The organism is Pseudomonas sp. PGPR40 (genome assembly GCF_022014505.1).
Taxonomy (GTDB): Bacteria; Pseudomonadota; Gammaproteobacteria; order Pseudomonadales; family Pseudomonadaceae; genus Aquipseudomonas.
This window is the reverse complement of record NZ_JAKLSP010000028.1, coordinates 1-57,671: the sequence shown is the minus strand read 5'-3', so window position 1 is coordinate 57,671 and position 57,671 is coordinate 1. Positions and strand designations below refer to the sequence as shown.

The 57,671-nt window shown below is 61.8% G+C and carries 42 protein-coding genes (1 of these 42 running past the window's edge); 26 read left to right on the top strand and 16 right to left on the bottom strand.

All coding sequences use genetic code 11. From position 1 onward, the window contains the following. The 9 genes from MEB48_RS22310 to MEB48_RS22270 form a co-directional block, all read right to left on the bottom strand. Window positions 1-285 carry the 5' end (the start) of an AAA family ATPase gene (locus MEB48_RS22310; RefSeq protein WP_237886056.1) on the bottom strand. It extends 3,357 nt beyond the left edge of the window, so 285 of the gene's 3,642 nt are visible here — the first part of the coding sequence; the start codon lies at window positions 283-285; its stop codon lies beyond the left edge, outside the window. Continuing rightward, the gene (locus tag MEB48_RS22305) at window positions 282-1,526 is read right to left on the bottom strand and encodes an exonuclease SbcCD subunit D C-terminal domain-containing protein (RefSeq protein WP_237886055.1); all 1,245 of its coding nucleotides are present in this window, start codon (window positions 1,524-1,526) and stop codon (window positions 282-284) included. The genes MEB48_RS22310 and MEB48_RS22305 overlap by 4 nt, the downstream gene beginning before the upstream one ends. Window positions 1,527-1,778: 252 nt before the next feature. Continuing rightward, window positions 1,779-3,431 (bottom strand): BatD family protein, encoded by a 1,653-nt coding sequence (locus MEB48_RS22300; RefSeq protein ID WP_237886054.1) that lies wholly within the window; start codon window positions 3,429-3,431, stop codon window positions 1,779-1,781. Next, window positions 3,428-5,164, bottom strand: coding sequence for a tetratricopeptide repeat protein (locus MEB48_RS22295; RefSeq protein WP_237886053.1), 1,737 nt, complete (start codon window positions 5,162-5,164; stop codon window positions 3,428-3,430). Before MEB48_RS22295 ends, MEB48_RS22300 begins: the two co-directional genes overlap by 4 nt. Then, the gene (locus MEB48_RS22290) at window positions 5,161-6,240 is read right to left on the bottom strand and encodes a vWA domain-containing protein (RefSeq protein ID WP_237886052.1); all 1,080 of its coding nucleotides are present in this window, start codon (window positions 6,238-6,240) and stop codon (window positions 5,161-5,163) included. The genes MEB48_RS22295 and MEB48_RS22290 overlap by 4 nt, the downstream gene beginning before the upstream one ends. Beyond that, entirely contained in the window at window positions 6,233-6,727 is a 495-nt protein-coding gene (locus MEB48_RS22285) for a DUF4381 domain-containing protein (protein WP_237886051.1), read from the bottom strand. Before MEB48_RS22285 ends, MEB48_RS22290 begins: the two co-directional genes overlap by 8 nt. Then, window positions 6,724-7,668: a DUF58 domain-containing protein gene (locus MEB48_RS22280; RefSeq protein WP_237886050.1), complete on the bottom strand. Its 945-nt coding sequence runs from the start codon at window positions 7,666-7,668 to the stop codon at window positions 6,724-6,726. Before MEB48_RS22280 ends, MEB48_RS22285 begins: the two co-directional genes overlap by 4 nt. Before the next feature lie 5 nt (window positions 7,669-7,673). Continuing rightward, window positions 7,674-8,633 (bottom strand): AAA family ATPase, encoded by a 960-nt coding sequence (locus MEB48_RS22275; protein ID WP_008067939.1) that lies wholly within the window; start codon window positions 8,631-8,633, stop codon window positions 7,674-7,676. Between the two features lie 278 nt (window positions 8,634-8,911). Further along, window positions 8,912-9,268: a hypothetical protein gene (locus MEB48_RS22270; protein WP_237886049.1), complete on the bottom strand. Its 357-nt coding sequence runs from the start codon at window positions 9,266-9,268 to the stop codon at window positions 8,912-8,914. Window positions 9,269-9,770: 502 nt separating this feature from the next. Here MEB48_RS22270 and MEB48_RS22265 point away from each other — a divergent pair. Next, window positions 9,771-14,678 (top strand): NAD-glutamate dehydrogenase, encoded by a 4,908-nt coding sequence (locus MEB48_RS22265; RefSeq protein ID WP_237886048.1) that lies wholly within the window; start codon window positions 9,771-9,773, stop codon window positions 14,676-14,678. Window positions 14,679-14,874: 196 nt separating this feature from the next. On the opposite strand, the gene MEB48_RS22260 is transcribed toward MEB48_RS22265, so the two are convergent. From MEB48_RS22260 to pdxR, 3 genes are all read right to left on the bottom strand, one after another. Further along, window positions 14,875-15,294: a cupin domain-containing protein gene (locus MEB48_RS22260; protein ID WP_237886047.1), complete on the bottom strand. Its 420-nt coding sequence runs from the start codon at window positions 15,292-15,294 to the stop codon at window positions 14,875-14,877. Window positions 15,295-15,518: 224 nt separating this feature from the next. Continuing rightward, window positions 15,519-15,812, bottom strand: coding sequence for a putative quinol monooxygenase (locus MEB48_RS22255; RefSeq protein WP_237886046.1), 294 nt, complete (start codon window positions 15,810-15,812; stop codon window positions 15,519-15,521). 123 nt (window positions 15,813-15,935) lie between these two features. After that, on the bottom strand, window positions 15,936-17,369 hold the full coding sequence (gene pdxR, locus MEB48_RS22250) for a MocR-like pyridoxine biosynthesis transcription factor PdxR (protein ID WP_237886045.1): 1,434 nt from the start codon (window positions 17,367-17,369) through the stop codon (window positions 15,936-15,938). Between the two features lie 204 nt (window positions 17,370-17,573). Here pdxR and MEB48_RS22245 point away from each other — a divergent pair, with 204 nt between their 5' ends. Further along, window positions 17,574-18,014: a carboxymuconolactone decarboxylase family protein gene (locus tag MEB48_RS22245; RefSeq protein ID WP_237886044.1), complete on the top strand. Its 441-nt coding sequence runs from the start codon at window positions 17,574-17,576 to the stop codon at window positions 18,012-18,014. On the opposite strand, the gene MEB48_RS22240 is transcribed toward MEB48_RS22245, so the two are convergent. Then, on the bottom strand, window positions 18,015-18,362 hold the full coding sequence (locus MEB48_RS22240; RefSeq protein WP_237886043.1) for a hypothetical protein: 348 nt from the start codon (window positions 18,360-18,362) through the stop codon (window positions 18,015-18,017). It abuts the gene before it with no gap. A gap of 191 nt (window positions 18,363-18,553) precedes the next feature. On the opposite strand from MEB48_RS22240, the gene MEB48_RS22235 reads away from it, so the two are divergent. Genes MEB48_RS22235 through MEB48_RS22225 form a run of 3 tightly spaced genes read left to right on the top strand, consistent with a single transcriptional unit; the run spans window position 18,554 to window position 20,746 of the window. Continuing rightward, window positions 18,554-19,237, top strand: coding sequence for an STN domain-containing protein (locus MEB48_RS22235; protein WP_330932720.1), 684 nt, complete (start codon window positions 18,554-18,556; stop codon window positions 19,235-19,237). Further along, complete coding sequence (locus tag MEB48_RS22230) at window positions 19,234-19,779, top strand: RNA polymerase sigma factor (protein WP_095053779.1); 546 nt, start codon at window positions 19,234-19,236, stop codon at window positions 19,777-19,779. Before MEB48_RS22235 ends, MEB48_RS22230 begins: the two co-directional genes overlap by 4 nt. Window positions 19,780-19,816: 37 nt before the next feature. Next, a complete protein-coding gene (locus MEB48_RS22225) occupies window positions 19,817-20,746 on the top strand; it encodes a FecR family protein (RefSeq protein WP_330932719.1) in 930 nt (309 codons plus the stop codon). A 137-nt stretch (window positions 20,747-20,883) separates the two neighbouring features. Here MEB48_RS22225 and MEB48_RS22220 read toward each other — a convergent pair whose 3' ends face one another. Both MEB48_RS22220 and gspH read right to left on the bottom strand, forming a co-directional pair. After that, complete coding sequence (locus MEB48_RS22220) at window positions 20,884-21,492, bottom strand: prepilin-type N-terminal cleavage/methylation domain-containing protein (RefSeq protein ID WP_237886041.1); 609 nt, start codon at window positions 21,490-21,492, stop codon at window positions 20,884-20,886. After that, on the bottom strand, window positions 21,489-21,941 hold the full coding sequence (gene gspH / locus MEB48_RS22215; RefSeq protein WP_237886040.1) for a type II secretion system minor pseudopilin GspH: 453 nt from the start codon (window positions 21,939-21,941) through the stop codon (window positions 21,489-21,491). Before gspH ends, MEB48_RS22220 begins: the two co-directional genes overlap by 4 nt. 120 nt (window positions 21,942-22,061) lie before the next feature. Here gspH and MEB48_RS22210 point away from each other — a divergent pair, with 120 nt between their 5' ends. Further along, window positions 22,062-22,493 (top strand): type II secretion system protein N, encoded by a 432-nt coding sequence (locus MEB48_RS22210; protein WP_237886039.1) that lies wholly within the window; start codon window positions 22,062-22,064, stop codon window positions 22,491-22,493. Window positions 22,494-22,645: 152 nt separating this feature from the next. Here the strand turns inward: MEB48_RS22210 and gspI are convergent, their stop codons facing one another. Beyond that, entirely contained in the window at window positions 22,646-23,029 is a 384-nt protein-coding gene (gene gspI, locus MEB48_RS22205) for a type II secretion system minor pseudopilin GspI (RefSeq protein ID WP_237886087.1), read from the bottom strand. Window positions 23,030-23,176: 147 nt separating this feature from the next. Here gspI and gspG point away from each other — a divergent pair, with 147 nt between their 5' ends. The 20 genes from gspG (at window position 23,177) to MEB48_RS22105 (ending at window position 57,588) form a co-directional block, all read left to right on the top strand. Next, window positions 23,177-23,635, top strand: a complete 459-nt coding sequence (gspG, locus tag MEB48_RS22200; RefSeq protein WP_237886038.1) for a type II secretion system major pseudopilin GspG — start codon at window positions 23,177-23,179, stop codon at window positions 23,633-23,635. Window positions 23,636-23,643: 8 nt separating this feature from the next. Continuing rightward, entirely contained in the window at window positions 23,644-24,630 is a 987-nt protein-coding gene (gene gspK, locus MEB48_RS22195; RefSeq protein WP_237886037.1) for a type II secretion system minor pseudopilin GspK, read from the top strand. Then, a complete protein-coding gene (gene gspL / locus MEB48_RS22190; protein WP_237886036.1) occupies window positions 24,627-25,802 on the top strand; it encodes a type II secretion system protein GspL in 1,176 nt (391 codons plus the stop codon). Before gspK ends, gspL begins: the two co-directional genes overlap by 4 nt. Continuing rightward, entirely contained in the window at window positions 25,795-26,352 is a 558-nt protein-coding gene (gene gspM, locus MEB48_RS22185; RefSeq protein ID WP_237886035.1) for a type II secretion system protein GspM, read from the top strand. Before gspL ends, gspM begins: the two co-directional genes overlap by 8 nt. Then, window positions 26,349-28,733, top strand: coding sequence for a type II secretion system secretin GspD (gene gspD, locus MEB48_RS22180; protein ID WP_237886034.1), 2,385 nt, complete (start codon window positions 26,349-26,351; stop codon window positions 28,731-28,733). The genes gspM and gspD overlap by 4 nt, the downstream gene beginning before the upstream one ends. A 142-nt stretch (window positions 28,734-28,875) precedes the next feature. Then, the gene (gene gspE, locus MEB48_RS22175; RefSeq protein WP_237886033.1) at window positions 28,876-30,294 is read left to right on the top strand and encodes a type II secretion system ATPase GspE; all 1,419 of its coding nucleotides are present in this window, start codon (window positions 28,876-28,878) and stop codon (window positions 30,292-30,294) included. After that, window positions 30,294-31,505 (top strand): type II secretion system inner membrane protein GspF, encoded by a 1,212-nt coding sequence (gspF, locus tag MEB48_RS22170; RefSeq protein WP_237886032.1) that lies wholly within the window; start codon window positions 30,294-30,296, stop codon window positions 31,503-31,505. Before gspE ends, gspF begins: the two co-directional genes overlap by 1 nt. 443 nt (window positions 31,506-31,948) lie before the next feature. After that, a complete protein-coding gene (locus MEB48_RS22165) occupies window positions 31,949-33,127 on the top strand; it encodes a substrate-binding domain-containing protein (RefSeq protein ID WP_237886031.1) in 1,179 nt (392 codons plus the stop codon). Between the two features lie 470 nt (window positions 33,128-33,597). Continuing rightward, the gene (locus MEB48_RS22160) at window positions 33,598-45,933 is read left to right on the top strand and encodes a filamentous haemagglutinin family protein (protein ID WP_237886030.1); all 12,336 of its coding nucleotides are present in this window, start codon (window positions 33,598-33,600) and stop codon (window positions 45,931-45,933) included. A 704-nt stretch (window positions 45,934-46,637) separates the two neighbouring features. Further along, the gene (locus MEB48_RS22155) at window positions 46,638-46,997 is read left to right on the top strand and encodes a DUF6124 family protein (protein ID WP_237886029.1); all 360 of its coding nucleotides are present in this window, start codon (window positions 46,638-46,640) and stop codon (window positions 46,995-46,997) included. A 359-nt stretch (window positions 46,998-47,356) separates the two neighbouring features. After that, window positions 47,357-47,968 carry a transposase gene (locus MEB48_RS22150; RefSeq protein ID WP_237886028.1) on the top strand — a complete coding sequence of 204 codons (612 nt, stop codon included), beginning with the start codon at window positions 47,357-47,359 and terminating at the stop codon, window positions 47,966-47,968. 53 nt (window positions 47,969-48,021) lie between these two features. Beyond that, the gene (locus MEB48_RS22145; protein ID WP_237886027.1) at window positions 48,022-49,617 is read left to right on the top strand and encodes a ShlB/FhaC/HecB family hemolysin secretion/activation protein; all 1,596 of its coding nucleotides are present in this window, start codon (window positions 48,022-48,024) and stop codon (window positions 49,615-49,617) included. Window positions 49,618-49,636: 19 nt separating this feature from the next. Beyond that, window positions 49,637-51,445, top strand: a complete 1,809-nt coding sequence (locus tag MEB48_RS22140; RefSeq protein ID WP_237886026.1) for a DUF2341 domain-containing protein — start codon at window positions 49,637-49,639, stop codon at window positions 51,443-51,445. Window positions 51,446-51,456: 11 nt separating this feature from the next. Continuing rightward, the gene (locus tag MEB48_RS22135) at window positions 51,457-51,882 is read left to right on the top strand and encodes an ExbD/TolR family protein (protein WP_237886025.1); all 426 of its coding nucleotides are present in this window, start codon (window positions 51,457-51,459) and stop codon (window positions 51,880-51,882) included. 2 nt (window positions 51,883-51,884) lie between these two features. Further along, on the top strand, window positions 51,885-52,589 hold the full coding sequence (locus tag MEB48_RS22130) for an energy transducer TonB family protein (protein WP_237886024.1): 705 nt from the start codon (window positions 51,885-51,887) through the stop codon (window positions 52,587-52,589). Between the two features lie 40 nt (window positions 52,590-52,629). Then, on the top strand, window positions 52,630-54,330 hold the full coding sequence (locus MEB48_RS22125; RefSeq protein ID WP_095053760.1) for a putative porin: 1,701 nt from the start codon (window positions 52,630-52,632) through the stop codon (window positions 54,328-54,330). A 17-nt stretch (window positions 54,331-54,347) separates the two neighbouring features. After that, window positions 54,348-54,977, top strand: a complete 630-nt coding sequence (locus MEB48_RS22120) for a DNA repair protein (protein ID WP_237886023.1) — start codon at window positions 54,348-54,350, stop codon at window positions 54,975-54,977. A gap of 20 nt (window positions 54,978-54,997) precedes the next feature. Beyond that, the gene (locus MEB48_RS22115) at window positions 54,998-55,477 is read left to right on the top strand and encodes a YbjN domain-containing protein (protein WP_237886022.1); all 480 of its coding nucleotides are present in this window, start codon (window positions 54,998-55,000) and stop codon (window positions 55,475-55,477) included. Continuing rightward, the gene (locus MEB48_RS22110; protein ID WP_237886021.1) at window positions 55,474-56,424 is read left to right on the top strand and encodes a peptidylprolyl isomerase; all 951 of its coding nucleotides are present in this window, start codon (window positions 55,474-55,476) and stop codon (window positions 56,422-56,424) included. The genes MEB48_RS22115 and MEB48_RS22110 overlap by 4 nt, the downstream gene beginning before the upstream one ends. A 183-nt stretch (window positions 56,425-56,607) precedes the next feature. Beyond that, entirely contained in the window at window positions 56,608-57,588 is a 981-nt protein-coding gene (locus MEB48_RS22105) for a LysR family transcriptional regulator (protein ID WP_237886020.1), read from the top strand. The last annotated feature ends 83 nt before the right edge of the window (window positions 57,589-57,671 follow it).

Genomic DNA, 57,671 nt, shown 5'->3' with positions numbered 1-57,671 from the left:
GGCATAACCTTCGCCGGTGCCACGACGCAGCAGCGTGCGCGGGTCGCCAGTGCCGATTTCGCCATCGGCATCCGGGACCTTGGCGTCGCGGCCGGTGTTGTTCAGGCGCGGCACGGCACCAAACAGCGCCAGGCATAGCGCGTCGAGCAGCGTGCTTTTGCCGGCGCCGGTCGGCCCGGTAATCGCGAACAGGCCGGCACTGGCCAAGGGCTCCGCAGTGAAGTCGATTTCAAACGGCCCGGCCAGGGAGGCGAGGTTTTTCAGGCGGATCGCGAGGATCTTCATGGCTGTTCGCTCTCCATCTGCACGTCTTGCAACAGCTCGGCGAAGTCCTTGAGCGTTTGCTCGTCGACCTCACTGCCGTAGTTGTCCTGCCAGGCGCGGCTGAACAGTTCCTGCGGCGTCAACTGATCCAGTTCGATCAAGGTGGCGCCATCATCGACGCCCTCGCGGCTGCCGTTGCCGGCATATTCGGCGGCAATCCGCACCAACCGCACGGCTTTGCCTTGCAGCGCCGTCTCCACTTGATGGCGCAGATCCGGTTGCGGTTCGTCGAGACGGACCCGCACTTCCAGCCACGGCTGACGCTGGATGTCGGCGAGCAGGTCGATGTTGGGCAGGTCGGCAAGTTGCAACAGGATCTCCGCCAACGGCGCGGAACCGAGGCGTTGCAGATTGACTGCGCGGGGAATCAGTTTTGGCTCGATGCTGACGAGGGTTTCACCATCGAGCTGGATATCGAGAATCTGATGCTGATAACTGATTTCGGAAAATGACAGCGGAATCGGCGAGCCGCAGTAGCGGATGCGCTCTTCACCGTTGACCTTCTGCGGTTTGTGCAAATGCCCGAGGGCGACATAGCTGATGCTCGGCCCGAACAGACTGGCGGGCAGGGCTTCGGCGTTACCAATGATCAAGCTGCGCTCAGAATCTTCCGACACCGAACCGCCGGCCATGTGCGCATGGCTGATGGCGATCAGCGCCTGACCTGGCTTGCGCTTGGCGTTGGCGGCTTCGATCAGCCATTCATGAACCTGGCCGATGCCGCGCAAATAGTTATCGCCCAACTGCGCGCCGGTCACTTCGGCGGGGCGCAGGAACGGCAGCGCCAGGCACCAGGCGACGATTTCGCCGCTGGCATCAGGCAGCGGCAACAACAGGCGTTCGGCATCCAGTTGACCGTCATCGAGCCACAGCACGCGACCGAGGGCGTGAGTGCGCAAACGCCGCATCAACGGCGCAGGCAGTTCGATCCGCGAGCCGGAGTCGTGGTTGCCGGCGATCATCACGATTGTCAGCAAGGGCTGCTGTTCGTGGGCGCTGACGATGAAATCGTAGAGGCGTTCCTGAGCTTTGACCGGCGGATTGACCGTGTCAAAAATATCGCCGGCGATCAGCAGCACATCGGGCTGGTCCAGCTTCAGCTGGCGCAGCAGCCAGTCAAGAAAACAGGCGTGCTCGAAATCGCGCTCCTGGCCATGCAGGTTCTGCCCAAGGTGCCAGTCGGAGGTGTGGAACAGACGCAAGGCGTACTCCGTAGGAAATAAGGTGATGGCCGCGAGGGAAAATGATGGCGGCTAAAGAGGGGGAGAGTTTACTGGCAAATTTGTAAAGGAACACGGATTCGGCGGGATGTCACGATTCCTGTAGGAGCGAGGCTTGCCCGCGAAGAACGATAACTCGATGCATCTGTAAGACCGCGTCATCGTTCTTCGCGGGCAAGCCTCGCTCCTACAGGGGATTGGCGTGCCTCGGCAGGAAGCTGCGATTTTTTGATTCTATTTCGGATAAAGCGGCGGCAAACCGCTATCGCCAACCATATCCTGAACCCCTTCGGCCGTCGGAATCGCACGTATCGCGCGCCAGAGATCTTCGCCTTGCCAGTACTGGCCGGTTTCGCTGTAGAGCGCGCCGTTCAGGCCGTCGAGGGCATCGGACAGCGGCACAAAACGCGCGGCCATGTCGGCCAGGGTTTCCGGTTGTTGTCGGGCCCAGGCGTCGAGGGCCTGGCGGGTGGCGTGGGAGTCGTTGGCCTGGCAGGCGCGTTTGAGGTCGTCGAGCAAGGTGCGTGGGCTCGGGCCGGTTTGCGCGGCACGCAGGATCGCCGGTTGCCAGCGGGCGCGCCACCAGAGGCCGAAGCCCAGCAGGGTGGTGCAGGCCAGGATCACGGTGCTGAGTTTCCACCACCAGAGGGCTTCGTTGTTGGCGCCGGACATCACCTGCGGGCTGCCTGCCGGGGTATCGACGATCAGGCTCGGATTGCTCGCCACTTGCAGTGTGCGGGCCGGCAGGCTGCTGTGTTCCAGGTGATCCTCGAAGGTGTTCCACCAGACTACTTCAACGCTCGGCAAGTCGATGGCGCCGGTGCGGGTCGGCACCAGGGCTTCACGGTCCTCGCGACTGCCGATCAAGCCGCGTTCGCTGCTCTGGTTGCCCAGCACCGGTTGATCCGGATAGCGCCGCAGGCCGTTGATCTCGGTGGCGGGCAACGGTGGCAGTTGGGAGCTGGCGAGGCCTTCGGCGTTCAAGATCAGGCTGCGGGTCAGCGAGTCGCCGACCTGCGCAAGATCCGGTTCCGGGCTCCAGCTTTCGCTCAGGCTCAGGCTGCGGGCCGGCAGCCAGGGAACATCGGCCGGATACGTGCCGGGCTTGGCCTTGACCGTCAACGGGATCTCGGCGGATTTTACGCGCATCAGCTTGCCCGGCTTCAACCCTTGAGGCGTTGCGTCCTGGGACGGCAGGGTATCGACCAGTGTGGCGCTGAACATCTGCGCTGGAATGGTCAATTCACCGCTGTGCTGCGGGTAGATCGCGTAGCGCATTTCGATCACGCCATGGCGCAATCCGTTGATGACTTTTTCGTAGGTGCGCGACTCGCCTAGCTGTTCGATGCGCGCATCGGGAATCTGCAATGGGGTCAGGCTGCTGTCGTCATACAGCGACACAGAATGGTAAATGCGCAAGGTCAGGATCGCCTGAGCCTGCACATAGACGCTGTTCTGGTCGAGACTGGCCTCGATGAATACCGGCGCGAGTGTGTTGCTGCTGTCCTGGGTTTCGCTCTCGATTACCTGCACGGTAATCGGCTGGCTTTGGACATCGCCCAGTTGCAGCGGTGGAATCACCACGCTGCCGTTTTGCCGGGGCAGCAGGGTGATGATCCAGCGGGTGGTCGCTTGGGTATCGCCGTTGAGGGTGTTCAATTGGTTGACCTGACGGGTGCCGCGCACGTCGAACAGCGGCTCGAGCGGGGTCAGGTCGGGCTTACCGAACTGGGTCACGTCGCTGGTTTCCAGGGTCAGTTCGACCGTCTCGCCGGAATTCAGGCGGCTGCGATCGACGCTGGCGACCAGTTCCGCAGCCTGGGCTTGAACGGAGCAGAGCAACAGAGTGGGCAACAATGCGAGCAAGAAGGCGGTGAAGCGGGTCATCGAGTTTTTTCCTGATCCTGATGTTGTTGCTGTTCGTACCAGAATTTGCGTCGGAGCAATTCGCCGGGGTCATCCGGGATCTTGCGCAGCCATTGTTCCAGCGCCTGGCGCTGTTCGCCTTCGAGCATGTCGGTGGCCGGGCGCCGCGGTGGCGTGGTGCTTTGCTCATCCCTCAATTCGCTGCCCGGGACCTCATTGGCGCCCGGTTGCGGTGGCGTCGTGGGCGGCTGCTCGGCGTCCGGAGTGGTCTGCTGGGCGTCGGTTTTCGGTTCGCCATCGCTGGGCTGGGTGGCGCTGCCCGGCGGCGTTTCCTGGGTGATGGTTTCGGTTTCTCCATCGGCGGTTTTGTCCGGCTCGACGGGCGGCGCTGAGGCTTTCTGTTTGAGCAGACTTTCCACCAATGCCTTATTGGTCAGGGCAGGGCGCAGATCCGGTTGACGTTCCAATGCTTGTTCGTAAGCATCCAGCGCGGCTTCCAGCTCACCGCTTTTGGCCAGGGCATTACCCCGATTGTAGTGGGCGTGGGCATCGCTGCCTTGGGCAAACCGCTGGGCGGCGCCACTGTAGTCGCCAGCTTCATAGAGCGCCACGCCTTGCCATTGCGGATCTTCGAAATGTTGCACGGCTTCAGCCGGACGCTTTTGTTTGAGCAAATGCAGGCCCTGCTGGTCGGGGCGCAGCCACAAGTCTTCGAAGTCGAAGGCGTAGCTCGGTTGCGGCAGCAGGAACAACAGCGGCAGACAGAATAGCCAACCCCGACGCCCGGCACAGGCGGCCAGTAATAACAGCGGCAACAGCAGCCAGTAGCCCTGATCGGCCCAGGTGTCGAGGTGCAGTGTCTGACCGTCGGTGCGCAGATCCCGTGGGCCGTCGAGCAGGCCAAGGCCGCGCAGGTCGGCATCGTCCAGACGCGCCTGGCGATAACGTCCGCCCAAGCCATTGGCAAAGGCTTTCAGGCTGGGACCGTCCAGATTCGGCACCAGAATCGCGCCCAGATCATCCTTGAGGAAACTGCCGTCGTCCTGCGCGACCGGCGCACCTTCGGCGGTGCCGATACCGAGCATCAGAAATGGCGTGGACCTGTCGTCCAGCGCCTGACGAATCCCTTGGCGTTCCTGTTCCGTCAGCGACGAACCGATCAGCAGGATGCGCCCCTGGCCGAGGGCGCCCTGATCCAGCAGCGTCAGGGCCTTGGCCACGGCCAGATCGGCACGATGACCGGCTTGGGGCATCAGCGCCGGCTTGAGCGCATCCAGCAGGTTGCGGCTGGTCGACAGATCATCCGATAGCGGCACCAAGGTGTGGGCACTGCCGGCATAGACGACGATTGCGGTCTGCGCATCGCTGCGGTTTTGCAACAGGTCGAATAGTTTGCGCCGGGCCTGTTCCAGTCTGTTCGGTGCCACATCGGTGGCGAGCATTTCCGGGGTCAGTTCAAGCAATATAACCAGCGGGTCAGCGGGTTTCTGACCGATTTGCTCGACGCGCTGCCAGCTCGGCCCCAGCAGGGCCAGCACGGTCAGCACCCAAGCCAGGCCCAGAGCAACCCACGGCAGTTTGCTCTCGCGACCGCTACCACCACTGAGCAGCGCGGCATGGAAGGCCGGCGGCAGAATCATTTGCCAGCGGCCGGCGCGTTTCTGTCGGTGCCAGAGTTGCCAGAGCAACCACCCCAGCAACGGCAACAGCAGCAGCCACCAGGGGCGGAACCAGTGCGGCCAGAGCGCAATCATCGGCGCCTCCGCAGACGCAGGCGTTTGAGTCGCTGACGCCAGTCGGGCCGTTGCGTTTGCACAAACCGCTCTTTGGTAAACAGCCGTTGCAACGGGTTATCCGGCCAACGCACGCGGACAACCAGCAGCAGGCTCAACAGCAACGCCATCGCCAAAGGCCAGTGATACAACGCTTGGGCCGGGCGGGCCTGCGTGGGTTGCTGGGTCACCGGTTCCAGTTTGTCGAGTATGAGCTTGATCGCCTGTAATTCCTTGCCGTCGTGGGCGCGGAAGTACTGGCCGCCGGTGGCTTGGGCGATGGCTTTCAAGGCCGGTTCGTCGAGGTCCAGGCTCGGGTTGACGCCCAGAAATCCCAGGGTGCCACTTTGCTCCGGATCGGCGCCGATACCGATAGGGTAGATTTTCACGCCTTCTGTGGCCGCCAGGCGTGCGGCGGTCAGCGGATCGATTTCGCCGCCATTGTTGGCGCCGTCGGTGACCAGAATCAGCACACGACTTTGTGCCGGGCGTTGACGCAGGCGTTTGAGGGCCAGGCCGATGGCATCGCCAATCGCGGTGTTCTTGCCGGCGATGCCAATCCGCGCTTCGTCGAGCCACACGCGAACGGTGTGCCGGTCGAAGGTCAGCGGCGCCTGCAAATAGGCCTGGCTGCCGAACAGGATCAACCCGACCCGGTCACCGTCGCGACTTTCAAGAAAATCACCGAGTAAATGCTGCACCAGCGCCAGTCGGCTGACGTCTTCGTCCTGCCACTGCATGTCGGGGAAGTCCATGGAGCCGGACACGTCCACCGCCACCAGCAGATCGCGGCCACTGGCGGCAACCGGCAGGGGTTCGCCGAGCCATTGCGGGCGCGCCGCGGCGATCAGCAATAACAGCCACAGCAAAATGAACGGTGCTTGCTGACGCCACGCCGGCAGATTCGCCCGGGCGCGACGGCGGGCCAGGCCTTCGAGGTCACTGAGAAAGCTCACTTTGAGCGCCGGTTCGCCGCTGTCGGCCACCGGCAGCAGCACCCGCATCACCCAGGGCAGTGGCAGCAGGGCGAAGATCCACGGCCAGGCGAACTCAAACATGTTTGCGAATCCAGGTGTCGACGGCTTGAGTCAGGCCAGCGATGGCCTTGTCGTCGAGTTTGCATTCGGGTTTGTAGGCGCCTTCCACCAGCACCATCCAGCGCGTGAGGCCGGCGGCCGGGCAGCGGTTATCGAGGAACGCCAGCCATTTGCGCCCGTTAAGGGTATGGCTCTGGCTGTAGGGGTAATGGTTGCGGCACAGACGTTTGAGCAACCCGTTGAGTTGCTGCAGCCAGGCGCCGGCCGGGGCTCCGTCATAGGGTTTGGGCATTCGGGCGAGTTCGGCCAGGGCGGCGAGACGCACCGGGTCCAGCGGTTGTTCGGCGCGGACGACAGGGCGCTTGTCTGGAATGAAATGGCGCAACTGCCACAGGCCGAAACCGATCAGCGGCAGCAACAACAGCAGCAGCCACCAGCCCGGCGCCGGCGGCCAGAAGCCGATCGGAGGCGGGGAAATCAGCGGTTGCAGTTGATCTACGCTGCTCATCGACTTTTCCCCGGACGTTGCGGATTCAAGTATTCGCGCAGTTGCTCGACCATTTCGCTTTGGGTGCTCAACGGCATCAGCAACACCCGCAGCTTCTGCGCCAGCAATTCCCAGCGGGCGATACGTGCTTCAGCTTGTGCGCGATAGGCTTGGCGCAAATCGAAGTTCAACGTGTCGAGTTCCAGTTGCGCCCCGCGTTCGGCAAAACGAAGCAGGCCGGCGGCGGGCAGGGCGTGATCCAGTGGATCGGATACGGGCAGCAGCAACAGGTCGCAATGGCGTGACAATAGGCTCAGCTGTTGCTCGGCACTGTCGGACAAGGCGCGTTCGTCGCAGATCACGATCACCAGACTGCCGGGGCGCAACACTTCTCGGGCGCGGCGCAGGGCAATGCCGAAGGCGTCGCGGTCCGGCTCACGTTCGGTGTGCAGCGACTGATTGACCCGCACCAGTCGGTTAAGCAATTGCAGCAGGCTCTGTTTGCTGCGTCGCGGCTTGATTTCGTAGTGCTCGTCGTCGCCGAACACCAGCCCGCCGACCCGGTCGTTATGGCCCAAGGCGGCCCAGCCAATCAGGCTCGCTGCCTGGGCGGCAAGTACCGATTTGAACATCAGCCCCGAACCGAAAAACAGCCGGCGGCTCTGTTCGACCATGATGAAAATCGGCCGCTCGCGTTCTTCATGGAATAGCTTGGTATGAGGCTCCTGGGTCCGGGCGGTGACGCGCCAGTCGATGCTTCGCACGTCATCACCGGCCTGATAGACCCGCACCTGATCGAAGTCCACACCGCGCCCGCGCAGTTTGGAGTGGTGCAGGCCGATCAGCGGGCTGCGCTGGCTCGGCGTGGAAAACAGCTGCACTTCACGCACGCGATGGCGCATCTCGATCAGTTCGGCGAGGCTGATACGGATGCCCGGCTCGGGCGGCAGTAGGACGTTCATCGGGGTCAAGCGACGGCTACGACGTCGAGAATCCGCTGGACCACCCGGTCCTGGTCGATGCCAGCGGCTTCGGCTTCAAAGGAAAGAATGATGCGGTGGCGCAACACATCGAACAGCACCGCCTGAATATCTTCCGGGCTGACGAAGTCGCGACCGGCGAGCCAGGCGTGAGCCCGGGCGCAACGGTCCAGAGCGATGGAGCCGCGCGGGCTGGCGCCGTAGGCGATCCATTCAGCCATTTCCGGGTCGAACTTGGCCGGGATGCGCGTGGCCATGACCAGTTGCACCAGGTATTCCTCCACGGCGTCGGCCATGTACAACCCGAGGATTTCCTTGCGCGCGGCGAAGATTGCCTGCTGGCTGACCCGGCGCTCAGGCTTGGTTTCGCCGTGCAGCGCTTCGCCACGAGCCTGTTGCAGAATCCGCCGTTCGACAGTGGCGTCAGGGAAACCGATTTTCACATGCATCAGGAACCGGTCGAGTTGGGCTTCAGGCAGCGGGTAGGTGCCTTCCTGCTCGATAGGGTTTTGCGTGGCCATGACCAGAAACAGCGGCGACAGATCGTACGTGCTGCGCCCGACGCTGACCTGACGTTCGCCCATGGCTTCGAGCAGCGCCGACTGGACCTTGGCCGGAGCCCGGTTGATTTCGTCCGCCAGCACCAGGTTGTGGAAGATCGGGCCTTGCTGGAACACGAAACTGCCGGTTTCCGGGCGATAGATTTCCGTGCCGGTGATGTCGGCCGGCAGCAGGTCGGGGGTGAACTGGATGCGATGGAATTGTGCTTCGATGCCTTCGGCGAGCTCTTTGATGGCCTTGGTCTTGGCCAGCCCCGGGGCTCCCTCGACCAGCATGTGGCCGTCGGCGAGCAAGGCGATGAGCAAGCGCTCGATGAGTTTTTCCTGGCCGAGAATCTGCGTTGAAAGAAAGGTTCGCAGCGCAAGCAGCGCTTCACGATGTTCCATCGATTGACTGTTCCTGGAAAGGGTGACCGAAGACGTTCGAATAACGCCAGGGCTGGGGGCGTTACTTTAATCCATCGCGGGGTGCGGCGACTAACGGCATTTTGTGCAAAGTGTGGATTAACGTTCGTCCCCACGCCTTACGACAGATCGTTCCCACGCTCTGCGTGGGAACGCAGCCTGTGACGCTCTGCGTCACGCTGTTAAAAGCGGGACGCAGAGCGTCCGGTGATGCATTCCCACGCAGAGCGTGGGAACGATCAGTGTCAGGAAGAGAGGAATCAGTTCAACTGGCTTATATAGGTACCAGTCCCCTTGAGAATGTTCTGCAAGGTTTCTTCCACCTCAACCAGATCCTGCGCATCAGTGCTGTGCAGAATTTCCAGCGAATCATCGCCATCGAGCACATCGGCGTCCGCGGCGGCGATTTCGATCAACAGGCGATCAGGGCTGAGGGTGACTTTCACACCGTTGAGGGCTGAAGGCTTGTCGTGGAAGATGATCTCCAGTTCATCCTCGTCCGGAAAGCGGCTCATCAGGAACATTTCGCCCTCGGCGCTGGTGCAGCAGAGCATGGCCAAGTTGTCTTCTTCTTCGTCGCACGGGTTGACGATCAAGAGGTCAGTTGTCATTTGCATGGGGAAATCCTGGCTCGGCGAGCATGGTGAACGTAACAAAAGATAATTCTGCCAGCCCTCGGGAATTTCTGCTCGGCTGAGTGTCAGAAGATGTGTCGTGAACATTCGCTATGTCATTGGTCATTTTTGGCACGCGGGTGCCGTAAAATCGGGCATAAAGTGCCCATTTTCCTGCACGACTGCTAGTGTTGTTCGAGGCACATGCCGCGAGCTGCGTGCCTTTGACCGAATATGTCGCAGCGCTGCAAGCACGGCCCTTGCCGCACTCGTTAAGCTGCGCAACGGATGAGCACCCGTAAAGACATTGCCTGTTGCCTTGGCAGTCGTTTTTGCAGATGCCCATTCAATGGAAGGTGAATGTGACCTGAGTGTCTCGTCCAGCTTCACCCACCTGTCATCCTGTTTCCTCTGCCCGAGAATCAGGAACAGGGTGACGGAATGCCCCGAAAGGGGTTTGCACGCGACGCTTCCATCAATAACAAGCCCAAGCGGAGTACCACAGATGGCGTTCTTCACCGCAGCCAGCAAAGCCGACTTCCAGCACCAACTGCAAGCGGCACTGGCGCAGCACATCAGTGAACAGGCACTGCCACAAGTGGCGCTGTTCGCTGAACAATTCTTCGGCATCATTTCCCTCGACGAGCTGACCCAACGTCGGTTGTCCGACCTCGCCGGCTGCACCCTTTCTGCGTGGCGCCTGCTTGAGCGCTTCGATCACGCGCATCCGCAAGTGCGCGTCTATAACCCCGATTACGAACGCCACGGCTGGCAGTCGACCCACACCGCGGTCGAAGTGCTGCACCACGATCTGCCGTTTCTGGTGGACTCGGTGCGCACCGAGCTGAACCGTCGCGGCTACAGCATTCATACCCTGCAAACCACTGTGCTGAGCGTGCGTCGCGGCAGCAAGGGCGAGCTGTTGGAAATCCTGCCGAAAGGCACTCAGGGCGAAGGCATTCTGCAAGAATCGCTGATGTACCTGGAAATCGACCGTTGCGCCAACACGGCCGAACTGAATGTCCTGACCAAAGAGCTGGAGCAGGTTCTCGGTGAAGTCCGCGTCGCGGTCGCCGATTTCGAACCGATGAAAGCCAAGGTCCAGGAACTGATTGAAGGCATCAACAACAGTCAGTTCATCATCAACGCCGACGAAAAGTCCGAAATCAAGAGCTTCCTGGAATGGCTGGTGGGCAACCACTTCACCTTCCTGGGCTACGAAGAATTCGTGGTGGGCGAGGATCAGAACGGCGGTCACATCGACTATGACCAAAACTCGTTCCTCGGCCTGACCAAACTGCTGCGTGCCGGCCTGACCGTCGATGATCTGCGCATCGAAGACTACGCCGTCAACTACCTGCGCGAACCGACGCCGCTGTCGTTCGCCAAGGCTGCACACCCTAGCCGTGTCCACCGTCCGGCGTACCCGGATTACGTGTCGATTCGTCAGATCGATGCCGATGGCAAGGTCATCAAGGAATGCCGCTTCATGGGCCTGTACACCTCCTCGGTGTACGGCGAAAGCGTGCGGGTCATTCCTTACATCCGTCGCAAGGTCGAGATCATCGAACAGCGTTCGGGCTTCCAGGCCAAGGCTCACTTGGGCAAGGAATTGGCCCAGGTGCTTGAAGTGCTGCCGCGCGACGACTTGTTCCAGACCCCGGTGGACGAACTGTTCACCACCGTGATGTCGATCGTGCAGATCCAGGAACGCAACAAGATCCGCGTGTTCCTGCGCAAAGACCCGTACGGCCGTTTCTGCTACTGCCTGGCCTACGTGCCGCGTGACATCTATTCCACCGAAGTGCGCCAGAAGATCCAGCAAGTGCTGATGGATCGCCTGAAAGCCTCGGATTGCGAGTTCTGGACTTTCTTCTCCGAGTCCGTGCTGGCCCGTGTGCAACTGATTCTGCGGGTCGATCCGAAGAACCGTCTGGACATCGACCCGGTTCTGCTGGAAAAAGAAGTGGTACAGGCCTGCCGCAGCTGGCAGGACGACTACGCAAGCCTGGTGGTCGAGAGCTTCGGCGAAGCCCAGGGCACCAACGTGCTGGCCGACTTCCCGAAAGGCTTCCCGGCCGGTTACCGCGAGCGTTTCGCCGCCCATTCGGCTGTGGTCGACATGCAACACCTGCTGAGCCTGAGCGAAAAAAATCCGCTGGTCATGAGCTTCTATCAGCCATTGGCTCAGGTTTCCGGTCAGCGCATGCTGCACTGCAAGCTGTATCACGCCGATACGCCGCTGGCGTTGTCCGACGTGTTGCCGATCCTGGAAAACCTTGGCCTGCGCGTGTTGGGTGAATTCCCGTATCGCCTGCGTCACAACAGCGGCCGCGAATTCTGGATTCACGACTTCGCGTTCACCGCTGCCGAAGGCCTGGAACTCGACATCCAGCAACTCAACGACACCTTGCAGGACGCGTTTGTCCACATCGTGCGTGGCGATGCCGAGAACGATGCGTTCAACCGTCTGGTATTGACCGCCGGTTTGCCATGGCGCGATGTGGCGCTGCTGCGTGCTTACGCGCGTTACATGAAGCAGATCCGCCTGGGCTTCGACCTGGGTTACATCGCCAGCACCCTGAACAACCACACCGACATCGCTCGCGAGTTGACCCGGTTGTTCAAGACCCGCTTCTACCTGGCGCGCAAACTCGCCAGTGATGATCTGGAAGACAAGCAACAACGCCTGGAACACGCGATTCTGGCGGCACTGGACGATGTTCAGGTGCTCAATGAAGACCGTATCCTGCGTCGTTACCTGGACCTGATCAAAGCGACCCTGCGGACCAACTTCTACCAGACCGACGCCCACGGTCAGAACAAGTCCTACTTCAGCTTCAAGTTCAACCCGCACCAGATTCCAGAGCTGCCGAAGCCGGTACCGAAGTTCGAAATCTTCGTTTACTCGCCTCGCGTCGAAGGCGTGCACCTGCGCTTTGGCAACGTTGCTCGCGGTGGTTTGCGCTGGTCCGACCGTGAAGAAGACTTCCGTACCGAAGTCCTCGGTCTGGTAAAAGCCCAGCAAGTGAAGAACTCGGTCATCGTGCCGGTGGGTGCGAAGGGCGGCTTCCTGCCGCGTCGCCTGCCACTGGGCGGCAGCCGTGACGAGATCGCGGCCGAGGGCATCGCCTGCTACCGCATCTTCATCTCGGGCCTGTTGGACATCACCGACAACCTGAAAGACGGCGCGCTGGTACCGCCGGCCAACGTCGTGCGTCATGACGACGATGACCCGTACCTGGTGGTGGCGGCGGACAAGGGCACTGCGACCTTCTCCGACATCGCCAACGGCATCGCCATCGACTACGGCTTCTGGCTGGGTGATGCGTTCGCTTCCGGCGGCTCGGCCGGTTACGACCACAAGAAAATGGGCATCACAGCCAAGGGCGCGTGGGTCGGCGTACAACGCCACTTCCGCGAACGCGGCATCAATGTTCAGGAAGACAGCATCACTGTGGTGGGCGTCGGCGACATGGCCGGTGACGTGTTCGGTAACGGCTTGCTGATGTCCGACAAGCTGCAACTGGTCGCTGCCTTCAACCACCTGCACATCTTCATCGACCCGAATCCGGAGCCTGCCAACAGCTTCGCCGAGCGTCAGCGCCTGTTCGATCTGCCACGTTCGGCCTGGTCGGACTACGACACCAGCATCATGTCCGAAGGCGGCGGGATCTTCTCGCGCAGCGCAAAAAGCATCGCGATTTCCCCGCAGATGAAAGAGCGCTTCGATATTCAGGCTGACAAGCTGACTCCAACCGAACTGCTCAATGCCTTGCTCAAGGCACCGGTGGATCTGTTGTGGAACGGCGGTATCGGTACGTACGTGAAAGCCAGCACCGAAAGCCACGCCGATGTCGGCGATAAGGCCAACGATGCACTGCGCGTGAACGGCAACGAGCTGCGCTGCAAAGTCGTGGGTGAGGGCGGTAACCTCGGTATGACTCAGCTGGGTCGTGTCGAGTTTGGTCTGAATGGCGGCGGTTCCAACACCGACTTCATCGACAACGCCGGTGGTGTGGACTGCTCCGACCACGAAGTGAACATCAAGATCTTGCTGAACGAAGTGGTACACGCCGGTGACATGACCGACAAGCAACGTAACCAGTTGCTGGCGAGCATGACTGACGAAGTCGGCAATCTGGTGCTTGGCAACAACTACAAGCAGACTCAGGCGCTGTCCCTGGCGGCACGCCGTGCCTTGCCGCGGATTGCTGAATACAAGCGTCTGATGAACGATCTGGAAGGCCGCGGCAAGCTGGATCGCGCCATCGAGTTCCTGCCGGCTGAAGAGGCGATCAACGAGCGCGTCGCGGCGGGCCATGGCCTGACCCGTGCCGAGCTGTCGGTGCTGATCTCCTACAGCAAGATCGACCTCAAGGAAGCGCTGCTTAACTCGCTGGTACCGGATGACGATTACCTGACGCGCGACATGGAAACCGCTTTCCCGCCGACGCTGGTGAGCAAGTTCTCCGCTGCCATGCGCCGTCACCGCCTGAAGCGTGAAATCGTCAGCACCCAGATCGCCAACGATCTGGTGAACCACATGGGCATCACCTTCGTTCAACGACTCAAAGAGTCCACCGGCATGAGTCCGGCGAACGTGGCCGGTGCTTACGTGATCGTGCGTGACATCTTCCACCTCCCGCATTGGTTCCGTCAGATCGAAGCCCTGGACTACCAGGTTTCCGCTGATGTGCAACTGGAGCTGATGGATGAGCTGATGCGTCTGGGTCGCCGCGCTACACGCTGGTTCTTGCGTGCCCGTCGCAATGAGCAGAACGCTGCTCGTGACGTCGCGCACTTCGGTCCGCATCTGAAAGAGTTGGGCATCAAGCTCGACGACCTGCTCAGTGGCGAAATCCGCGAAACCTGGCAGGCGCGTTATCAGGCTTATGTCGCAGCCGGTGTGCCGGAGTTGCTGGCGCGCATGGTTGCAGGCACCACGCACCTGTACACCTTGCTGCCGATCATCGAGGCCTCGGATGTCACCGGCCAGGACGCAGCGGACGTGGCCAAGGCCTACTTCGCCGTGGGTAGCGCGCTGGACATCACCTGGTACCTGCAACAGATCAGCGCTCTGCCGGTTGAAAACAACTGGCAAGCCCTGGCCCGTGAAGCGTTCCGCGATGACGTCGACTGGCAACAACGTGCGATCACCATCTCCGTCCTGCAACAGGGCGACGGCACTCAGGACGTGGAAACACGCTTGGCGCTGTGGATGGAACAGCACGAAGGCATGATCGAACGCTGGCGCGCCATGCTGGTGGAAATCCGTGCTGCTAGCGGCACCGACTACGCCATGTACGCGGTGGCCAACCGCGAACTGCTGGACCTGGCGTTGAGTGGGCAAGCGGTAGTGCCTGCCGCTGCGCCTGCCGCTGTCAGCACCGAGCTGGAACCGGCTGCCTGATAGGCGTTGAATGAAAAAAGCCCTGTCTCGAGAGAGATGGGGCTTTTTTTTGTCTGGGATTTGCGGCGGCTGGGCGGGCCCCTTCGCGGGCAAGCCCGCTCCCACAGGTATTGTGGGTGACTCAGGATTTGAGCACGACACGGACACTGTGGGAGCGGGCTTGCCCGCGATGAGGCCGTCAGCATCACCTCGGTGATCAATTTTCCAAAGGAATCAACACTTTCTCATCCGGAGCCAACACCATGAACACCAACAATCTGGCGGGTTGGGTAGCGCTGGCGTTTTTCGAGATCAGATGTTCCGATCCGGCCGGTTCGTACCAGAACTCGCCGGCCTTGTAGGTGATCGCTTTTTCACCTTTGACTTGAGAAATGACCTCGCCCGTCAGCACATAGGCCATGGCCGTGCCCTCGTGTTTATGGGCGATGGACGATTGGCCCGGCTGGTAATCGACTTCGATCATCAAGGCTTTTTTACCGGGGGCGTTTTTCAGCATCTGGTCCTGCAGGACGGTGACTTTTTCTGAAGGGGGTGCGGTGTCGTGGGCGAATGCCGGGGCTGAAACGCTCAGCGTCAGGGCGGCGAAAGGGGCGGCAAAAAAACGAAGCGCATTCATGGTTGATTACCTGAGGTGGTGAGTCGTCAGGGACCACAGTAAGCCGCGCTATCGGGCAATCAAACGGCCAGTTTTCGGGAAGGTGAGGGGACCAATCAAGAACGTTAAGATCAAAAGATCGCAGCCTTCGGCAGCTCCTACAGAATTTGCGTCCGCCGATGTTTCACGGGTGTACGCGATTCCATGTAGGAGCTGCGGAAGGCTGCGATCTTTTGATCTTGCTTTTAAACGATTGGAAAGCTGTTGAAGTCGACAGCATTGGCCAGTCGGCTGTCGATCAGGCCGATAAAGCCTTGCACTTCGGGGCAGTTGAAATGCGATTGCATGGCCGCTTCCGATTGCCAGCGGGCGCTGACCGTCCAGCGGGTGTCGTCCTCGGGGCAGCGGTCGACCATATAGGCGTCACAGCCCGGAAGTTCGCGCAGGGTGTCGACAATCTTTTGCAGTTGCTTACCCAGTTCGTCCGAGCGGCCGGCGGCGGCCTGCACCTTTACGGTGGTGATCACTTCGTTGGACATTGCTCACACTCCTGAATCAGGCCGGACGAATCCTGCTCATTGAGGGATAACGCCCAATCAGGATAGGCCTGCACCCCCAGACCGCCAATAGCCAATCGCCAGATAAAGCCGCAGACCAATCCCTCAGCCGAGCTGCTGCAAAATATCCCTTACCCGGTCCAGGGCGATGTCGATGTCCAGGGTTTCAATCGCCCCAAACCCCAGGAAAAGCCCGGCCCGCGGCGCTTGCTGGTAAAAAAAGCCGTCCAGGGCATAGAGCCCCACTTCAACTTTTCTTGCCAGTTCGATCACCAATGGAATATCGACCGGCACCTTGCACAGCACCGCCATGTGGAATCCGGCCGTGGTCGGCACCGCCTCGAACCACGGCGAAAGGTCACCCGCCATGCGCGCCAGAATCTTTTCACGGCGCCCGGCGTAAATCGTATGGCAGCGTCGGATGTGCTTTAGCAGACAGCCCTCGGCGATGAACTTGGCCAGCGCCCATTGAGGCAGGGTGGAAGTGTGCAAGTCGGTGAGCTGCTTGGCGCGGATCACCGCTTCGAGAATCGCTGGCGGCAAAATCGCGTACCCCAGCCGCAGTTCCGGCAACAGGGTCTTCGAGAACGTGCCGACGTAGGCAACGATGCCGCGCTCATCCAGGCTTTGCAGCGAGTCGGTGGGCCGGCCTTCGTAGCGGAATTCGCTGTCGTAATCGTCCTCGATGATGATCGCCCCCAGCTCATAGGCCCTTGCGAGCAGGGCTTCCCGGCGGGACTGGCTCATGGGCATGCCCAGCGGGAACTGGTGGGACGGGGTGACGTAAATCAGCCGGGTACCGTCGGGAATGTGCTCGACCTGAATGCCTTGCGCATCCACCGGCACACCGACCACCGTCGCGCCATGGCTTCCGAACAACAGACGCGCCGGCGGGTAGCCGGGGTCTTCCATGGCAACAAGGTTGCCCGGTTGGGTCAGCACTCGGGAAATCAGGTCCAGCGCCTGTTGCGCGCCGTTGCACACCACCACATCTTCGTCCTGACAATTGACCCCGCGCGAAAACGCGATGTGCCGTGCGATGGCATTGCGCAGCGCCGGCAGGCCTTCGGGCAGGCTATAGAAACCCTTGGAACCGGCAATCTGACGCAAGGCGTGGGAGGTGCAGCGACGCCAGTCGTCCTGTGGAAACTGGCCCTTGCTGGTGGCGCCACCGATGAACTCGTAACGCAGCGAGCCTTCCAGCGTCGGGTGGCGCAAGAATGTCGGCAAATTGCGCCAGCGTTCGATGACCTCAAAGCTCGCCAGCTCTGAATGGCTTTGCTTGCGGACGGTTTTTGCCGCCCGGGCATTGACGTAAGTGCCTTTGCCGATTACCCCGGTGAGAAAGTTCTCGTAGGTCAGTTGCGAATAAGTGTCGGAAATGGTCTTGCGCGAAATCCCCAGTTGTTCAGCCAGCAAGCGGCTGGGCGGCAGCTGCGTCCCGGCTGCCAGGCGACCGGACTCAATGGCGTCGCGCAGTTGCCGGTACAACTGGCCTGCCAGGTCCTTGCGGCCGTTGATGACAACATGAAGTTCCATACCGGCGGGGCTCCTGGGGCGGTTGAGGCGACTGTGTGTCGCGCCAGATTACCCGCATGAACGGCTGCGCAGAAGTTGCGTGGGCGAAAAACCTGCGATTGGCCTGCTGCCGGGCGGTCCATGGCTTTTTCGCTGAATTGGGTCTGTAACACTCGCGCATCGACGCCTACTGTGGAGTCTCTGATCAGCTCCACGAGGCCTTCCATGAATCCCCGTCTGGATTACTACAGCGCATCCCCCAAAGCGATGAAAGCCATGATCGCGATGGAGGCCTTGACCAGCAATTTGAGCATCGAACCAGCCTTGCTGAACCTGATCAAAATCCGCGCCTCGCAGCTCAATGGCTGCGCCTTTTGCACCGACATGCACTCGGTGGACGCGCGTCGTTTCGGCGAAACCGATCGCCGGCTGTATGCGATCGTGGTCTGGCGTGACAGCAGCTTCTTTAACCCTCGGGAGCGGGCGGCCCTGGCCTGGACCGAAGCGGTGACCCTGCTCTCGGAAAGCCACGTCCCAGATGACGTTTACGCACTGGCCCGGGAGCAGTTCAGCGAAGGCGAGTTGGTTGACCTGACGATGGCCGTCAGCACCATCAACAGCTGGAATCGTCTGGCGGTGAGCTTTCGGCAAACGCCCAGTGACTGATCACCTGCCATTAAGCAGCGGCGAAGTCCCGGTCGCCGGTGCCGGCCGCTGCGGTTTCACCGACGTGCCAAAGGTATTGCCCATGCGTGTGCTGGTGGCCGCCGGTGTGGCCAGGCCCAACTGATGGGGTGGCCGTTTGTTGATCGGCACGTTCATCGCCTGCTGATTTTTCTGCGCAGCGACAGCCCCCTCGGGGTTGTTGCCCATCTGCTGGCTGAGGCAGTTGTAGTCCGGCGTCTTGTAGCCAGCGACCGTCACTTCGACGCAACCCAGCGGTTGTTCGGCATGAGCCAGCGACAGCCCGCTCATCAGCAGCACACCCGCTGCAAGGTTCGACAGATGTTTCATTGAAGGCCTCCTGGCCGGCCACAAAGGGTCCGCACTGAAGCGTGAGTCTAGAGCAAAGCGCCTTAATGGCTCGTGATGGTTTTTTTGCACCGGCCGTCACATCAGATTCATATACAGCCCTCAGGATGACGGTTTTCAGGGGTACGTCAGCCGTGCAGCGAGGCAGAGCCAGGGACGGGCGCCAGGTTTTAATGACTCACGTTCGCCAGGCTTGCCTGGCGTTGCTGTTTTGGTTGATGTCATCGGCAGTGTCCGCCGGTCCGGTCGATCCGCGCACTCCGCTGGAACTGGACATCCCGGCCCAGGCACTGGCCAGCGCGCTTGAACGGTTCAGTCGCTCAACCGGCATGGCTGTTCTGGTGGATCGCCAGTTGACCCGCGGTCGTCGTTCGGTCGCCGTGAAAGGACGCCTGAATGCTACCGATGCGTTGAGGCTGATGCTCAGTGGAAGCGGGCTGATGGCGCGGTATGTCCGAGCGGATGCGTTCACCTTGCAGGTGGCGCAGGTCGCCGAGGTGCCCTCGGTGTCAGGCACAGTCGCAAACAATGCGCCGCTTGCGGGCGGCAGTTATGCGACGGCGATTCAAACGGCGCTCGAACGTCGCTTGTGCCGCTCGCCGTTGACCCGGCCGGGCAGTTTTCGCGCGTTGTTGCAACTGTGGATCGGCCGTGACGGTGTGGTGCAGTACAGCCGGCTGGTCAGTTCCACAGGTGATGTTCAGCGCGACTCGGCGCTGGTGGAAAGTTTACGCAACCTCAGAATAGAACGCCCGGCGCCCAGCTCTCTTGGTCAGCCGGTCACGCTGCTTTTGTTACCGGAATCGTCAGGAAAGCGCATGGAATGCATACAATGGGAAGGAGTTTCCGGGGGATGAAAGACACCGGGCAAAGTTCGATGGTCAGGCTGTTCCTGACGTCCTATGACGATTTCAAGGTGCGCTTGCGCAGGCGCCTCGGTTCGGAGGATCTGGCCAACGACGTCCTGCACGAAACCTATCTGCGGGTCGACCGCATGGAAGCCCCGCCGAACATCGCGCAACCCAATGCCTATCTCTATCGCATGGCTTTGAACATCGCGGCCGACCGGCGCCAGTCGGATGCACGGTTGCTGACCGGCAGTGAGGTGGAGGAGCTGTTGCAGGTGTCCGATGAAGCGCTCGACCCGGCACGGGTGGTGGGTGGTCAGAAGGAAATTCAGTCGCTGCTCAAAGCGCTGTACGAACTGCCAGCGCGTCGGCGCAAGATATTTATCGCCGCGCGTCTGGAAGAGGCGCCGCACCTGGAAATCTCCCGGCGTTTTGGCATTTCGACACGGATGGTCGAGAAGGAAATCAAAGCTGCCCTGGGCCATTGCGCCGCGCGCCTGGAAAGAAAAGTCATTCAGCGGTTCGGTCCCGGCGCGGGAAAACCGTCTTGATAGAAGAGTCCAGATTAATCCGTGAGTATCCCCGCGCTTGAACATCTTCCGTATGTCATTCCCTGAGGCGACACCCCAGGACCGGCTGCAAAGCGAAGCCCAGGACTGGTTGATCCTTTTGACCTCGGGCCGGGCGACCGTCGCCGATGCTCGTGCCTTGCGCCAGTGGTGCGCACAAAGCCCCGAACACGCCCGTGCATTCGAGCAAAGCAAGCTGTTGTGGCAGCAGTTGCAACCCGCCGCCGAAGGTTTGCAAGCGCCGCGGCATCTGGGGCGTCGGGCGTTTCTTGGCGGAGCCATTGCGGCGTCCGCGGCGTTTTTGCTGATTCGAGGCACCGTGCCGGGTGGTTTTTCCGGGCTGGGCGCTGACTACGTCACGGAAGTCGGCGAGCAGCGGCGGGTCGATCTGGCGGACGGCGTGAGCCTGGAGCTCAATACCCAGACGCGGATCAACCGCCGTGACAGTGCCAATTTCGAACTGGTCAGCGGCGAAGTCGAAGTCCTGACCCGTGCGCAGGCGCCGCTCAAGGTTCAGGCCGGGGCAGGGTGGTTGAGTGCAAGCCAGGCCCGGTTCAACCTGCGCAATACCGATCAGAGCGTGTGTGTCACTTGTCTGGATGGCGCGTTGCAGATCGATGTGCAGGGTCGCAGCTTTCGCCTGGAATCAGGCCAGCAACTGACCTATGACGCCCAGCGAGTTGGCACGCCGCAAGCGGTCGACACCTCGGCGGTGATTGCCTGGCGCCAGCAGGTACTGGTGTTCAACGACGCCACGCTGTCGACGGTGATCGACGAAATCAACCGCTACCGTCCCGGCATGTTGCTGTTGCTCAACAGCGAGTTGGGCAAGCGCAAGGTTCAGGCACGTTTCAGCCTGAATCAACTGGCGGGCGTGGCGTTGTTGATCCGCGATGCGTATGGGGCCAAATGCACGGAGTTGCCGGGTGGGGTGGTGGTGCTCAGCTAGGGGTTGGCCTGAGGTTTTTGGGTGTTGCGACTGGCGCCTTCGCGGGCAAGCCCGCTCCCACATGGATTTTGTGTACACCTGAGATCAAATGTGGGAGCGGGCTTGCTCGCGAAGAACGATAACGTGGTCCCTCTGACTCACTCCAATGGCCCCAACACCTGCCGATATTTTTCAACCCCCTGAGGCGTTTGCCGCGTCAGGCTAATCTCGATTCCCAGTGGACTCTCTCGCCGGTTACCGCTCAGCTTCCTCCAGCCCTTGTCCACCTCCCACACCCGCAACGCGGCTTCGCTGACGTCATTGAGCACGGCCACTCCACCGGTGGGGGCCGGCAGTGGATACTGACTGCGCGACGGCGCCTGAGCCCGATAGAGCGTGTCGCCCTTGAGCCACCAGCGCACACGCTGCAACTCGCCATTCTGGTTGGGCGCAACGCGGATTACGTCCAGACGAAAGCCTTTGCCATCGGCGCTGCGCACGGTCAGCGCAGGCGGGGCGCTGGGCGGTTCGTCGTCTACCCCGGGCCTGGCCGGCTCGGACAGCTCGATGCTGGCGCGCATCGCGACGTCGCGCTCCAGTTGGTTCAGCGCCCGCAACAGGGCTTCGGTCTGTCCGGTGCTGGCCTGCAAATGAGCGTCGGCACGGGTGACGCTGTCCAGACCGCGCCAGGCGATCAGGCTGACCACGGCCATCAGCATGATCGCGACCATCACTTCGATCAGGGTAAAACCTTGTTGGGCTTTCATTGGACGCTCACCTGGCCGGCGGCGTTGCGTTGCACGCTGATGCTGTTGAGCCCGTCCGACAGCTTCAACTGCAAGGGCGGGTTGATCCACTCTGCGTTCAGCACGACTTTTTGCCTGGGCTCCACGCGCACCTCCATCCCCGGCGTTTGCCAAGGGCGGGGGCGCAGTTGTGGGTCGTTGTTGAAGTGATCGAAGCCTTTGTCCTGATCATTGCGGCGACTGAAGCGAAAGCCCTTGGCGTCGGCCAGCCAGGTGATCGGCCGCCCATCGGCCCGGGCTTCAGCCTGGGCCACCTGGAGCAGTTGCGCGACCCGTTCGGCGTCCTTGCGCAGCAGATGCAGCGGGTCCGGTTTGATGCTCAGGCTGATCGCCGCGCTGGCGATGCCGATGATCACCAACACCACCATTAACTCGATCAAGGTAAAGCCCTGTTGTTTGAAGCCATTCATCGACTGCACGCTCCTTTGCGTCGGTTTTTATCCTGCACGGCAAAGATGATGGGTGTGTGAAATAAAAACGTGAGAATTAAGCGGTAGGCTCAGGGCAGGGACTAAAAGGAGATTCAGCCCATGTCGTTCACCGATCGGTTTTCCCCGGCACAGTGCGTGCAGGCTGTTGCCTTGCTGGCGACCCTGGCCGGTGTCATAACTTGGTCATCGCTGCTACTCACTTCCGCTGAATCCCGAACCCCGGAGGCGGCGCCGCAATTGATGGCCGAGCGCTCCAGTAACCCGGCCCTGCAATGGTTTTCCAACCAACCGGCGCCGGTCGATATCAAGGTCGGCGGTGTGCTGGCGGGCAGCCGTGGCGCCGTGGCCATCCTCAGCCTCAACGATGGTCCGCCACGCAGCTTTCTGGTGGGTGAGCGCGTGAGCCAAGGGGTGAAAGTCGTGGCCATCGACGGCGACGCCGTGGTGATCGAACGGGGTACGGAAAAAACCCGGCTGGTGCTCGACAAACTGCCAGATTCACCTTCGTTGCCCGTATTGACTCAACCCTAGCCCTGATGCCTAGCGCAATCCATGTGGGAGCGGGCTTGCTCGCGAAAGCGGTGTGTCCGGCGACATCAATGTTGACTGTGCCGCCGTCTTCGCGAGCAAGCCCGCTCCCACAGGTTCCGCACCGTCACTGACTGGCATCAACCTTGGCGCCCTCACTTTTGCATCATCGGCCGACTGAGCAAGGTATCGAGTCTAGCCAGCGGCGGCGCCTCGCGACTACGGTCGAACACTTGCAAATCGATCCGCACCAAGCGGCCATTCTGCGCATTGCCAATCGCCTGCTCGCAGCGCAACAGCAACCGCCCCTGATCGCATTCGATCGCTTTCGCCCCCAGCGGCAAACGGCCCTCGAGGCGCAGCTCGGCCAGATGACTTTGGGCCGCCAGGAGTGCGATGGATTTGTCGCGCAACAAGCCATTGCTCTGGGTCATCAACCCGGCCACCCGCACTGCGGCGGACATCGCGACGGCAATGATTGCCAGCGCCACCAGCACTTCAATCAAGGTAAAACCGGCTTCTCGGGGAGGGCGTCGCATCAGGCGCTCGGGCAGTCGGGACAGCGCTTGACGGTAGCGTCCGGGCTTGACGGCTTGACGACCAAAGCTCCCGAGGATTTTCAACATCACTGACATATCTTCTTGCAACACTGCGCGTCGAATCGAATCAAGCCAGGGAATGTCGAGATGGATATCGCGCGCTTCAAGTTGCCGAATCAGCAGCCCCGCCTGCCTCGGGGGCAGCAAGGTTTTACCCTGATCGAGATCATGGTGGTGGTGGTGATTCTCGGGATTCTGGCGGCGATGGTGGTGCCCAAGGTACTGGACCGTCCGGACCAGGCGCGGGCCACGGCCGCCAAACAGGACATTGGCGGCTTGATGCAAGCCTTGAAGCTGTATCGCCTGGACCACGGCACCTATCCGAACATGACCCAGGGCTTGAAAGTGCTGGTCGAACGCCCGGCGGATGCCAAAAACAGTAACTGGCGTTCGTATCTGGAACGCCTGCCGAATGACCCGTGGGGCCGTCCCTACAACTATCTGAATCCGGGCGCGAATGGCGAAGTCGATATCGTCTCTCTCGGTGCCGACGGCCAGCCTGACGGCGAGGGCGTGAATGCCGATATCGGCTCCTGGCAGTTATAAGCGCGGTCATGAAAGCCTATTCGCTGGCAGTGGCGAAGCAACGCGGCATGGCGATTATCAGTGCCTTGCTGATCGCCGCGGTGGTGGCGGTGATTGCCGGCGGCATGCTCACCCGGCAAACGGTGTTTACCCGAAGCCTTGAGGCTGAGCAGTTGCGAGTGCAGGGCGCCTGGGTGCTGCACGGCGGCATCGAGATCAGCCGACATCTGCTGTGGGATGCGCGCCGGCGTGACCCGTTGACCCGTCTCGATCAGCCGTGGGCGCAGCCCTTGGTGATGGCGCGTAATGACGGCCGTGACTTGCCGTTCGAAGGCCGGCTGGAAGACGAGCAGGGCAAGTTCAACCTGCGCAACCTGGTCGCCAATGAACGAATCGACGAGGAACAACTGGTGAACTTCCAGCGCCTGTGCCAGTTGATCGGGGTCAATGGGACCCTGAGCCAACGCATCAGCCAGCGGGTGATCGCCTCCTATCCACGTCTGTTGAACCCTGAGTTGGCGGACAAAGCACCGCCGAAGAGCGGCTTTGACAGCGGCCGCGATACCTCGCCGAATGCCGTGCGCAAGCCTCAATTGCCCTCGCGCCCGATGCTGCGCAGCCTCGACGATTTGCGCAGTGTCGAGGGCGTGAATGACGCGCTGCTGGCGAAGATCACGCCTTATCTGACCATTCTTCCGGCCAATACCTGGCTCAACGGCAACACCGCCAGCGCACCGGTGCTGGCCGCCTACGTGCCGGGGCTGTCAATCGAGCGCGCCCAGGCGCTGCTCGCCGAGCGTGATGGTGGCCAGTGGTTCATCAATCGCGGGGATTTCGTCAACCGCCTGCGCATGCCAAACCTTGAGCTGGCGACCATCAAAATCGGGATCACCAGCGACTGGTTCCGCTTGCGTGGCAAGGCTCGCAGCGATCAGCGTCGGGTCAGCCTCGATGCCTTGCTGCACCGCAGTGAAGACCGTTTGCCCGAGGTGATCTGGTCACGGGTGGGCGTATGAATCAGTTGCGCATCGCCTTGCCGCCATTGGCTGATCTGACCCTCGACAGCTCGCTGGAATTCGCCTGGCTGGACCATCAAGGGCAGGTGACTCGCGAGGGCCAGAGTACCTTGCTGCAATTGGGTCAGAGCGGGAAAACCCCGGCGATTGCATTTTTTTTGCACCCTCAGGACAGCTTGTTGGCGAGCATCGATTTGCCGATTTTGCCGGCCAGCAAAACCACAGCAGCGGTGCAGTGCGCGGCGCAGGCGCTGATCCTCGGGGCCAGCGAGCAGATGCACATCGCCCATAGCCCACGAGACGAGCAGGGGCGCGTGCACATCGCATGGTTGTCCCGGGAATGGCTGAGCCAGTTCGGTCAGTTATTGCGGATGGCGCGATTGACCCTACGCGGTTTGTACTCGGGTGCGTATTGCTTGCCTGTCGCGGATGGCCCGGTAGCCTGCGTTCGGGACGGGCATCTGTTGGTGCGTCACAGCCTTCAGCACGCGGTCGTACACCCGGCGGTGGAGGAGGCGTTGAGTGATCTGTTGCTGGAGAACGGCGCCAGCGTGCAATGGATCGGCGAAGCGCTGCCGGAGGCGACGATCACACACTTACCCGCCGAACGACGCTGGACCGGTGCCTTGCCCGGATGGGGCTTGCACGGCGGAATTCAACAACGCAGTGCCGGCCAACCAGGCTGGGGGCGGGCGGCGGCCTTTTGCACGATAGCCGTGGCGGTCTGGACCTTGGGGCTGAATCTGTACGCTGCCCGTGAAGCGACGCAGGGCCAGCGACTCAAGACGCACATGAACCAGCGGGTGAAGCAGGCCTTCCCTGAGTTGCCGGTGATCCTCAATCCGCTGCAACAGACCCGTCAGCAATTGGCCGCCCGCCAGAGCGGCGCCGCGACCGACCCGACCCAGCGTTTCGCCAGCCTGGTGCTGCAGGCCGGCAGCGGCATGCCCTTCATCGCCGGCAGCGTGCAACAGCTGGTGTTTGAACAGGGCGAGTTGCAGCTGAGTTTGCTGAGCGATGCGCGCAAAACCGGCAGTGACAAGCAATGGCAAACCGCGCTGACCCAGGCCGGCGTTGCAATCAACGCCACCGAAGATGGCTGGGCCTTGCGCCCGGCCGCCGAGGCCGCGTCCAGCGATGCTGACAACGCCAGCGGAGCCGACGATGAGTAACTATTCCCTGGGGATTTACCGTGCACGCTGGCAGCACTTTAAAGCCCGTGCCCAAGTGATCTGGCAAGGCCTGGCCCTGCGCGAGAAACGCATGGTCGCGGGCACGGCGTTGGTGCTGGCTGGCTTGTTGACCTGGCTGTTGCTGATTCAACCGCCGCTGAAAAAGATCGATTACTGGCAGGCCGAAACGCCGAAGCTGCGCTCCCAAGCGGAAGCATTGGAAGTCTTGCTGCGTGAGGTGGCGCGGCCGCCTACCGCGCAGAGCCTCGAACAATCCCTGCGCCAGAGTCTCGAAGCCAGCGGCCTGGCCGGGCATTACCAATTACAGTCGCCGGACACCGCAACCCCCCAAGCCTGGCGCTTGACGTTCGACGAGGCCCCGGCAGACGCCGTGGTCGGCTGGCTGCTGGTCAATCCCCGGCAATTTTCCCTTGAGGTGGTCGAGGTTCGCTTGCAGCGCGCCGGCGAACCTCAACCCAATGACACGGCAGGCACTCTGTCCGGAACCATTCGCATGGATCAGGCGCTCGGCGCTAAGGAAGCTTCATGAAGTGGTCAGGTTCTCTGTATGCGCGTCAGTGCCGCATGGCCGCGCCGTTTTTATTGCTAGCCCTGAGCGCGTGCAGCAACACCACCATGACGCAACAGCCGCCGTTGCTGGTGGACAGCGAGTTGGGACGCCCGTTGGCCGATACCAACCGTACCGGCGATGCGTTGGCGGATCGTCAAAAAAACCAGGCGCAGTTGAAGCAGTCGCCGGGAGCGCAACATAAAATCAGCAGCCCTGGTCGAAGCAATACAGTGCCCGCTGGTAGCGCGCCAGCGAGCAATCCGTTGGGCAACCAACCGGTGACGCTGAACTTTGTCGACGTCGATATCCCGGCGGTGGTGCGGGCATTGTCGCGGTCCACCGGTCGCCAGTTTCTGGTCGATCCACGGGTCAAAGGCAACCTGACGCTGGTCTCTGAAGGGCAGGTGCCGGCGCATCAAGCCTACGACATGCTGCTGGCGACGCTGCGCATGCAGGGTTTCAGCGTGGTCGATGTCGGCGGGGTTTCCCAAGTGGTGCCGGAGGCCGACGCCAAGTTGCTCGGCGGGCCGATTTACAGTGCCGACAAACCGGCCGGCAACGGCATGCTGACCCGCACTTTTCGCCTGCAATACGAAAACGCGGTGAACCTGATCCCGGTGCTGCGCCCGATCGTGTCGCCGAACAACCCGATCAACGCCTACCCCGGCAACAACACCATCGTCGTCACCGATTACGCCGAGAACCTGTCGCGGGTGGCGCAGATCATTCAGGGCATCGACAGCCCCAGCGCCATCGACACCGACGTGGTGCAGGTGCAGAACGGTATCGCCGTGGACATTGCCGGCATGGTCTCGGACTTGCTGGAGGCGCCGGGCAACGACCCGACGCAGAAGATTTCGGTGATCGGCGACCCGCGTTCCAACTCGATCATCATCCGTGCCGGCAGCCCGGAGCGCACCGAGCTGGCACGCAACCTGATCTACAAACTCGACAACGCCCAGAGCAACCCGAGCAACCTGCACGTGGTGTACTTGCGCAACGCCCAGGCCGGCAAACTGGCCCAGGCCCTGCGCGGTTTGCTGACCGGGGAAAGCGACAGTGGCAGCAGCGACGGCGCGCGTTCGGTACTCAGCGCGATGGGCAGCAACACCGGCGGTGGCCAGAACGGGCAGAGCGGCAGCCAGAGCAGCAGCGGCACGCAAACCTCTACGTCGGGCAGCAGCACGGGCGGCAACGGCTACGGGCAGGGCACCAGCGGCTCAAGCGGCCAGACAAGCAGCGGTCAGCAGAGTGAACAGAACGTCGCCTTCAGTGCGGGCGGAGTGACCATTCAGGCCGACGGCACCACCAACACCTTGCTGATTTCCGCGCCGGAGCCGGTGTACCGCAACCTGCGTGAAGTGATCGACATGCTCGATCAGCGCCGCGCGCAAGTGGTGATCGAAAGCCTGATCGTCGAAGTCGGCGAGGACGATGCGACTGAATTCGGCGTGCAATGGCAGACCGGCAATCTGGGCGGCAACGGCGTGATCGGCGGCGCCAACCTCGGCGGCTCGGGAATCAATACCAACGCCAATACCAGCATCGACGTATTACCTCAGGGCCTCAACCTCGGCTACGTCAATGGAACGGTGGACATCCCCGGCATCGGCAAGATCCTCGACCTGAAAGTCCTCGCCCGTGCCTTGAAGAGCAAGGGCGGCACCAACGTGCTGTCGACACCTAACCTGCTGACCCTCGACAACGAAGCGGCGAGTATTTTTGTTGGCCAGACCATTCCTTTTGTCAGCGGCAGCTACGTCACCGGCGGTGGCGGCACCAGCAACAACCCGTTCCAGACTGTGACCCGTGAAGAGGTCGGTTTGAAGCTCAATGTACGGCCACAGATTTCCGAAGGCGGCACGGTCAAGCTCGACATCTACCAGGAAGTCAGCAGTGTCGACGAGCGTGCGTCCAACAGCGCGACCGCCGCCGGGATCGTTACCAACAAACGTGCGATCGACACCAGCATCCTGCTTGATGACGGGCAGATCATGGTGCTCGGTGGTTTGTTGCAGGATGGCTACAGCCAAAGCAACGACGCGGTGCCGTGGCTGTCAACCATTCCCGGGATCGGCGCGCTGTTTCGCAATGAGCGCCGGGCGATCACCAAAACCAACCTGATGGTGTTCCTGCGCCCGTACATCATTCGCGACAGCGGTGCCGGGCGCGCGATTACCCTCAACCGCTACGACTTCATGCGCCGCGCCCAGGGCGGAATGCAACCGGAACACAGCTGGGCGATGCCGGACATGCAGGCACCGCAATTGCCGACGGCGGCTCAGGGTGTGCCGGTATCGAATGCGCAGCCACGAGCGACCATTCGCGCAGTGCCGATTGAAGGGAGTACGCGCCAGTGACCAGCACACCATCCCCCTGTGGGAGCGGGCTTGCTCGCGAAAGCGGTATGTCAGTCACCATAATGCCGAATGTGCTAACGCCTTCGCGAGCAAGCCCGCTCCCACAGGGGATCTTCGGTGTGTTGCAGATCAGGGGGGTGCCATGAGTGCTTTACCCTACGCCTGGGCCAAGGCCCAACGGATCCTGCTGCGCACCGGCGAGGAGGGCGCGGTGTTGACGGTGTGCCCGTCGACGCCGGGCTGGTCGATCAGTGAAGTGCGGCGCCAGTTCGGCCCCGCGCGGCTGGAGCGGGTGCGCGACGAAGAGCTCGACGGCTTGCTCGCCAGCGCTTACGCCGACACTGGCAGCGCGGCGGCGGTGGTCGGTGCGGCGGAAAACGAGGTGGACCTCGATCGCCTGATGCAGGACATCCCGGAAATCACCGATCTGCTGGACACCCAGGACGGCGCGCCGGTGATCCGCATGATCAACGCCTTGCTCACGCAAGCGGCGCGGGACGAGGCCAGCGACATTCACATCGAACCCTACGAAAGCCATTCGGTGGTGCGCTATCGGGTCGACGGCACGCTGCGGGATGTGGTGTCGCCGCGCAAGGCACTGCACGGCGCTTTGGTGTCGCGGATCAAGATCATGGCGCAACTCGACATCGCTGAAAAACGCCTGCCCCAGGATGGCCGTATTGCCTTGCGCGTGGCCGGGCGACCGATCGATATTCGCGTCTCCACCGTGCCCACCGGCCATGGCGAACGGGTGGTGATGCGCTTGCTGGACAAACAGGCCGGGCGCCTGCAACTGGAAACCCTGGGCATGGACCCGCAGGTGCTGGCCAAACTCGACAACTTGATCCGCCAACCCCACGGCATCGTGCTGGTCACCGGCCCCACCGGCAGCGGCAAAACCACCAGCCTCTACGCCGCGCTGGCACGGCTGGACGCCAGCACCAGCAACATCCTCACCGTTGAAGATCCGGTGGAATACGACCTGCCGGGCATCAGCCAGATTCAGGTCAACGCCAAAATCGACATGACCTTCGCCCTGGCGCTGCGGGCGATTTTGCGGCAAGACCCGGACATCATCATGATCGGCGAAATCCGCGACCTCGAAACCGCACAAATCGCTGTGCAGGCCTCACTCACCGGACATTTGGTGTTGGCGACCCTGCACACCAACGACGCGGTGTCGGCGGTCAACCGGTTGATCGACATGGGTGTCGAACCGTTTCTGCTGGCGTCATCGATGCTCGGAGTGCTTGCGCAACGCCTGGTGCGACGGCTGTGTCAGCGCTGTAAGCAGGAAGACCCGGCCGCCCCCGGCACCTGGCGCCCGCTCGGTTGTGCCGCGTGCAACCATACCGGCTACAGCGGTCGTACCGGCATTCACGAATTGTTTTGCATCGACGATGACATTCGCACGCTGATCCATCAGGGCGCTGGCGAGCAGGCCTTGAGAGCCGCCGCCCGCGAGGCAGGGATGTTCAGCATGCGAGAAGACGGCGAGCGCTGGGTTCGCAGCGGTGCCACCGCACCGGAAGAAATACTTCGTGTGACACGGGACGCCTGATGAACCGCTACCGTTTTGAAGCTGCCGACGCCAACGGCAAGATCGAGGCCGGCCATCTGGAAGCCGACAGCCAGAGCGCGGCGTTCGGCGTATTGCGCAGCCGTGGCCTGACGGCGTTGTTGGTGCAGGTCGAGAGCAACACGACGGCGGGCGGTGGCAGCGGATTGTTCAGCGCCAAGCTCTCGGACAACGACCTGGCCTGGGCCACTCGGCAACTGGCGAGCCTGCTGGGTGCAAGCCTGCCATTGGAGGCCGCGTTGAGCGCGACGGTGGAACAAGCCGAACGCAAGCACATCGCCCAGACCTTGAGCGCGGTGCGAGCCGATGTTCGTGGCGGCATGCGCCTGGCCGAAGCGTTGGCGGCGCGGCCAAGGGATTTCCCGGAGATCTATCGGGCGCTGATTGCGGCAGGCGAAGAGTCCGGTGATCTGGCCCAGGTCATGGAGCGGCTGGCCGATTACATCGAAGAGCGCAACAACCTGCGGGGCAAGATTCTCACCGCGTTTATCTATCCGGGTGTGGTGGGGCTGGTGTCGATCGCCATCGTGATTTTCCTGCTCAGTTACGTGGTGCCGCAGGTGGTCAGCGCGTTTTCCCAAGCGCGGCAGGACCTGCCGGGGCTGACCTTGGCAATGCTCAACGCCAGTGACTTCATTCGCGGTTGGGGCTGGTTGTGTTTCAGTGTGATGGCGGGCAGTTTCTGGGGCTGGCGCCTGTACTTGCGCAACCCGGCGGCGCGCTTGAGCTGGCACAGTCGAATCCTGCGTTTGCCTTTGTTCGGGCGATTCGTACTGGGGCTCAACACCGCACGTTTTGCCTCGACCCTGGCGATTCTCGGTGGCGCCGGAGTGCCGTTGTTGCGTGCGCTGGAAGCGGCGCGTCAGACCTTGTCCAACGACCGCTTGAGCCTGAGCGTCAGCGACGCCACGGCCAAGGTTCGCGAGGGCGTTAACCTGGCCGCGGCGTTGCGGGTCGAGAAGGTCTTCCCGCCGGTGCTGATCCACCTGATCGCCAGCGGCGAAAAAACCGGCTCTTTGCCGCCGATGCTCGAGCGCGCCGCGCAAACCCTGTCCCGCGACATCGAACGCCGGGCCATGGGCATGACCGCGTTGCTGGAGCCATTGATGATCGTGGTCATGGGCGGGGTGGTGCTGGTGATCGTCATGGCGGTGCTGTTGCCGATCATTGAGATCAATCAGTTGGTGCAGTGAAAGCATCGTCAGATCGCCGCTCCCAGTCACACCGAAGATCAAATGTGGGAGCGGGCTTGCTCGCGAAGACTGACTCCCTGACAACAATTACTGGAATTATTTTCCACTGATCCAAGCCTCACCCGAGCCCCAATCCCGCCATCCTCGGGTTCGTCGTTCTGTCATGTACAACCACAAATCAAGCCATCCAGCCCACCCTGGACCCATCCTGCCAAACCCCCGAGCCAGACGCCCCCGCCAACACCTCCAAACACCCGAGAATTCGCCGCAAAAACGGCCTGCACCTCCCGAGGTTTTTTCCTTTCTCTGTCACCGGAAACTGCGAATTTCTACCCCATGGCCTCAGCCAACAAGCCGTCCGGATCAAGGCACTGGAGCGAGCGCCATGGCGTCATGCACGAGAAAATCACTCAACGTACGAACACGACGAAAGGAGCTTCTTCATGTTTAAGCGCACTATGATCGCAGCCTCGTTGGCTGTTGCCGCACTGGCCTCGGCCCAGTCCATGGCTGCTGTTGTGGGTGGCGGTGCAACGCTGCCGGAAAGACTCTACAACGGTGCTTCGCCACTGCCACGCTTGCTGCCAACTGACTTCAGCTACACCGGTGTCGGTAGCGGTGCTGGCAAGACTGCGTTCCTGACCAACGCTCCAGCTTCGATCGGTCAACCTGCCGGTACTCCGGTGGATTTCGCCGGTAGCGATTCGGTGCTCAGTTCTACCGAACTCACCAACTACAACACAGCCTTTGGTGCAACCTACGGCAAACTGATCCAGATCCCATCGGTCGGTACGTCAGTCACCATCCCGTATAAAAAATCGGGCACCACCAACCTGCAGCTGACCGCTGCGCAGTTGTGCGATGCGTTCTCCGGCACCAAGACCACCTGGGGTCAATTGCTCGGTACTACTGACGCCACGCCGATCAAGATCATCTATCGTTCCGGCAGCAGCGGCACCACTGAGCTGTTCGCACGCTTCCTCAACGATTCCTGCCCGACCAAGTTCTCCGTCAGCAGCACCTTCACCACCGCCAACATCGGCACCGAACCTGGCACCTGGCAAGCAGTGGCGGGTAGCGGTGACGTTCTGACGGCTGTCAACGCGGTCAATGGCGCCATCGGTTACGTCAGCCCTGACTTCATCCCTGCGCCTATCAGCAACACCGTAGTGGCTCGTGTCAGCAAAAACACCGTGGCTGCGGGCACTGCACCGCTGCCAACCCTGCCCAACACCACTTCCGCTCTGGGTACTGCCCCTGTGCCAGCGACACCGGCTGATCGGGCAAATCCGCTGAAATGGGTTCCGACCTTCGGCACCGGCGGCACCGCTGTACCGACCGGTGCCAATCAGTACCCAATCGTGGGTTACACTAACTTCCTGGTCGGCCAGTGCTACACCACGGCCGCCGACGCAACGGCTGTTCGCAATTTCCTGACCAGCCTCTACACCGGCACCAAAAACTCCACCATCAGCGCACACGCCTTCGCTGTAGTGCCAGGCACCGCCGCGACGCCGACCAACCTGGCCGGCGAAATCAAGAAAGTCTTCCTGGATGACGGCTACGGCGAAGGCACCGCCATCGCTAACGTCAGCGTCTGCAACGGTAAAGGTCGTCCGTAAGGCAAGCGTTTGAAATCACTTCGCGCGAGTACCGGCGAAGGTAATAACGATCGGCAGCGGCCTGTAGGGCGCTGCCGATTTTTTTGTGCGTGCGGTCCGCCAAGGAAAGGCGCGGCGAGCAACAACCTGTGGCGAGGGAGCTTGCTCCCGTTGGGCTGCGAAGCGGCCCCCTGAATCGGACATCGGTTCCTTGCGCCAGCCCTTGAAGTCTGTATTGGGGACGCTTCGCGACCCAGCGGGAGCAAGCTCCCTCGCCACAGGGATGGTGTTCGCTCTTGAGTGACTGGCATCAGTGCAAACCCTCTCGTCACAGGGTGCTTCTAAGTTTGTAGGGCTAGGCCTTACTCCAGCTATATGAACTTTGCGTGACAAGCGTTCGGTCCCGGCCCGCGACAACTGCCTTATCCCATATCAGCAACGCCAGCCGTTGCAGCAGCCCGTTCCTGGAATTAGTAAAAGGAAGAGTAGTGATGCCTCGCGGTAAAACCACGCCCGATCTGAATGTCACTGTGCGCTCGATGGAGCATCCGCTGTTGCGCTTGAAACCGCTGGCCCAGGCCATTGCGTTGCTGATGATCGCCGGCAGTGCCGAGGCGGCCACGGCGTTCAGTTCCAGTTGGTTCGCCGCCAAGGGCGCGGCCCTGAACAGTGGGGCTGCGCGTCCGGGTAGTTCGGTGCCGGGATCGCCACCGCCATTGGCTCAGCAGCAGCGGGTCAATCAGCAGTTGCGGCGTTCGCTGGATAACCTCAACAACACCGTGGCGGCGATTGCCGCACAGCAAGCGGCGCAAGCCGCCGGACGCCAGTTTGCCCTGGGCCAGCCGCAGAGCGTGCCCAACGGAATGGGCGATGGCGGCCTGAAGGTCGATGAAAATCCGCTGACCCGTGGCTGGACCAATGCCAATAAGCCGCTACCGAGCCAGTCCGGTGGCAAGACCACCGTGCGCATTGAGCAGACGGCCGACAAGGCGATCCTCAACTGGGAAACCTTCAACGTCGGGCGCGATACCACGGTCGAGTTCGGCCAGCAGGCGAGCTGGGCGGTCCTTAACCGGGTCAACGATCCGAACGCCCGTGCCAGTGTGATTGCCGGTCAGATCAACGCACCGGGCACGGTGATGGTGGTCAACCGCAACGGCATCGTGTTCAGTGGCAGTAGCCAGGTCAACGTGCGCAACCTGGTGGCGGCGGCCGCCACCATCAGCGATGACCAGTTCAGCAAAAACGGCTTGTACGTCGACCAGGACGGCACCCAGCCGACCTTCAGCGATGCGTTCGGCAAGGTCGAAGTACAACGCGGAGCCGTGCTGCAAACCCTGCCGGCCGGGTCTTCGACGCAATCCGGTGGTTTCGCCTTGTTGCTCGGCAGCGAAGTGCGCAACGACGGCACCCTTGTCACTCCTGAGGGCCAGACCACCCTGGCGGCGGGCGACAGTTTTTACATCCGCCGTGGCACCGGCACCGAAGGTAACCAGCAATCGACCACGCGCGGCAACGAAGTGGCCACCACCCTCAAAGCCGGTAGCCAAGCCGGTACGGTGGTCAACAGCGGGATCATCCAGGCGGCGACCGGCGACATCACGCTCACGGGGCATCAGGTCCAGCAAAACGGTGTGCTGGTCGCCAGCACGTCGGTGGATACCCGCGGCACCATCCATTTGCTCAACGCCGCCAGCGATGCCACCGGCAGCGTGACGTTGGGTCAGGGCAGCGTCAGCACCATCTTGCTGGAGCAAGGCGCTTTGGCGCTGGACAGCCAGCGTCAGGCGGCAATCAACAACCTCAACGGTGTATTGCCGAACAACGCCACAGGGCGTTTCGACAACCTCAGCAAAGTCAGTGACCGCACCGACCAGTCGCGAGTAGAAGTCGTCAGCGGCGGCACGGTGGATTTCCAGAGCGGTTCAATCACCCTGGCCACCGGCGGCCAGGTCGCGGTCAGCGCCGGCAAGCGCAGCCTGGTGCGCGATGGGGCGATCATCGACGTGTCCGGCGCCGTCGGCGTGAAAGTGGCGATGAAATCCAACAGCATCAAGGTCAACATCCAGGGCAACGAACAGCGTGATGCCTCGGGCAACCGCGAGGGCGGCGCGCTCAATAGCACCGACGTTTGGGTCGACGTGCGTGAGCTGGTGCATGTGGCCGCCGGGGTCAACGGCTATGCCACGGACCGTTGGTACACCGCCGGCGGCTTGCTGGAAGTCGGTGGCTACCTTGGCACCCGCAATCACAGCATTGGCGAATGGATGGCCCAGGGTGGCAGCCTGACCTTTGCCGGCAATGATCTGGTAACCCAACAAGGTTCGCAGATCAATCTGTCCGGCGGCACCCTCGATGTGCAAGGCGGATATGTCCGGCAAAGCTGGCTCAAGGGCGCCAATGGCCGGTTGTATGAAGTGTCCAGGGCGCCCGGTGATCTGCTCTACACCGGCGTCTATAAAGGCTATGAAGACCACAGTGAACGCTGGGGCCAGATCGACTATTTCTACAACCCGCTGATTGCTCCGCGTCAGCGTTACGAAAATGGCTACAGCGTGGGTCGTGATGCCGGGCAACTGGTGGTCGCAACGAATAACTCGGTGCTCGAAGGCGAGTTGGTGGGCAAGACCTTCCAGGGCGACCGACAAACCCAGGCGCCCGCGTCCGGGCTCGATGGTTACCAGCAATCCCAGAACAGCGCCGCCCGTAACGCGATATTGGCCATCGGCAGCTACGTGCCACGTTACCTGCAAAGTGCCGGCACCTTGAACTATCAATTGGGCGCGGTGCTGGACAAAGTCACACTGAGCAACGAACAAGGTCCGGATAGCGAGTCCATCGACCTGAACGATGCCGTAACCGCCGACCGTGAAGGCAGTCTGTCGCTGAACAGCCGCCTGCTCAACGACTTCGAACTGGGTGCGATCAAAGTCGCTGCCAAGGACCGGATTGTGGTCGATGGCGCCCTGCAAGTGACCCCCGGTGGTGACATCACCCTATATGGCCCGCGCATTGACGTGAATGCCGACCTGACCGCCCGCAGCGGTAACATTCGGGTGGGCAACGTGCTCAATCAACTGAATCTGAGCAAGATCGAAGACACGCTGTTGAGTGCGCCGACGGGCAGCCGTGCAGCAGTGGTGATAGCCAAGGGGATCCATCTGGATGCCAGTGGCCTGTGGCGCAATCAATCGTTGAGTGAAGTGGACAGCGATGGCGTGGCGTATCGCGCCGGTGGCACGGTGTCGCTTCGCAGCAGCGATGACTTGCTGCTGCAGCAGGGTAGCCTGATTGACGTGTCGTCTGGCGCGACCTTGCTCAGTAACAACAAATTGCTCGGCGGTCGCGGTGGCGATATCACCCTGGCGGCGAACGCCAACAGCACCGGTTCCAGCGGCCAGTTGTTGATTGGCGCCGAGCTGTTGGGTTACGGCGTCGACGGTGCCGGCACCCTGGATGTTCAGGCCGGCAAGGTGCAAATTGGTCGACCGCTGGACACGGTGGATGACAGCATGCTGGTGTTGGCGGCGGATTTTTTCACCAAAGGTTTTGGCCAGTACCGAATCGCCGGCAACCAGGGCCTGACGGTGCTGACAGGTACGCAGGTTGATGTCACCCGCCCGGTGTATCGCCTGCGCCCGGACGTGCAGGGCAACGGCAGCCTGTCGACCGGACAATTGCTGGAGGTCTGGACGCCCGAGCAATACCAGGAAGATTCGATCAAAGGCGTGCTGACCCAGCGTGGCGGCGCGAACCTGAGCCTGAACGCCGGTACATTGCTGTCGCCATTGGCCGACCGACCGAACGTCAGCCTGACGATCGAAGAGGGCGCGGTGCTGAGCGTCGATCCGGGGCAGGCGTTGAACCTCGCCAGTATCGGCCAGTTGACCGTCAACGGTCAGCTCAACGCCTGGGGTGGGGCGGTGAGCTTGAGCCAGCTCAACCCGAAAATTATTGAGACAGGCCTGGACGAGGCGGCGCATCAACGCTCGATCCGCGTGGGTAGTAGCGGTCTGATCGATGTGTCGGCACGGGCAGTGACGGCGATCGATTTCCAGGGACGGCGATATGGCCGCGTGGGGGCGGGCGGCAGCATTGTCATCGGCAGCGAAATCAACACCGACCAAGGCACAGCCAAGGCGCCGGACCTGTTCGTGGTGCTGGAGCAGGGCTCGCGACTGCTGGCCAACGGTGCCCAGGCGCAACTGGATATCCGTGACGAGGGCGCGCGGTCGATTGCCGGTGCTGGCGGCAAGATTGCCTTGAGTTCCAACAATGGTCTGATTATCCATGGCCAGTTCAGCGCGGCCTCGGGTGGCGCGGGTGCGGCGGGCGGCAGCTTGTCGGTGGCGCTGGAAAGCGGGTTGTACCTCGATGGCACGATTGATAACGCGGTGCTTGCCCCACGGGAGTTGATCCTGTCGCAAGGGCCAAGCGCTGCGGCCGATCCATCGGCGCCGCTGGCCTATGGGCAGGGACAATTGGATGTGCAGCGTATTATCACGGGCGGTTTCGACAACCTGTCGCTGTTGAGCAACGGCATCCTGTCGTTTGACGGTGATGTGAACCTGAGTCTCAAACAAAGCCTGAGCCTGTATGCCGGCTCGCAGGCGTTGACGGAAAATGCCCCCGGTAACAGTCGTGTGTCGTTGCAGGCGCCGTATTTGCGGCTGGCCGGTGCAACGGCCAGAGGGACGGATGTCGCCACCCGTCCGACGGTGAAAGGTGGCTTGTCCACCCAGGACAGCCAAGCGCAATTGCAGTTAAGCGCCGATCTGATGGAGGTGCGCGATGAGGTCACCTTCGGCGTCCACGGTTCGCTGCAGCAAAATCAGGAGCTTGACGTTTTGGTCGATCGCCGGGGGTTCGCGCAAACCACCTTGCGCAGTGAAGGGGACCTGCGCTTTCTCGGTGCGACGGCGCTCAACGCCGGTGGCGTGACACTACTGCAAAGCAACGCCGATCTTGACCTCTTGGCGGCACAGCTTTACCCGGTGACCGGGGCCAACGCGAGAGTCCAGACCACCACCGAGTCGACCCTGACCATCGGCCGCACCACCGACACGGTGCCGACCGTACCGTATTCGGCGTTCGGCCAGTTGACCTTCGATGGCGGCATCATCCAGCAACGCGGGGTCGTTCGCGCGCCGTTCGGCCTGCTGACCTTTGGCATTGACCAAAACGTACTGCAAAACCTGTCGTTCCTGCCCGGCAGCCTGACCTCAGTCAGTGGCGAGGGCTTGCTGATGCCTTACGGCGGCACGATCGATGGCTTGACCTATCAGTACAACGGCAAAACCGTCGAGTTGATCGGCGTGGGTGGCAGTTCTGGCTTAAGTGTGCTGACGATGGGCATTTCACTGAAAAGCCCGCGTATCGATGTGCAACCGAACGCGCTACTGGACCTGTCCGGTGGTGGCGAGTTGACCGGGGCCGGGTTTATCTCCGGGCGCGGCGGTTCCACGGACGCCCGTTACAACCCGCTGGTGCAAAACGGTGTGGATGGGCGCTTTACCTTGCCGGGGCTGTCGACCAACCCGGTGTACGCCATCGTGCCGGGTAATGCCTCGGCTTACGCACCTCTGGCGGGCGAAAGCGGGGTGGAGGATCCGGTGATCGGCCAGCGCATTACCCTCGATGCCGGAGTGCCGGGGTTGCCGGCCGGCACCTACACCTTGATGCCTGCCAGCTATGCGTTGCTGCCCGGCGCATTCCGTGTCGAGCTCAATGGCCTGGCCAGTGCCGGCGCCCTGAGCAAGAGCCTGGCCATGCGCAACGGTTCGTGGGCCACCTCGGGGCGTTTGTCGATTGCCAATACCGGGATTGCCGATCCGTTGTCCAGCCAGTTGATCGTCACCTCGGGGGATGTGCTGCGTCGTTACTCGCAGTACAACGAAACCGGTTACGCTGCGTTCGCCAAGGCTGATGCCGCGCTCAAGGGGGTGCCACGGCCGATGATCGAGGCTGACGGCAAGACCTTGCTGCTTGGTTTCGTCGAAGGTGCGAGTGCTGATCCATCGCAAACCTTCAGTTTCAAGGGGCAAGCCGATTTCACACCAGGCAAGGACGGGCTAGGCGGCGCCGTTGGAGTTATCAACAACAGTAATCTTGAAGTGTTGGCGGTAGGGCAGGCAGCTACACAGGGGTTCGATGGGTCGTCGATCTACGCCAGTGAACTGAATGCCCTCAAGGCGCCGCGACTGGCCATTGGTGCATTGCCGGGCGTGCAATATGGTCAAGGCGGCAATCTGGTGAGCTTCAACGCCAGGTTGCAAAATATTTACCTGCGTCAGGGCGCGACGCTCAGGGCCGGGGAAGTATTCCTGACGACGCGAACAAAAAACGTCGATGGCATCGTTATCGAACAAGGCGCGAGTATCAATACGCTGGGGCAAGGTAAAGCACCTTACGACTCACGTAGCGGCTTTATTTATGATCCAGGCCAATACGCTCTTCTGGCGGTTTCCAATGGCTGGCTGGATGTGCTGCCTCCGACCTCTACCGGCCCCCTTGACTTTGACGGTCCGAGTCCGGTCAGGATCGGCCTGTGCACTTCTCTGGCCTGCACCGGCACCACGGAGTTGTACTCGGAGGGCTCGATCACCGTGGCCACCGACAATACCTTCAGCCTGGATGACTCGGTACGCTTCGGCACCCGTAACCTGATTCTGGCGGTGGGCGGGGTCAATATCGGTTCGGCCCAGGCGCTGGCCGCCGCGCAGCAACGCAATGCCTTGCCCCAGGGCCTGACACTCAACCAGCAAGTGCTCGACCGGCTGTTGCGCGGTGACACCAGTAAAGGCGCGCCGGCCCTGGAAAACATGGTGCTCAACGCCAGGGATTCGGTGAACTTCTACGACAGCGTAGAGCTCAACACTTTCGACCAGAACGGCCAGTCGCGCTTGCAGCGTCTGGTACTCGGCACCCCGGCCATCTACGGCTATGGCGCGGCGAGTGACCGGGCGACGATTCGCACCGGCACCCTGATCTGGAACGGCACCACCACCTCGCCGGCGGCACCGATTGCCAATGGCGCGGGCACCGGCAGCGGTCTGCTGGACATTCTGGTCGATACCCTGGAATTCGGTTATGGGCCGAGCAGCCAGGCCAAGAACGATGACCGCCAGCGTCTGACCCTGGGCTTCAACCAGGTCAATCTCACCGCGACCCAGCGCATCACCGCCAACCATACTGGCGGCTTAAGTGTGTATCAGGCACAAGGCAATTACATCGCCGGCAGCGGCTTTACCTACAGCGGCGGCAACCTGCAGGTCAACACGCCGCTGTGGACCGGTGAAGCCGGTTCGGTCAACCGCATCAAGGCCGGCGGAGCGATCACCGTGTCGGGGATTGCCGGGCTTGGCGCCGGGGTCGTCGATGCGTCGGCGCTGGGGGCGGAACTGGCCCTCGAAGGCCAGAATCTGTACATCGACAGCACCTTCCAATTGCCGAGCGGCAAGCTGACCCTGGCCAGCAGCGGCGGCCTGACCCTGGGTGATGCGTCCCGGCTGGATCTGGCCGGGCGAGAACTGACGCTCAACGATGTCGTGAAATACAGCTGGGGCGGTGACCTGATCCTCAAAAGCGAAGCCGGCACTGTTCGCCAGACCGCCGGGTCGGTCATCGATTTGAGTGCGCGTAACAACAACGCCGGGCTGTTGAGTGCCTATGCGTTGAACGCTGCGGCAGGTCTGGTGGACTTGCAAGGGCAAATCCTCGGCAGCGCCAGCGGTAACTACAACGCTGGCGGTACGCTGGTGCCTTACGCGGCGGGCGGGGTGGACATTCGTGCGCAAAGCGTGGGTGATTTCGCCGCACTGAACCAGCGCCTGAACCGCGACCAGGTGTTCGGCTCGCGCAGCTTCCAGCTCAAGCGCGGCGACCTGGTGATTGGCAGTGAATTGAAGGCCAATGAAATCAACGTGTCGGTGGACAACGGTAGCCTGACGGTGGTCGGCACTGTCGATGCCAGCGGTCGTCAGGTGGGCAGCATTCGTCTGGCGGGCAAGACCGGGTTGACCCTGGCCAACAACGCGGTGCTGGATGCCCACGGCACGCAACTGCGGGTCGACAGTTACGGCAAGATCATCGACTCGCCAAACCGTGCATCGGTCGAGCTGGCGGCTCAGGACGGTCCGCTGGTATTGGCCAGCGGTGCGCGGATCGACCTGCGTCACGGCACGGATGCCGCGTCCGGTACCGGGCCGGGGCAAAATGATGGCCGGATGCGTGGCACCCTCGAACTCAACGCCCCGCGCCTGGGTGGGGCGATCGCGGGTGACATCGACGTCGACGCCCGAGGTCCATTGACCATTCAGGGTGCGCGTTCGATTGTGCTCAACGCGGTGCAACGCTACAGCGATGCGCCGCCCGGTACTGGCGTGGGGGCTGATCGCAAGCCGTTTCAGGAAATCAATCAGGCCTACCTCGATGAAAAACACGGCGACAGCACAAACTTCATCAACGCGGCACGGGTCAATACGGGGCTGCTCAACGGCAAACTCGCCGGGCTGAACAACGCCACTTACGCCGATGCGTTCCACTTGCGTCCCGGCGTGCAGATTGTCAGTGCTACCCCTGATGGTGACATGGTGATTTCCGGTGATATCGACCTGTCCGGTTATCGCTACGCCAGCCTTAATCCCCACAGCCAGCAAACCGGCGTCTACGGTTCCGGCGAACCGGGTAGCCTGGTGATTCGCGCCGGTGGCAACCTGGATGTTTTCGGCAGTGTCACCGACGGTTTCATGCCGCCCGCCCCGGCGGTTGCCGCCGATCGCTCTGACGGCAACGGCTGGCTGTTGATCCCCGGCAAGCAGCCGTTCGGCGCTGATCTGGTGGTGCCTCGCAGTGGAGTAGAACTGGCCGACGGTACCCAGTACCCGGCCGGCAGCGTGCTCAACTATGACCTGCCGTTCCAGGCCATGACCATTAGTGCGGGCACTTTATTGCCCAACGCACTGGAACTGGGTACGGAGCTCAATCTGGCGGCCGGCACTTTGCTCGGCGCTGCCGTGCGCGATAGCAATGGCAACGTGCTGTACGCCGCCGGGACGATTCTGAAGGAGGCAGTGACCTTGCCGCCTAAAACACGTCTGGACGCTGGCAGCCGCTTCAACGTGGCGGTGGCGGTGCAGGCTGGTGTCTGGCCCAAAGGCGTGGCTTTGCCGGATACAGGTCTGGTGCAGTCGGGTGTGAACATCCTGCCCGTCGGTGGTCTGATCCCGGCAGAAACCGACGTGAAGCTGGCCGACGGCACGGACCTGATCGAATTACGCCCCAGCGTCAATGGCCAACAGGGCAGCAATTGGGCGGTGGCGACCCTGCTGCCGGACGGTTCGTTGTCGTGGTCGATGCGTTTGGTAGCTGGCGCCGATACGCAGGCGGCGGATACTCGCCTTACGCGGGTGGATGGCAGCGAAGGGCATTTGCGACTGGCGGATGGGCATTACATGGCCAAGCGTGAACTGATTGGCGGTGTCATGCCAGGCACCGGACTGGTCTGGGGGCCGGACAACTATCTGGGATACCCCGAGGGCACCCCGATCCTGCCGGAGGAACTGTTCTGGTGCGAGCTTTTTCCTGACTCCTGTGTCGCGGTCGCAGCACCTGAAGAACCAGCGCCGGGACCGACCACCAAAGTGACTCCGCAAACCCAACTGTTCAGCGTGTTGCGTACCGGCACCGGCGATCTGGACCTGCTCAGCGCCGGCGATTTCAGCATGCAATCGCTGTTCGGCGTGTACACGGCAGGCATCCAGTCGGCTTCGCTCGCCAGCGGTGCCAGTGATCCCTATCAACAAGCCCGTGGTCACGGGGCCAATGGCGTATTGGGTGCCGATGCCAGTGCTTACGAATTCCTGACCCAGGGCGCGAACTACCAAGCCTGGTATCCGGAGCAGGGCGGTAACCTGCGGTTGAATGCAGGTGGGCAACTGCAAGGCGATACACTCGGGCGCAAGATGGACGAAAATGGTACCCGTCCCCAGTTTGGGTCCGCGGCAGTGGGTAACTGGTTGTGGCGCCAGGGCATGGGCAACGGTTCGGATATTCCGACGGCCTGGTGGATCAACTACGGCACCTTTGTCGCACAACCCAGCGGTGACCCGGCGCTGGTGGGTTTTACCGGTATCGGTACGCTGGGCGGCGGTAATCTTGATGTCAGTGCCGCCGGTGATGTGGGTCTATTGGGTTATACCGGTTCGACAAATTCATCGATTGTGCAGCGTAGCCAGGGCATCACCCTGGCCGTGGGCAGCACCGGTCGGGTGGCCAGTGATGGCAGCCTCGTCTTGACCGGCGGTGGCGACATGCAGGTGCGCATAGGCGGTCGGCTTAACCCGTCGGCGCCGGCCCTTGCCGCCGCCAACGGTTCAACCGCCGACCTCAAGGGCACCCTGGTCAACCTGCGCGGTGCGCTGCAATTGCAGGCCGGTGCCGTGGGTGCGCTGGACCTGCGCTACGGTAGCAATAGCGTTTACCAGGACCCGAAAGAATCCCGGGCCTATGACACCTATGCCTCGACCCTGGCCTCTGCACAAGGTGGTATGACAGTGGTGGCCGGTGATACCGGTGTGCAACTCAACAGCCGCGGCGATCTGGTGCTCGATGGCGTGGGTGACCCTGGGCGTCTGGAGATGAAGAACTCTACGGGATACACCGATGCATCGGGTACTCACCAAAACGGGGGCGGTTACAGCGGCTTCTCGTTGTGGACGCCGAACACCGCGATCGATCTGTTCAGTGCCGGCGGCAACCTGACGCCGTTCCTGAAGACTGAAGCCAACCCAAGCCTGAACACCCCCCGCACGGGCGGTCGCATGTTCTATCCGTCGATTCTGCGGGCGGTGGCGGCTAATGGCAGTCTGTATTACGGCGCTTCGGCAACTGGTCTTAGCGGTGACTCGTCGACTTACTCGCTGATGACCGCACCCTCGGCCAATGCCGAACTGCAACTGATTGCCGGCGATTCGATCTACGCCGGCGGTTATGCGGTGACGCAATCCGGCGGGGATCCGGCGCGGATACCCACGCCGTTCAATCCGGTATTCGTAGGGACAAATTCGGCCGGGGGTAACGGCTATAGCAACTTCAGTGCAGATGTTTACAAGGGCGATTTCAATAGCTTCCCGCTGTTCACCTTTGGCGCCAACACCTTCACCAACATGGACTGGCCGGAGCGTCAACCGGTGCGTTTCTACGCCATCAACGGCGACATCGTCGGTTTGCGCACGGGGGAGATCCTGCGCTACCCGGATTTGGGCAACGAAGTGCGCTATGAGGGCAGTGGCCCGCTGCGGGTGATGGCCGGTCGGGATATCGTCAATGCCGGCGTGCCCTTGGGTCTTTACACCAACGTGCCTTTGGAAGTCAGTGGCAACGCTGGGGGGCAATCCACCGGCAACCTGATCGTCCACAGCCGGGCCGATGACATTTCCCTCGTCTCCGCCGGGCGTGACATTCGCCTGAGTACATTCAACGTCGCCGGCCCCGGTTTGCTGGAAGTGACCGCCGGCCGCAACCTGTACGGTGCTGGCTCGGGCGTGGGAAATGTTTATCAGGAAGGTGGTTTCAACAGCATCGGCAATGTCGATGCCCGTTCCACGGTCAACGACGGTGGTGCATCGATTGCGCTGGTGGTCGGCACCGGTGCCCAGGGGCCGAATTACCAAGGCTTGCTGAGCCGGTATCTGGGGCCGGGCGCGCTCAAGAACTACAGTGCCGAACTGGCCCGGTGGCTGACCGAGCGCTTCGGGTTCATCGGTAATGACGATCAGGTCGCTGCCTGGTTCGCAGCATTGCCCGCCGAGCAACAACGGGTGTTTGCCCGCAAGATCTACTTCGCTGAGTTGAAGGCCGGTGGCCGTGAATACAACGAAGTGGGCGGCGTGCGCGAAGGCAGTTACCTGCGCGGTCGCGAGGCGATCGCAGCGTTGTTCCCTGAGAAGGATGTGGCCGGCAACACCATCAACTACGACGGCGACGTAACGCTGTACGGTGGCGCCGGTATCCACACTGATTTCGGTGGCGACATCCAGGTGCTGACACCAGGCGGACGGCAGATCTATGGCATCGAGGGCGCGGCACCGCCATCCACGGCGGGGGTGATCACCCAGGGTTCCGGGGATATTCAGTTGTATTCCAGGGACAGCATCCTGCTCGGCCAGAGCCGGATCATGACCACCTTCGGCGGCTCGATCTTCGGCTGGTCGGCGCAAGGCGACATCAACGCCGGTCGCGGTTCGAAAACCACTGTGGTCTACACGCCGCCCAAGCGCGTGTATGACACGTGGGGCAACGTGACCTTGTCGCCATCGGTGCCGAGCACCGGTGCGGGGATCGCCACGCTCAATCCGATTCCGGAAGTGGCGCCCGGCGATATTGACCTGATCGCGCCGCTGGGCACCATCGATGCCGGCGAGGCGGGGATTCGGGTGTCGGGCAACGTCAACATCGCGGCATTGACCGTGGTGAACGCGGCGAACATTCAGACCCAGGGCAAGTCGACCGGTGTGCCGATGACCGCTTCGGTGAACACCGGGGCGATCACCTCGGCCAGTTCCGCGGCGTCGTCGGCCACGCAAGCGGCGGAGGACGTGGCGCGTCAGCAGCAGGCCGCGTCGCGGCAGAACCAGGCGTCGGTGTTTACCGTGCAGGTGTTGAGTTTCGGTTCCGAGCAATTGGCGCCGACCCGCGATGGCGCGAGCCGGGCGCCGGAAGCCGGGTACAACCCGAACAGCCCGGTGCAGGTGTTGGGGGCCGGGGCGCTGGATGAATCGGCGCGGCAGCGGTTGACCGAAGAGGAGCGGGGCAGCCTTACCTTATAGGACTCTCGTTGTAATTTTGGGCGACCGTTGGGTCGCCTTTTTTTTTGCTCTTGGTGTGCAACTGAAACTCGGCATGGCCGGATTCCATGTTGACTGCACGGCCGCCATCACCCCCCGAGCCTTTCCGTCAACACGCTGTCCCTGTAGGAGCGAGGCTTGCCCGCGAAAGCTGTGTGTCAGCCAACATCAATGCTGGATTTGAAACCGCCTTCGCGGGCAAGCCTCGCTCCTACAAGGGATCTGGGGCGTTCGCAAAAAATGTGTACACAGGAGATCCCCCTGTGGGAGCAGCCTGATCTGGCGATGAGGCCAATACAGCCACCACAAGACTTGGTGTCAGACCACTAAACAAGCACTGTTTAAACGACACTTCCAGATACTCACTCAGGCTACATATCCTTGCGCCGTTCCCTACGACTACGCCAGAATCCGCCGGCTTGTGCGCCTTGGGTCCGGGCTCTATCGTTTGCCTGTCGCTGAAAAACAGCGATCGGGTTTAGCGACCCGAACCTTTGTAGGCGCAACAGCGCTCCCAACTCTCTTGCAGATTGTTCATGTCTGCGATTGAAGTCATGGCGGCTGTGCGTGGGAGACCTTCGGGTCTGCCGGGCGCCTACACCCGGTTCGCTAACCTGCGTGCAGCCGCCACCCATACTTGTTTAGCGACAGGTCTCGGTGGCTCCATTTACTGTAGGAGAGTCATCATGTTCAAACCAACACCCAATCCCCCGGAAACCGATCCAACATCCCCCTACGACTCCCTCGATTCCAAAAAACTCAACGAAGCCGCCGATCGCGCCCTCGATTACTACCTCAATCCATCAATCCCCAAAGACACCCCACGCAAACCCAGCACCATTTACCACGTCGGCGTCGAGGTCGATAACGAAACCCTGCTGGTCAATGCCTGTGCATCCCTGGCGTCGGCGAGCGTGATGCTCAGTGAGTTCGCAGGCTTGATGGACATGCCACATCGCAACATGATGTTGGGGATTCAATCGGTGGTCATGCTCGGTGAGCTGGCGGTGAACCGGGTGCTGGATAACCTGGACCCGCAAGGCTAACAGACACACTGATCGTTCCTACGCTCTGCGTGGGAATGCAGCCCGGGACGCTCCGCGTCCCTTTCGAGAGCTGGAACGCGGAGCGTCCCTTATGGCATTCCTTTGCGGCGCGTGGGAACGATCAAATAATTTCGACCCCCAAGGCAAGCCCCCTCGCCACAAAAGCGTGTTCGGCTCCATTTCTTAGAGCCACTCAAATGCAACTCCCGCAAAACACCCCACCTCCAAACCCTCCTGAATGAAGCTTTTATGACAAAAGTTCGGTAGCTCATCGCCACTCCGGTCATGCCTATGTAACGCGCTTGAGGGGGCCGCAAGGCCACTTTTCCAGCCGAGGGCGGGAAGCCGGGAGTGAGGCAATGGGGACTATGGAACGCTACTCGAAAGTGGGCATGCAAGAGCTCGATCAACGCCTGTCGAAGATCGTCGAAGCCGCGCGCACGAAGCCGGTTTCGGTCTATCGCTACGGCGCGCCGTGGGTCTGGATCGTGTCTCAGGACGACTGGCAGGGCGCCTTGAAAGAAGTGTCCAGCTACATCCCGCCGGGCCATTCACTGGTGCTGCTGCGCCCACAAATCGACGACTTGCTCGAAGTACACCGTGACGTCCTGCACGGCCTCAATGCCGAGCCCGGCATGCTCATCGCCCCGCAAACGGTCATGCACATCCTGCTGCTGCAGTTGCTCTATTCGGTGCCCAGCGAGCAGCAACTCTACGAACAGCTCAATTACAACCTGCTGTTCCGCTGGTTCGTCGGCCTGGACCTGAACCAGAAGGTCTGGGGCTTCAACGTATTGAGCCGCGACATCGCCACGCTGCTGAACAACCCGCGGGCGGTGCAGCTGATCCAGAAAATCATTGGCGAAGTGTTCTGCGGTGCCTTGCTGCAAATGCCCGAGTTCTCCTTGAACTTCGCGCTGCTGCACACCTGGCTGGGCAAACACGCCGCGACGTCGACAACAAGCAATTGAGTGGGCCGAACGCTGGGCAAACAGTGACGGTCATTTCGAATTCAGGGGGTGGTGTGGAGCATCTTTTCAAGTCACGGCTGGCGCTGTGGGGCTGGCTGCTGGTGGCGGCCGGCGCGCAGCCGGTATTCGCCGAAGACGCGGCAACCGCGGCGCCGACAAAGTTGGTCGATGTGAACGAATACTTCGTGCGCGGTAATACCGTGCTCGACGCACGGGCGATCGAAGAAGCGGTGTACCCGTTTCTCGGTCCGCAAAAGACTCTGAACGATATCGAAGGCGCCCGCGAAGCCCTGCAGAAGGCTTATCAGGCCCGTGGTTATCAGTCGGTGTTCGTCGAGTTGCCGGAGCAGAAGGTCGAGGACGGCATCGTTTATCTGCAGGTCAGCGAAACCAAAGTCGGCCGGGTGCGAGTGGTCGGCGCCAAGCACTACTCGCCCGTGGACATCCGCGAAGACGTGCCGGCCCTGAAGGAAGGCGAAGTGCCGGACTTCAGCAAGGTCCAGGGCGAGCTGGCGCAACTCAACAAGACCCCGGGCCGGCAGGTGATGCCGCTGGTGCGTGAAGGTCAACGCCCCGGCACCATGGACGTGGACTTGCAGGTCGAGGACCAGAACCCGTGGCAGGCCAGCGTCGGGCTGAATAACGATTACAGCGCCGACACAGAGAAGCTGCGCGCCGTTACCAGCCTGGGTTACAACAACCTCTGGCAACTGGGCCACAGCATTTCCCTGACTTATTTCACCGCGCCCCAAGACACCGACAACGCCAAGGTCTGGTCCGGTTCCTACACCGCGCCGTTGAACGAGCGCTGGAGCGTGCAACTGTCCGGTTATCAATCCGACAGCAACGTCGCGACCATCGGCGGCAGCAACGTGTTGGGCAAGGGGCACTCCTACGGGATCTCGGCGATTTACACGCTGCCGTCCAGCGACAACTGGTCCAACTCATTTTCGGCCGGGATCGACTTCAAGGACTTCGACGAGCGCCTGACCCTGGCCGGCGAGAGCGACAAGGTGCCGCTGCAGTACGCACCGTTCACCTTCGCCTACAACGGCTTTCGCTACACCGAAAACTCCCAATTGGGTCTTGGCCTGAGTCTGGTGGCCGGCACTCGCAGCCTGTTCGGCTATGGCAGCTCCGACGAAGACTTCGACTACAAACGCTACCGCGCAAGCCCCAGCTTCGCCGTGCTCAAGGGCGACAGCAATTACACATTCACCTTCGGCAACGACTGGCAGACCGCGAGCAAAGCCGCGTTCCAGCTGGCGTCCGGGCCGTTGGTCTCCAACGAGCAATTCTCGGCCGGCGGCGCGACTTCTGTGCGCGGTTATCTGGCCGCCGAGCGCACTGGTGACGACGGTTACCTGTTGTCTCAGGAGCTGCGCACGCCGTCCCTCGCCAAGTACCTGGGCAGCTACGTCCAGGAGTGGCGCTTCTACGCCTTCGCCGAAGGCGCCCAGTTGTACCTGCGTGACGAGCTCCCCGATCAGGACGCCGATTACGCCCTGGCCAGTGTCGGCCTGGGCACCCGCGCGAGCTTGAGCAAATGGCTGTCCGGCAGCGTGGATTGGGGCTACCCGCTGCTCGAAGGGCCGAACACCTCGAAACAGGAATCGCGCCTGCACTTCAACCTGCAAGCGACGTTCTGAACCTACGGAGTAATTTTTCATGCAGCGCTTATTCATCGCTTTCCTGATCTGCCTGGGCTTCGTGCTCCCGGCCACTGCCCAGGCCTGGTGGCAGGACGACTGGCATTACCGCAAACAGATTTCGGTGGACACCACGCCCCAAGGCGCGGCGATCAACGAGACGCTGGGGCGCACGGCGCTGCTGGTGCGCCTGCACACCGGCAACTTCACCTTCGATGGGGTCAAGGAGGACGGTTCGGACCTGCGCTTCGTCGCCGCCGATGACAAGACCGTGTTCAACCACCAGATCGAAAGCTTTGATCCGCTGATGGGAATGGCGCTGATCTGGGTCGATGTGCCTGTTATTACGGGCGGCCAGCGGCAAGACATCTGGATGTATTACGGCAACCAGAAAGCCCCGGCCACCGGCAACGGTCAGCTGACCTTCGACCCGAATTTCACCGCGCTCTACCACTTCGACGGCGCCAACGACACACCGCCCAAGGACACCACGGCCTACGGCAACACCGCGCAAAGTGCTACCGGCGCGAGCATCGACGGCGTGATGGGGCGGGCGTTGCAGTTCAGTGGCCAGCCGTTGCTGTTGCCAGGCAGTCCATCGTTGCAACACAACGCCGGCAGCGCGTTCACCTTCAGTGCCTGGTTGCGTCTGGATCAAGCCAATGGCGAACAAGTGGTTTTGGCAAGAAGGGAAGGGGCGAACAGCCTGTTGCTGGGCCTGAACCAGGGCATGCCGTTCGTGGAGATCGACGGCCAGCGCGCCGTGTCCACCCAACCGTTGAACCCCGGTCAATGGCAGCACCTGGCGCTGACCGCCGAGGGCAGCAAGGTTTCGCTGTACGTCAACGGCCGTGAAGCCGCGAGCCTAGCGGTCGCGATGCCGGCGTTCAATTCAATCATGGCCATTGGTGCCGATCTGCCGAGCGAAACCCCAGGCACGTATCAGCCATTCAGCGGCGCCATCGATGAGCTGCGTTTGTCCAAGGTCGCCCGGCCTGCCGCGCAGTTGCTGGCCGATGCCAATTCTCAGGGCGCCGAGTCGAAACTGGTGGCTTACGGCGTTGATGAAGAACAGTCGGGTTACGGCTTCGGCAGCCTCGGTTTCCTGCTCAATGCCGTGCCGGTGGACGCCTGGGTAATTATCGCGGTGCTGGTGCTGATGATGTTCCAGTCGTGGGTCATCATGATCCACAAGAACCGCATGGTCAGCCGCCTCCGCGCCGCCAACGAAGCGTTCCGCGAACAGTTCGCCACGGTCGGTACGCGCCTGGAGATGTTCGCCGATGATCAAGACCTCGCCCAACGTTTGCAGCACTCGTCCCTGTGGCGCCTGTATCAAGTGGCGGTGAAGGAAATCCGCACCCGCCGCGAGCAGGGCGCCGACACCTCATCGGTGTCGGCCGCGACCATCGAAGCGATTCGCTGCTCCATGGACGGCGTGCGCACCCGCGAGAATCAGGCGCTCAGTTCAAAACTCTCGACCTTGTCCAACGCCATTGCCGGCGGCCCGTACATCGGCCTGCTCGGCACGGTGCTGGGGATCATGGTGGTGTTCCTCGGCACGGCCATGGCTGGTGACGTCAACATCAACGCCATTGCCCCGGGCATGGCCGCCGCGTTGCTGGCCACAGCCATGGGCCTGTTCGTCGCGATCCCGGCGCTGTTTGGCTACAACCGGCTGATCACCCGCAACAAGGAAGTCAGCGCCGACATGCGGGTATTCGTCGATGAGTTCATCACTCGCCTGGCGGAGATGCACGGCGAAAGCCAGTCCAGTGAAGCGGCCCATCGCCGCGGCAATCACACCCACGCATCCGTCCCGGCCTGAGGAGCACTGACATGGCTAGCGTCAATACCTCCCACGACGATGACGATGATGCCGCGGTGGACAGCATCAACATCACGCCCCTGGTGGACGTGCTGATGGTGGTGCTGGTGATGTTTATCCTCACCGCCACCGCCCAGGTTTCCGGTATCCAGATCAACCTGCCCAAGGCCAGTGCCTCGGTGTCGCTGTCCGAAGCCAAGACCAAGGCGATCTCGGTCAACGATGGCGGCCAGGTGTTTCTCGATGCCTACCCGGTGACCCTGCCGGAGCTCGAAGACCGCTTGCGCATCGAGAAGGCGCAGAACCCTGACTTCCCGGTGATCGTGCGCGGCGACGCCACGGTGCAGTACCAGAAAGTCATCGAGGTGCTGGACCTGTTGCGCCGGCTTGAACTGTCCCAGGTCGGTCTCGTCACCGGCAAACCGACCCAGGGCTGACCATGACCGCACAACTCCCCATCAGCCCGTCGCCCGTCAAGCCGTCACCCCCGCGCTTTGTGAAGTGGGGCGCCGGGGTATTGATCGCCGGCGTGGCCGCGTGGTTTCTCTGGCAGTGGGCCAACGATATGAGTGGCGTGCGCCGGGAAGCACCGAAGGTGCCGACGATTATTCCGTTGCCGCCACCGCCACCTCCGCCGCCGGAAAAACCGCCGGAGCCGGAAACCCCCGTGGAAGAAAAAATGGTCGAGCCTGAACCGACACCGGAACCGGAGGAGGTCAAGCCCGAAGAAGAGGCGCCGCCATCGCCCGCCGATGACTTGGCCAACCCGATGCAAATGGACGGCGACGCGCAGTCCGGCAATGACGCCTTCAACATCGGCGCCGGCAAGGGCGGCGGCATGGCCGGTGCCGGAGGCGGGCGTCTGGGCAATGGCACGTACAGCCAGTTTTTGGCGTTCACCTTTCAGCGCTTGCTGCGGGAAAACCCGGACCTGCGCAACCTGGCTTTTTCGCTGCAGACCGAGGTCTGGCTGAGCAGCGTGGGCGAGATCACCCGGGTTGAGTTGGTGAAGTCCAGCGGCAACCCGGAAGTCGACGCCCAGGTGCTCGCCGCGTTGCGCGGCGCGCCGCATTTAACCGAACGGCCACCGGCCTCCATGACCTTGCCTGTGCGCCTGTCCCTGCAAGGGCGGCGTCCGGGTTAACCGAACACTTTCAGGTTTTGCCAAAAGGAGTTGTGTGCAGATGATTTCCAACGTGAATCGATTGTCCCTGGCGGTCGGCATGGTCATTGCGACCCTGGTCGGGCACGCAGCGGCAGCCCCTGCGCCCTCGGAAAACGCCACGATCAATCTGATCCGCTTGCTGGTGCAACAGGGTGTATTGAAGCAGGAACAGGCCGATGGGCTGATCGCTCAGGCGGAAAAAGAAGCGGTGCAAGCGCGTCAGGCCAGCACTGCGGTCGCTGCTGTCTCTGCCGGCCCGGCGGCTGCGCCCGGCGATGTGCGGGTGCAGTATGTACCGGCCGCGGTGCGCGATCAGATCCGCGACCAGGTCAAGGCCGAAGTCATGGCCACCGCCAAACAGGAAAACTGGGCCCAGCCCAACACTTTCCCTGAGTGGGTCTCGCGCATCAGCTTCGACGGCGACATTCGCCTGCGAGACGAGTCGCGCTACTACTCGGGCACCAACAGTAACGAAATCGTCGACTTCGCCAAGCTCAACAACAACGGCCCGTACGACGTGAATCCCAACAGCAGCACCAATCTGCCGCCGTTGCTCAACACCCGCGAAGACCGAGAAAACCTGTTCCGCTTGCGGGCGCGGCTGGGCATGAAAGCGGTGATCTCGCCCGAATGGACCGCCGGCATCCGCATAGGCACCGGTTCGGACAACAACCCGGTGTCCACCACCCAGACCCTCGGCGGCGGTTTCGGCAAAAAAGACATCTGGCTCGATCAGGGTTACCTGACCTGGAAACCGTCCGATCAGTTGACGTTGACTGGCGGGCGGATCGCCAATCCATTCTTCTCCACCGACATGCTCTATTCCACCGACCTGAATTTCGACGGCGTGGCGGCGATTTTCGACCACAAGCTCAACCGCGATTGGGGCTTGTTCGGCACCGTCGGTGCGTTCCCGGTGGAGTACACCAACGACACCAGCAGCAGCAACGGTTTCGACAAGGAAGAGAGCGACAACAAGTGGCTGTACGGCGCGCAGATCGGCGCCAACTGGGCGATCAACAGCAACAACCGCTTGAAAGGCGCGTTGGCCTATTACCGTTTCGACGACATCGAAGGCCAGCGCTCCAGTCCTTGCGAGCCCTGGGCCGGCGCACCGGGTTGCGACACCGACGGCAGCCGCTCGGCGTTCATGCAAAAGGGCAACAGCGTGTTCCTGCTGCGCGACATCACGCCGAACCCGCTCAACCCGTCCACCACGCCGCAACCGCAATTCGTCGGCCTGGCCTCGGAGTTCAACCTGCTGGACCTCAACCTGGTGTGGGACACCGACCTGCCGGAAGACTTCAAGCTGCGCAGCCAGGCCAATTATGTGCACAACCTCGGCTACGACGAAGGCGAGATGCGCAAGCGCTCGGCCGGGCAAATCGTCAACAACCTCGACAGCGATGGCGAGGTGGAAAGCGGTGCCAATGCCTGGATGGTCCAGTTCACTCTCGGCAACTCACTGGACTTGAAGAAGCAGGGCGACTGGAATTTCTTCGCCGGCTACAAATACATCCAGCCGGACGCCTTGCCGGACGGTTTCAACGACTCGTCGTTCCACCTTGGGGGCACCAATGCCAAGGGCTACTTCCTTGGCGGCAATTACGGCCTGGCCAAGAACGTCTCCGCCACCGGTCGCTGGTTGAGTTCCGAAGCGGTGTACGGCGCGCCGTTCGACATCGACGTCTTGCAGCTTGAAATCAACACGCGCTTCTAAGGCGCAGGGAGAGGGTTATGAATACTCGATTTTTGCTGCTGGGGCTGGGGTTATTGATCGCACAGGGGGCGAGCGCCGAAGGCATGGAAGAGCGCCTGCGCACCCAGCTGCGCAGCACTACCCAGCAGCTGCAAACCCTGCAAAGCCAGCAAGCTCAGGTCAGCGCCGCGCAAGTGGCGGCCGAGAATCAAGCCAAGGCTGCACAGGCGCAAATCAAGCAACTGACGGCGGAATTGGCCAAGGTCAAAGGCGTGGCCGAACAACTGGCCGGCCAGCACGACGGCCTGCAAAGCCAGGCCCAGGCGCAAGCGGCGGCTAGCAGCGAGCAGGTCGGCAAGTTCAAGAAGGCTTACGAAGAACTGTTGGTAATGGCCCGGGGCAAAGAAGTCGAACGCGCCCGGCTCGAGACGCAATTGGCTGAACGTGACACACAAATGCAGCAATGTTCAGTCAAGAATCAACAGATGTACGGCGTGGCCAAGGAGATCCTCGCGGCCTACGAAAAGATCGACGTCGCCGAGGTGATGAAGATCCGCCAACCGTTCGCAGGCGCAGCCAGGGTCAAGTTTGAAGAGCTGGCCCAGGGCTTTGGCGACGAACTCTACAAGACGCAATTCGACGCGCCCCAAGCCGCTATCGCTCATTGAATGACAGGGAAGACTTTCACATGACTCAATTGATCAGCCACGTATCGCCACAATCCCTCACCGACGTGCTGCAAGCCGCCGGTTACCGGGTCAATCAAACCGAACAGAGCGGCATCGTGCAGTTGCTCAGCGCCAGCCAGGGCATCGGTTACGCGGTGCGTTTCGGCAACCCGGCGGCCGAGCAGGGCAGCTACGTCGACTTCACCTTCAGCTGCGCCTTGAGGGTGCAGGGCGAGTTGCCGGCCGGGCTGGCGGAGCTGTGGAATGCGTCGCGACGCTTTGCCCGGTTGTCGGTGCAGGGCGAGTTTCTGGTGATGGAGATGGACGTGGTGGTCGCCGCCGGGGTGAGCGACGATCACCTGCGCGGCAACCTTGAACTGTGGGATCGCTTGCTTCAGGAGTTCATTGTTTACCTGCGTGAATACAGCCAGAACGCTGCGCAACTTCAGGCCCAGGCGGGACCCGTCGAGGCGCCCGCGCAAGAGGTGCCAGCCCTGTGAAAAAACGCACGGTAGTGGCCGGCGCAGGTGCGTTGGCCGTGCTGGTGATTGCCGTGGCGTTGGGACTGCGTCCGGGTAATGACCCGATCGCCGCTCAGCAGCCGGCGCCATCGGCGGTATTGACAACGAGTGAGCCTGCGGTCGCGCGACTGGGCAATCAGCAGGTCGCCCCTGAAGAACTCAAAGCGCTGCTCGCCACCTTGCCGGTGGAAGCTCGCGAACAATTGCGAGCCAATCGCGGGGCGCTGGAAAGCTGGATTCGCTCGCGCCTGGCCGAGAAAGCTGTGCTCGAACAGGCCGATGCCCAAGGCTGGCGTCAGCGCCCGGAGGTCGAGCGACAAACCCGCGCCGCTACCGAGCAGATCGTCTTTCGCGACTACTTGCAGTCGGTCAGTCAGGTGCCGACCGACTACCCCAGTGCCGTTGAATTGCAGCAGGCGTATGAGTCCGGAAAGGCTGGTTGGGTGACGCCGTCGATGTACCGGGTCAGTCAGATTTTCCTCGGCGTGGCCGATCTGTCGACGCTCGAAAGCGTGCGCAAGCAAGCGCTCGAACTGAGCAAAAAAGCCCAGGCTGCACCGACGGAATTTGCGGCGTTGGCGAGTCAGTATTCGCAGGACCGAGCCAGCGCCGAACGGGGCGGCGACACCGGCCTGCAACCATTGCAGCAACTGGTGCCGGAAGTCCGCGGCGCGGTGTCGCGACTCAAGGTCGGCGCGGTGTCGGAGCCGGTGCAGAGCGCGGCGGGTTTCCATGTGATCAAACTCACCGAGCAGCAACCGGCCCGCACCGCGACGTTGGAAGAACTGCGCGAACGCCTGACCCAGGCCTTGCGTGCCCAGCGTCAGGAACAGATTGCCAAGGCCTATCTGGAAGGGATGCTCAATACGGCGACGTTGAGTATTGATGGGGCCGAGCTCAACAAAGTGCTGGAGGAAAGACGCTAAACCATGCTCATAACAAACCCTGTGGGAGCGGGCTTGCCCGCGATGGCGGAATGTCAGACGCCGGGGATGTTGAATGTGCCGGCCTCATCGCGGGCAAGCCCGCTCCCACAGGTTCCTCACTGGTTTAAATAATTTCCATAGCGTTGGAAGTATTCAAAAACAAAGATCGACAGGGAGTCATCGATGTCATTCATAGAACCCTCAGGACGTCAGGGTGTTGTCGAATACCGATCACCGCAGAGGGCATCCGAATCCTGGCTGGCACTGGCCGCCGGGATCGATGCCGAGGTGGCGCAATATTTTATGGTCAGCGCCCGTTGTGGCTGTTTCATGCAGGCCGCGCGCAGCCTCAATGTGCGGGCGACCTTGCTTCGCAAGCACCTGGCGCAGCTGGAAGAACAGTTGAAACGTTCGCTGTTCAAATTCCAGGGCAGCGCGCTGACCTTGAGTCGTGACGGCCAGCAGTTGCAGGCGCAGTTGATTGCGCTGGTGCACGAGCGCAAGTTGCCCGTGATTGAACAGCCGTTGATTCGCCTGGCCGTGGCTGAGTCGATCCTGCACGACATCCTCGGCCGCGATCTGGTCTCGCTCCTGCGGCGCAACGCCAGCGTACGCCTGGACATCATTTCCCTGGACAGCGAACTGTCCCTGCGAGCGATCAGTGCCGATGTGGTGGTGTGGCTGGCGGGCACCGATTCGCCGTTGCCAGGCCCCAGTTTCGCCATCAGCGAGCTCCAGCGTCTGGCACGGCTGGACTATCTGCCGCACATCGCCAAACGCTATTCACGAGTCGCGGCGCGTCCGGACAGCTTGGGTGACCTGGCCGATTTCATGCTGGTGCAATGGTGGCATGACCGCCACGTCGGCGCTTATAGCCCGTGGAACAGCCTGGTGGAGCAGCGTCTGGCGGGGGTGGTGCAGCTGCATTCCTATGAGCTGATGCTGGAGATGATCCGTTGCAGCGCCTGCATCGGTTTGCTGCCGCACTATATGAGTCAATTCGACCGGGGGCTGATGGCACTACCCGGGCTCTTCAACCAACCGATGCAGCGCCAGGTTTGGATGGCGGTCAATGCTGACTCCCGGAATGAGGCCGGGGTGCAGGGGATCGTCGAGTTGATCCATAACACGTTCAACGAGCGGCGGGAGTGGTTCGAGAGTTAACGACTATCCAATGTGGGAGCGGGCTTGCTCGCGAAGGCGGTGTGTCAGGCAACATTGATGTCGACTGACACACCGCCTTCGCG

What these genes read in the sequence shown, in the direction of transcription:
- MEB48_RS22300 (WP_237886054.1), bottom strand. Translation starts at nt 3,431, where the DNA reads ATGACCCGCTTCACCGCCTTCTTGCTCGCATTGTTGCCCACTCTGTTG.
- MEB48_RS22295 (WP_237886053.1), bottom strand. Translation starts at nt 5,164, where the DNA reads ATGATTGCGCTCTGGCCGCACTGGTTCCGCCCCTGGTGGCTGCTGCTG.
- MEB48_RS22290 (WP_237886052.1), bottom strand. Translation starts at nt 6,240, where the DNA reads ATGTTTGAGTTCGCCTGGCCGTGGATCTTCGCCCTGCTGCCACTGCCC.
- MEB48_RS22285 (WP_237886051.1), bottom strand. Translation starts at nt 6,727, where the DNA reads ATGAGCAGCGTAGATCAACTGCAACCGCTGATTTCCCCGCCTCCGATC.
- MEB48_RS22280 (WP_237886050.1), bottom strand. Translation starts at nt 7,668, where the DNA reads ATGAACGTCCTACTGCCGCCCGAGCCGGGCATCCGTATCAGCCTCGCC.
- MEB48_RS22275 (WP_008067939.1), bottom strand. Translation starts at nt 8,633, where the DNA reads ATGGAACATCGTGAAGCGCTGCTTGCGCTGCGAACCTTTCTTTCAACG.
- MEB48_RS22270 (WP_237886049.1), bottom strand. Translation starts at nt 9,268, where the DNA reads ATGCAAATGACAACTGACCTCTTGATCGTCAACCCGTGCGACGAAGAA.
- MEB48_RS22265 (WP_237886048.1), top strand. Translation starts at nt 9,771, where the DNA reads ATGGCGTTCTTCACCGCAGCCAGCAAAGCCGACTTCCAGCACCAACTG.
- MEB48_RS22260 (WP_237886047.1), bottom strand. Translation starts at nt 15,294, where the DNA reads ATGAATGCGCTTCGTTTTTTTGCCGCCCCTTTCGCCGCCCTGACGCTG.
- MEB48_RS22255 (WP_237886046.1), bottom strand. Translation starts at nt 15,812, where the DNA reads ATGTCCAACGAAGTGATCACCACCGTAAAGGTGCAGGCCGCCGCCGGC.
- pdxR (WP_237886045.1), bottom strand. Translation starts at nt 17,369, where the DNA reads ATGGAACTTCATGTTGTCATCAACGGCCGCAAGGACCTGGCAGGCCAG.
- MEB48_RS22245 (WP_237886044.1), top strand. Translation starts at nt 17,574, where the DNA reads ATGAATCCCCGTCTGGATTACTACAGCGCATCCCCCAAAGCGATGAAA.
- MEB48_RS22240 (WP_237886043.1), bottom strand. Translation starts at nt 18,362, where the DNA reads ATGAAACATCTGTCGAACCTTGCAGCGGGTGTGCTGCTGATGAGCGGG.
- MEB48_RS22235 (WP_330932720.1), top strand. Translation starts at nt 18,554, where the DNA reads ATGACTCACGTTCGCCAGGCTTGCCTGGCGTTGCTGTTTTGGTTGATG.
- MEB48_RS22230 (WP_095053779.1), top strand. Translation starts at nt 19,234, where the DNA reads ATGAAAGACACCGGGCAAAGTTCGATGGTCAGGCTGTTCCTGACGTCC.
- MEB48_RS22220 (WP_237886041.1), bottom strand. Translation starts at nt 21,492, where the DNA reads ATGAAAGCCCAACAAGGTTTTACCCTGATCGAAGTGATGGTCGCGATC.
- gspH (WP_237886040.1), bottom strand. Translation starts at nt 21,941, where the DNA reads ATGAATGGCTTCAAACAACAGGGCTTTACCTTGATCGAGTTAATGGTG.
- MEB48_RS22210 (WP_237886039.1), top strand. Translation starts at nt 22,062, where the DNA reads ATGTCGTTCACCGATCGGTTTTCCCCGGCACAGTGCGTGCAGGCTGTT.
- gspI (WP_237886087.1), bottom strand. Translation starts at nt 23,029, where the DNA reads ATGCGACGCCCTCCCCGAGAAGCCGGTTTTACCTTGATTGAAGTGCTG.
- gspG (WP_237886038.1), top strand. Translation starts at nt 23,177, where the DNA reads ATGGATATCGCGCGCTTCAAGTTGCCGAATCAGCAGCCCCGCCTGCCT.
- gspK (WP_237886037.1), top strand. Translation starts at nt 23,644, where the DNA reads ATGAAAGCCTATTCGCTGGCAGTGGCGAAGCAACGCGGCATGGCGATT.
- gspL (WP_237886036.1), top strand. Translation starts at nt 24,627, where the DNA reads ATGAATCAGTTGCGCATCGCCTTGCCGCCATTGGCTGATCTGACCCTC.
- gspM (WP_237886035.1), top strand. Translation starts at nt 25,795, where the DNA reads ATGAGTAACTATTCCCTGGGGATTTACCGTGCACGCTGGCAGCACTTT.
- gspD (WP_237886034.1), top strand. Translation starts at nt 26,349, where the DNA reads ATGAAGTGGTCAGGTTCTCTGTATGCGCGTCAGTGCCGCATGGCCGCG.
- gspE (WP_237886033.1), top strand. Translation starts at nt 28,876, where the DNA reads ATGAGTGCTTTACCCTACGCCTGGGCCAAGGCCCAACGGATCCTGCTG.
- gspF (WP_237886032.1), top strand. Translation starts at nt 30,294, where the DNA reads ATGAACCGCTACCGTTTTGAAGCTGCCGACGCCAACGGCAAGATCGAG.
- MEB48_RS22165 (WP_237886031.1), top strand. Translation starts at nt 31,949, where the DNA reads ATGTTTAAGCGCACTATGATCGCAGCCTCGTTGGCTGTTGCCGCACTG.
- MEB48_RS22160 (WP_237886030.1), top strand. Translation starts at nt 33,598, where the DNA reads ATGCCTCGCGGTAAAACCACGCCCGATCTGAATGTCACTGTGCGCTCG.
- MEB48_RS22155 (WP_237886029.1), top strand. Translation starts at nt 46,638, where the DNA reads ATGTTCAAACCAACACCCAATCCCCCGGAAACCGATCCAACATCCCCC.
- MEB48_RS22150 (WP_237886028.1), top strand. Translation starts at nt 47,357, where the DNA reads ATGGGGACTATGGAACGCTACTCGAAAGTGGGCATGCAAGAGCTCGAT.
- MEB48_RS22140 (WP_237886026.1), top strand. Translation starts at nt 49,637, where the DNA reads ATGCAGCGCTTATTCATCGCTTTCCTGATCTGCCTGGGCTTCGTGCTC.
- MEB48_RS22135 (WP_237886025.1), top strand. Translation starts at nt 51,457, where the DNA reads ATGGCTAGCGTCAATACCTCCCACGACGATGACGATGATGCCGCGGTG.
- MEB48_RS22130 (WP_237886024.1), top strand. Translation starts at nt 51,885, where the DNA reads ATGACCGCACAACTCCCCATCAGCCCGTCGCCCGTCAAGCCGTCACCC.
- MEB48_RS22125 (WP_095053760.1), top strand. Translation starts at nt 52,630, where the DNA reads ATGATTTCCAACGTGAATCGATTGTCCCTGGCGGTCGGCATGGTCATT.
- MEB48_RS22120 (WP_237886023.1), top strand. Translation starts at nt 54,348, where the DNA reads ATGAATACTCGATTTTTGCTGCTGGGGCTGGGGTTATTGATCGCACAG.
- MEB48_RS22115 (WP_237886022.1), top strand. Translation starts at nt 54,998, where the DNA reads ATGACTCAATTGATCAGCCACGTATCGCCACAATCCCTCACCGACGTG.
- MEB48_RS22105 (WP_237886020.1), top strand. Translation starts at nt 56,608, where the DNA reads ATGTCATTCATAGAACCCTCAGGACGTCAGGGTGTTGTCGAATACCGA.